The sequence below is a fragment of the Streptomyces sp. NPDC051578 genome, from assembly GCF_044454045.1.
Taxonomy (GTDB): domain Bacteria; phylum Actinomycetota; class Actinomycetes; order Streptomycetales; family Streptomycetaceae; genus Streptomyces.
Genome location: NZ_JBITDH010000003.1, coordinates 251,023 through 308,693, shown reverse-complemented (window position 1 = coordinate 308,693; position 57,671 = coordinate 251,023). Strand labels below are relative to the sequence as shown.

Genomic DNA, 57,671 nt, shown 5'->3' with positions numbered 1-57,671 from the left:
ACCAGAGCCGCCTCCTGCACGACCGTGTCGTCGGGGCCGTCCGCGCCGGCGGCGGCGCGAGCGTCCCGGGGCGTCCGCCGGACCGTCGCGCCTGGTACGAGGCTCCCGGCCCGCAGCCCAGCGCCGTGTGAGCCCCGGGCGCGCCCGCCGTCACGAGACCCGTCCCTCACAAGTCCCCCCGTCGCAGGACATCCGTCGCACGACCCACCGGACCGGAAGGCAATCCTCAATGGTTCAGAAGAAGGCGAAGAAGGCGATCGTGGCGAAGAAGAGCGCTCCGAAGACCCCTTCGGTCCCACCGGCCGCCGTGCCCGCGGAGGCGGACGGCGCTCCCGGACGCCCGGCACCCGAACCGCCGGCGCTCAAGGAGCCCACCGAGCCGCGGGAGCCGCTGCCGCCCAAGGCCGACCAGAGCGGTCCGGACACCTTCACCCCCACCGGGCAGGCGACCGGTGTCGCCCAGGACGCGGTGGCGCAGACCGGCGCCTACCTGACGACCGCGCAGGGCGCCCGCCTCTACGACACGGACCACTCGCTCAAGGCCGGGGCGCGCGGTCCGGTCCTGCTCCAGGACCACCACCTGCGCGAGAAGATCACCCATTTCGACCACGAGCGCATCCCCGAGCGCGTCGTCCACGCCCGGGGCGCGGCCGCCCACGGCGTGTTCCGGGCGTACGGCACGGCGGCGCGGATCACCAAGGCGGCCTTCCTGGCGAAGGGCGCCGAGACCGAGGTCTTCGTACGCTTCTCCACCGTGCTCGGCTCACGCGGATCCGCCGACACCGTCCGCGACACCCGGGGCTTCGCGACGAAGTTCTACACCACCGAGGGCACCTTCGACCTGGTGGGCAACAACATCCCGGTCTTCTTCATCCAGGACGCCGTGAAGTTCCCGGACGTCATCCACGCCGCGAAGCCGCATCCCGACCGGGAGATCCCGCAGGCGCAGAGCGCGCACGACACCTTCTGGGACTTCGTGTCCATGCACACCGAGGCCACGCACCACACCCTGTGGAACATGTCGGACCGCGGCATCCCCCGCTCCTACCGGATGATGGAGGGGTTCGGCGTCCACACCTTCCGGCTGGTCAACGCCAAGGGAGCCACCACCCTGGTGAAGTTCCACTGGAAGCCGAAGCTGGGCGTGCACTCCCAGGTCTGGGAGGAGGCGCAGATCACGGCCGGCGCCGACCCCGACTTCCACCGGCGCGACCTCGCCGACGCCATCGAGTCCGGTGCCCACCCGCAGTGGGAACTGGGCGTCCAGACCTTCCCCGACACCCCCGACCAGATGTTCGAAGGGATCGATCTGCTCGACCCGACGAAGATCGTGCCGGAGGAGCTCGCACCGGTCCAGCCGATCGGCCTGATGACGCTCGACCGGAACCCGTCGAACTTCTTCGCCGAGACGGAGCAGGTCGCCTTCCACCCCGGTCACCTGGTGCCGGGGATCGACCTCACGGACGACCCGCTGCTGGCGGGGCGGCTCTTCTCCTACCTCGACACGCAGATCAGCCGGCTCGGCGGCCCCAACTTCGCCCAGATTCCCATCAACCGGCCGCACGCGCCCGTCAACGACATGCTGCGCGACGGCATGCACCAGAGCGCCGTGCACTCCGGGGCGGCGCCCTACCGGCCCAACTCCCTCGACGGCGGCTGTCCGTTCCTCGCGGGGGCCGACACCGGCGCGTTCATCGAGGTGCCGGTGGAGACGCCCGCGGCGCGCAAAGTCCGTGAGGCGCCGGACTCGTTCGCGGACCACTTCCGCCAGCCCCGGCTGTTCTGGCTCAGCATGACGCCCGTCGAGCGGGAACACATCATCGCGGCCTACACGTTCGAGCTGAGCAAGTGCTACGAGCCCACCATCAGGCAGCGCGTGCTCGGCGTGCTCGCCAACATCGACACCGAGCTGTGCGAGCAGGTCGCCGCGGGCCTCGGGCTGCCGGCCCCGGCCGCCACCGAACCGCTCGCCGAGCCGGAGCCGAGCCCCGCGCTCTCCCAGGTCGGACAGACCTGGCCGCTCGACGGGCGGGTCGTCGGCATCGTCACCGGACCCGACGGCGACGTGAAGGCGCTGCGCGCGCTGCGCCAGAGCGTGCTCGACGCAGGCATGGTGCCCCTGGTCATCGCGCCGACCCCCGCGCCCCTGGGCACCGGCAAGAACGCGGTGCCCGTGCAGCGCACCTTCGCCAACGCCCGCTCCGTCGAGTTCGACGCCCTGCTGGTGGCCGGCGCCCCGGCCGCGGGCGCGGACGCGAAGGCCTCGCGGGACGCGAAGGCCGGAGCGAAGAAGACCGGGCGCAAGGCGGCCGCCGTGAGCGCCCCGGGCACCGACCCGCGGGTCCTCCTGCTCGTATCGGAGGCCTTCCGGCACGCGAAGGCGCTCGCCGGCTGGGACGGGGCCGAGACCGTCTGGCAGGAGGCGGGCCTGCCGGCCGGCGCGCCCGGCCTGGTCACCGCCAAGAACGGCCCGACGGCCCTGTCCGAGGTCATCGGGCTGCTGGGCACCCACCGCGTCTGGGAGCGCTTCCCGGCGTCCGCCTGAGGGCTCCCGCGGACCCGCCCGCCCGTCAGCCGCGCCCTTCTGGGGCGCGGTCGGCGGGCAGGTGGATGTCCAGGACGCAGACGTCGTCGCGCCGGCCCGGGCGCAGCTCCGCCAGCAGCCGGGCCAGCGGTTCGGGCCGTCCCGCGGCCACGCAGTCGACGGCGGCCCGGGCCAGCCGGTCGAGGCCCCGGTCGATGCTCTCCCCCGGCACCTCGATGAGGCCGTCGGTGTAGAGCAGCAGGTGGTCGCCGGGCTCCAGGCGGAGCGAGACCTCCTCGTAGGCGCTGGCGAACCCGGCCCCGAGCAGGCCGCCTTCGGGCAGCGGCAGGTACTCCGCGCGGCCGTCGCGCACCAGCAGGGGCGGCAGGTGTCCGGCCCGCACCCAGGACAGCCGCTGCTCCTGCGGCCAGTACCGAGCCATGATCATGGTGGCCGTGGCCGAGGTGCCGAACCCGTCCGGCGGCGTGTGGATCAGCAGGGTGTTGAGCCGGGTCAGGGCGTCGGCGAGCGCCGAGCCGGTGACGATCATGCCCTTGGCCGTGAACCTCAGCTGGGCCATCGTGCCGACCGCGTCCAGACCGTGCCCGGCGACGTCACCGACGACGAAGAGGGCGCTGTGGTCGGGGAGTTCGATGGCGCTGTACCAGTCGCCGCCGACGTTCACCCCGCTGTCGGAGGGCATGTAGGCCACGTCCACGCGCAGGCCGGCGAGGTCCATCGACCGTTCGGGCGTGGGCAGCAGGGCGTGCTGGAGGCGCGCGGCGAGGGTGCGTTCGGCCTGGAGCATGCCGCGCTGGACGAGTACGGCCCGCTCGCTCTCCCGCAGGGCCAGTTCGGCGTCGCGCTGCGCGGTGAGGTCCTGGAAGAAGCCGTGTACCTCCACGGGGGTTCCCTCGGCATCCGTCTCGGCCTCGGCGACGATGCGCAGGTGCCGTACGCCGTCCGGGACCACGATCCGGAACTGCCGGTCGATCGCGGCCCCGTCGCGCAGCAGCCGCTCGACGTCGGCGCCGAGGGCGGGCAGGTCGTCGGGCAGCAGGTGCGCGGGGAGCTCCTCCAGCGTCATGGGACCCAGCTCCGGGTCGCGGCGGAAGATGGCGTAGACGTGGTCGGACCAGTTGATGGTGTCCGTGACCAGGTTCCAGTCGGCCCAGCCGAGGTTGCCCAGGCGCTCCATGGAGGCCAGCCGCCGCTCCTCGCGCCGCGTGACGTCGTGGCGGATCCAGGTGACGACGAGCCTGCCGCCCAGCCGTGTCGCCCGGACGGAGTACGTGGACTGCTCGGGGACGCCTGCGACCACTTCCTGGTAGGAGAACGGCTCGCCGATGTAGGTCGTCCCTGTGGTGAGGGCGTCGAGGTAGCCGTGCCACAGGGGGGTGCCGGCCACGGTGGGGTACGTCTCCAGGACGCGCCGGCCGACGAGTTCCTTGCCCCGGCGGCCCGCGATGTCCACCGAGCCGGGGGCGGCCGCCTCGATCCGGTAGTCCTCCACCTCGCCGGTCGGGGTGCGCAGGGGCGACAGCAGGATCGCGGTGCCGGGCAGCGCCTCGAAAACGGCCTGGATGGCGGCCACCTCGTGGTCCGGGGGCACCGTGAGGGGGCTGCGGACGGCGTGCAGGGGTCCGGCGCACAGCGCCGACGCCTCGCCGAGCACGGTGCGCGCGTGTGCGTCGAAGGGCCCGGGCCGGCCGCGGAAGAAGCCCACGACGAGGTCGGCCGGACCGCCGGCGCCCGGTACGGGGATCCACGCGCGCGAGGGCCAGCGCCGCGGGTTCCCGCCGATCAGCTGGTAGCGCTCGGCGTCCGCGGCCGCGTCCTCCAGCCAGACCGGCTCCTCACCGGTCATCGCGTCCAGTGCGGCGATGTTCGCGAGGGGAGGGATGTCGCGCCACTGGCCCACGACGTCCGGGTCGATGCCCGCGTGGCCGGCCAGCTCCAGTCGGCCGGTTCCGACCATCGAGTAGATCATCACCCCTTCGACTCCGAAGGAGCCCGTCAGGCTCTCGCGCAGGTATTCGGCGATGTCGTCGGCGGTCCGCGCGTCCGCCAGCCGTCCGGCCAGCGCGGCCAGCAGCCGGCGCGTGCCGCCGGCGCCGCCCCCGGCGGCCCGGACGCCGCCGGTCCGGCTGCCGCGGGCGAGGTAGCGGCCCGAGCTGAACACGGAGCCGGCGTGCTCCGGCCCCTTGGAGGGCAGGAGGACGCGGGCCGGTCCGGGCTCGGGGACGCGCTGGGAGCGGCTGGATCCCAGGGTGATCCAGCACTCCTCCATGAGGGTGCGGCCGTGTCCCTCGGCCGCCTCCACGAGCGCCTCGTAGGCCTCGTCGGCCGAGACGCCCCGGCGCGCCATCATTACGCCCTTGGCCCGTTCCAGCACGGCCGCGGTGGAGGCCAGCGCCTCCAGGCTCGCGATCTCCGTGCGGAGTCGGGCCACGACCTTGGCCAGCGCCAGTACCTCGGGCGCCGCGCCGTCGTCGGAAGCCGCGGACGCGATCGTTTCGGGTACCGCGCCGTCTTCGGGAACCGCGGATTCGGCCTGCACCCTTTGAGCATGGCACGACCGTGGCCCCGGAGTGGAACCACCCCCGTGATCAGGCGCCCCCGTCTCGCGGGGGGCCTCCGGCCGGGCCGGGGGCCCGGCGGCGGAGCAGGGTGGCTCACCGGGTGGCGAGGATGATGCTCACCGGGTGGCGAGGATGATCGCGTAGGCGAGGAAGAAGGCCGCGAAGAGGATGGCGACGACGCAGATGGCCACCAGCGGGCCGTTGCCCCAGCCGGGCTTCAGCGGGCGGTAAGGCCCCGCGCCGGAGCTGGTGCTGCCCTCTGCCGGCGGGGTCTCGCCGGGCGGTACTCCACCGCCCGGTTCGAGTCCGGTGGTGTTCTTCGGGTCGGGGTCGGGGTTGTGTTCGTGCATGCCCGGCGTCTGCCCATCGGGGGACGGTGAAACCTCGGCGCCCCGGTCGGCACGCCCGAGCGGCGCGGGACGCCGGGGCGGCCCGGTCAGTGAGTCCGGTCAGGGGGTCCGCCAGCGGTCGCTCTCCAGGTGGGAGCCGGCCATGGGGCCCATGCGGAGCATGCCTCCGTCCACGGCCCACGAGGCGCCGGTGACGTAGGAGGCGTCCTCGCCCGCGAGGAAGGCGATGACCGCGGCGACCTCCCGGGCGTCACCGGGCCGGCCCAGCGGCACGCCCGGCCGGTGCTCGCGGCGCACGTCCGCGTCCTCCTGGCCGGTCATCGGCGTGGCGATCTCCCCCGGAGCGACGGAGTTGACGGTGATCCCGTGCTCGGCGAGTTCCAGCGCCATCACCTGGGTGAGCAGCCCGAGGCCGCCCTTGGCGGCGCAGTAGGGCCCGGCGCCGACGCGCGGCTGGTGTTCGTGCACCGAGGTGACGTTGACGATCCGGCCGCCGTCGCCCTGGCCGATCATGCGGCGCGCCGCGCGCTGGGAGCACAGGAAGGGGCCGGCGAGGTCCACGTCCAGTACCTGGCGGAGCCGGTCGAGGCCGATGTCGAGGAACGGCTCGGCGGTGCCGGTGCCGGCGTTGTTGACCAGTACGTCGATCCGGCCGAGGTCGTCGGCGAGGGCGTCGATCACATCGGCCGCGCCGGGCAGTTCGGTGAGGTCCAGCCGGGCGAGCACCGCTGTGCGGCCGTGGCCGCGTACTTCGGCCGCCGTCGCCCGGGCACCCTCTTCGTCGGTGTGCCAGGTGATGCCGACGTCCAACCCGGCGGCCGCGAGCCGCACGGCGGTGGCCCGGCCGATGCCGGAATCGGCTCCGGTGACCACGGCCGCGGTGGGCCGTCGAGCGGCGCTGTGGAGGGGACCGGTCATGGCAATGCCCTTTCTCGTCGTGTCGGACGGGGTCTCGGTGCGGCCCTGCCCGGAGGCGGAGCCGGGATGCGCCGAAGGATCTCCGCGCGGGGCGTTATCCGGTTGCGGAGGTGGGAAGGCGCCGGAGCGAGAAGAAGGCACTCCAGCGGAGAGGACACGTCCATGACCACTGCACGCGAAATCATGACCGAAGGCGCCGACTGCATCGGAGAGGACGAGAGCGTCCTCGAAGCGGCACGGAAGATGACCGACCTCGGGGTGGGCGCCCTGCCGATCTGCGGCAACGACGACCGGTTGAAGGGAGTCCTCACCGACCGCGACATCGTGGTGAAGGTGCTGGGCCAGGGCAAGGACCCCGCCAGCTGCAAGGCGGGCGAACTCGCCCAGGGCGAGGCGGTGACGATCGGCGCGGACGACGACGCGGAGGAGATCCTGCGCACGATGCGGGAGCACAAGGTCCGCCGGCTGCCCGTGATCGACGGACACCGGCTCGTCGGGATGGTCGCCCAGGCCGATGTGGCCCGGGCCCTGCCGGACCCGGCCGTGGGCGACCTGCTCCAGGCCCTGTCCTCCGACTGACGCCGCCGTACGGCCGCCGCTCCCCGGCCGTGGCGGGCCCCCGTGCCCGCCACGGCCGGGGCGTGCGGGGCGGTCATCCGGCCGGGCCGGCCGCGGCCGTCGGCTCTCCTTCGAGGGCGGCCAGGACCCGGTCCGGGGTCAGCGGCACCTCGCGGATGCGCCGGCCGACGGCGTGGCTCACCGCGTTGCCGATCGCCGCGGCGGCGCCGACGATGCCGATCTCCCCGATGCCTTTGCTGCCCATCGGGTTGAGGTGCTTGTCGTGCTCCTCGACCCAGTGGGCCTCGATGGCGGGAACGTCGGCGTTCGACGGCACGTGGTAGGCGGCCAGGTCCCGTTCCGCGAAGTCTCCGAACGCCGGATCGAGGCCGCTGTGCTCGGTCAGCGCCATGCCCAGGCCCATCACCATCCCCCCGATGAGCTGGGAACGGGCGGTGCGCGGATTGAGGATGCGGCCCGCCGCGAAGACGCCGAGCAGCCTGCGGACGCGTACCTCGCCGGTGACGGTGTCCGCCTGGACCTCGGCAAAGTGGGCTCCGAAGGCGTGGCGGGCGTAGGGGGACTTCTGCTTGGCCGACTGGGTGGTGTCGGCGGACGCGGAGAGGCCGGCGGCGGGCAGCGGCCCCTGGTGCCGGGCCAGCCGGTCGGTCAGGGCGGTGCAGGCGTCGTGCACGGCCCAGCCCCATGAGGCGGTCCCGGTGGAGCCGCCGGCGACGGGGCCGGCGGGCAGGGAGCTGTTGCCGATGGCCAGCGCGACGGCGTCGAGCGGGACGCGCAGGGCGTCGGCGGCGATCTGGGAGAGGACCGTACGGGCGCCGGTCCCGATGTCGGTGGCGTTGACCTCGACGAGGTAGCTCCCGTCGGGGCGGGCGTGGGCCCGGGCACCCGCCGGGGCGATGTACACGGGGTAGGTGGCGGCGGCCACGCCGGTCCCGACGAGGAACGGCCCCTCCCGCAGGGGCGGACGGCGGCCCGGCCAGCCGAATCGGCGGGCGCCCTCGCGCAGGCACTCCACGAGGTGGCGGCTGCTGAACGGGTGGCCGCTGTCGGGCTCGGTGGCCGGGTCGTTGCGCACGCGCAGCTCGACGGGGTCCATGCCGAGGGCGTCGGCCAGCTCGTCCATGGCGGACTCCAGGGCGTACATGCCGGGGGTCTCGCCGGGGGCCCGCATCCACGAGGGCGTGGGCACGTCGAGCGCGGTGACGCGGTGGGTGGTGCGGCTGTCCTGGACGGCGTACATCACCCGGGCGGGTACGGCCGCCTGTTCCACGAACTCGCGGACCTGCGAGGTGTGGGTGGTGACCTCGTGGGTGAGGGCGGTGAGGGTGCCGTCGGGGCGGGCACCCAGCCGGACGTGGTGCAAGGTGGGCGCGCGGTGGCCGACGGTCGCCGCCATGTGCTGGCGGGGCAGCGCCAGTGTGACGGGGCGTCCGCAGTGCCGGGTCGCCATCACGGCGAGCACGACGTGGGGCCGCGGGGTGCCCTTGGAGCCGAAGCCGCCGCCCACGTGCTCGGACAGGACGGTGATCCGGTCCTCGGGCAGCCGGAACAGCCCTGCCAGGACGCTCCGCACCACGGTGGTGCCCTGGCAGGAGTCGTACACGGTGAGGTGGCCGCGCCCGGCGTCCCAGTCGGCGGTGGCCGCGTGCGGTTCCATGGCGTGGTTGTGCAGCGGTGGTACGCGGTAGACGGCGTCGACGCGTACGAGCGCGGTGGCGAACGCCGCGTCGGGGTCGCCCTGTTCGCGGTGGGCGGGGTAACCGCCGTTGACCTGCTCGGGGGTGTACAGGCCGGGATGGTCCTCGCGCAGGGTCACGTCGTGCGGCTCGGTCTCGTAGGTGACGCGTACCGCGTCGGCGGCGGCCCGGGCCCCCTCCAGGGTGTCGGCGATGGCCAGCGCCACGTACCAGCCGCGGTGCGGCACGCGCAGGTCCTGGAGCAGTTGGAGGGTGGGATCGTCGGAGGGGCCAAGGCGCGGGGCGTCGTAGGGGGTGAGGACGCCCAGTACGCCGGGCAGGGCCAGTGCGGCGGCGGTGTCGACGGCGGTGATCCGGCCGCGGGCGACCGTCGCGGGCACCGGCCAGGCGTAGGCCCGCCGGGGCAGGTGCTGTTCGGCGGCGTACCGGGCGGCGCCGGTCACCTTCTCCCGGCCCTCGCGCCGCGGGACGGGGGCGCCGAGGACGGATGCGGTGGTGTCGAGGGTGGCGGAGGTCGGGCTCATCGTGGTCCTGTTCCTGGTCAGGTGGAACCGGTTACGGCGCGCCGGCCAGCGTGGCGATGGCGTCGCAGGCGAGGTTGCGGGCGAGCGGGATCTTGTACGCGTTGTCGCGCAGCGGCCTGGCAGCCGCGAGTTCCGCGTCGACGGCCGCGCGGACGGTGTCGGGGTGCGGTGCGGCGCCGGTCAGCCGGGCCTCGGCGGTGGTCGCGCGCCAGGGCCGGTGGGCGAGGCCGCCGAAGGCGAGGGCGACCCGGCGTACGCGGCCGTCGTCGACTTCGAGGACGACGGCGACCGAAGCGAGGGCGAAGGCGTACGAGGCGCGTTCGCGGGCCTTTCGGTAGAGCGAGACGGCGCCGGGGGCCGGGGCGGGCAGGAGCACCGCCGTGATGATCTCCCCCGGCCGCACGACGGTGTCCTGTTCGGGACGGTCCCCGGGCAGCCGGTGGAACTCGGTGGCCGCGACCGTACGGATGGTGCCGCTCTCCCCGTACAGCTCGACCTCGGCGTCCAGCGCGGCCAGGGCCACGGCCATGTCGGAGGGGTGGGTGGCGATGCAGTGCTCGGAGTGCCCGAGTACGGCGTGGTCGCGATGGACGCCGTCGCGGGCACCGCAGCCGCTGCCGGGTTCGCGCTTGTTGCACGGCTTGGAGGGGTCCTGGAAGTAGCCGCAGCGGGTGCGCTGGAGGAGGTTGCCGCCGGTGGTGGCGACGTTGCGCAGCTGGCCCGAGGCGCCGGAGAGCAGTGCCTGGCTGAGGAGCGGGTAGTGGGTGCGCACCCTGGGGTGGGCGGCCAGGTCGCTGTTGCGGACCGTGGCGCCGACGCGCAGGGCCCCGTCGGGGAGTTCGGTGATCTCCCCCAGGGGGAGCCGGGAGACGTCGATGAGGGCGGCGGGGGTCTCGACGCCCAGTTTCATCAGGTCCACGAGGTTGGTGCCGCCGCCGAGGTAGCGGGAGCCGGGGTGGGCGGCGTAGGCGTCGGCCGCTTCGCGCAGGGTTGTGGCGCGTACGTAGGCGAAGGGCTTCACGCGGTCACCTCCGCGCCGGTCGCGGTGGACGCGGCGTCCGCGCCGGCTTCGGCGACGGCCCGCACGATGGCGGGGTAGGCGCCGCAGCGGCACAGGTTTCCGCTGAGCCGTTCCCGGATCTCCTCGGCGTTCAGCACGGCGGGACCGGAAGTCGCCCGGGACGTGGCGGCGGTGACGTGCGAGGGATGCCCGGCGGCCGCTTCCCGGAGCGCGCCGACGGCGGAGCAGAGCTGGCCTGGGGTGCAGTAGCCGCACTGGAAGGCGTCGTTCTCGATGAAGGCGCGCTGGAGCGGGTGGAGGGCGCCGTCGGGGGCGGCCAGGCCCTCCACGGTGGTGATCTCGCAGCCGTCGAGCGCGACGGTGAGGAGCAGGCAGCTGTTGGCGCGCCGGCCGTCGACCAGGACGGTGCAGGCGCCGCATTGCCCGTGGTCGCAGCCCTTCTTGGCGCCGGTCAGGTCCAGGTGCTCGCGCAGGGCGTCGAGGAGCGTGACCCTGTGGTCCAGGTCGAGGTCGTGGTGGACGCCGTTGACGCGCAGGGTCACGCGGGAGCGGACGGCCCCGGCGGCCGTGTCGTGCGGCGTGCGCGGCGCGGGGCCGGGGTCACCGCCGTGCGCCGGCCGGGGGGCGGGCGGGTCGGTTGCGTGGGCCACGACGAACTCCCTTGTCATCCGTTTCGGCAGGGAATATCCCTTCGACTGCCCAGCCTGGCCCCTCGCACGCCCGAGCGCGCCGCACGGCCCCGCCCGCCTCCTCCATACGGCCCACGGTCAGGTTTCGCCGCGGAGCAGACCGGTAAGACGCGGCCCATGGTGCGAATCGGATACACGATGATGACCGAGCAGGCCGGCCCCCGGGAACTGGTCGAGCACGTGGTGGGAGCGGAGCGGGCGGGTTTCGACTTCTCCGTCACCTCCGACCACTACTTCCCGTGGCTGGCGGAGCAAGGGCACTCCCCGTACGCGTGGAGCGTCCTCGGCGCGGCGGCCCAGGCCACTTCGCGGATCCCGCTGATGACGTACGTGACGTGTCCGACCATGCGGTACCACCCGGCGGTCGTCGCCCAGAAGGCCGCGACCATGCAGCTGCTGTCCGGGGGCCGGTTCCGGCTGGGCCTGGGCTCGGGCGAGAACCTGAACGAGCACGTCGTCGGGCCGGGCTGGCCGGCGGCGCACGTCCGGCTGGAGATGCTGGAGGAGGCCGTCGAGATCATCCGGGCCCTCTTCGAAGGGGGCTCGGTCAACCATCACGGTCAGTACTTCGACGTGGAGAACGCCCGGCTGTGGGACTTGCCGGCCGACCCGCCGCCCATCGGCATCGCGGTCTCCGGGGACAAGTCCTGCGACCTCGCGGGCCGGCTCGCCGATCTGGTCATCGCCATCGAACCCGAGCGGGAGCTGCTGGACGCCTTCGACCGGGCAGGGGGCGCGGGAAAGCCGCGCGTCGGCCAGCTGCCCGTCTGCTACGACCCGGACCGTGACGCGGCCGTCAAGCGGGCCCACGAGCAGTTCCGCTGGTCGGCGGGCGGCTGGAAGGTCAACGCGGAGCTGCCCGGACCGGCCTCCTTCGACCAGGCCGCCCAGCACGTCCGCCCCGAGGACGTCGCCGAGTCGGTGCCGTGCGGGGACGACGTCGAGGTCTTCGTGGACGCCGTACGGCCCTTCGTGGAGGCCGGCTTCTCGGAGGTGGCGCTCGTCCAGGTCGGCGGCCGGCACCAGGAGCCGTTCCTGGAATGGGCGCAGTCGACCCTCCTGCCGGCGCTGCGTGACCTCGGCACCGACGGTCCCGCCGGATGAGCCCGGTCGTCCCGCAGGACACCGCCTCCCTCAAACTGCTGATCACGCGGGAGGTGGCGGCGCTGCGCGCAGCCGCCCGCCGTGACGCGGGAGTGCGCCGTGAGGCGGAGGCCCCGCAGGACCGCGGCTCCTCGGGGAGCTGCCCGTGCGGCGGGGGCGAGGGAGCCCCGCACTCCTGTTCCGACGACCCCGACGGGCCGGACGGCCACGACCCATGGGGGTGCGTGTGCGCGGCCCTGCCCGCGATCCCGGTGTCCGCGGCGCTACTGGCGCCCGTACGGGACGAGGACGGCCGGGTCGTCGACTTCACGGTCCGCGCCGGCAACCACGTCCGCTCCGCGCAGTGGCTCGACGCGCCGGACGCCCAGGTGGGCCGACGCCTGCTGGAGGTGCAGCCCGGGGCGGCGGCGGGCGGCCTGGTGGGCGCCCTGAGCGAGGTGCTGGACACCGGCCGCGCCGTCCACTCGTACGCCGTGGACTACACCGAGCAGCACCGCGACGGGCTGCACCGCACGAAGCTGCTGTACGACGCCGCCTCCTGCGGGGACAAGGTACTGGCGACCTGGCGTCCGGCCCTCAACCGGACGGAGATGATGTCGCTCGACGCCCAGTACATCGCCTCCATGGGGTGGGGCACCTGGGACCTGCTGTCGGGAGCGGTCGTCTGGTCCGAGGGCCTGACCTCGATCTTCCGCACCGATCCGGCCCGGCCGCTGTCCCTGACGGAGTTGTGCGACGCGGTGCTGCCGGAGGACGTCCCGCGCTTCGCGAAGCTGATGACGGCCCTGCTCGACGGTGAGGAGCCGCCGGGCGCCGAGGTCCGGTTCACGGTGCTCGGCGAGGTCCGCACCCTCACCCTCGTCGGGCACCCGGTCATCGCCACGGACGGGATGCCCTGGCTGCTGCGGCTCATCGCCCGCGACCTCACGGCCCAGGTCCGCAGTCGGCAGCGCCTGGCGGAGACCCGCCGCCAGACGCAGCGGCTGCGGGAGGAGGCCGCGGCCGAGCACCGGGTGGCGTCGGCGCTGCGGGAGGCCCTGCTGCCCACGCACTCCGCGGAGCTGGAGGCACTGGGCGTCTCGGTGGCGGCCGCGTACCTGCCGGCGGAGGAGGACGCCTCGGTCGGCGGGGACTGGTACAAGTGTCGTCTGCTGCCGGACGGCCGGATCCTGCTCGCGATCGGGGACGCCTGCGGACACGGGCTGGACGCGGTGGCCCGGATGGCGCAGCAGCGCCACGCGCTGGCGGGCCTGGCGCACTCCCCCGGCACCCATGCCGGTCAGCTGGCCACCTGGCTGAACGAGCTGCTGTGCTCCGACCCGGCGGCCGAGACCGCCACGGGCATCATCGGCCACATCGACGCCGCGCGGAACCTGCGGTGGGCGTGCGCCGGTCACCCCGCTCCCCTGCTGCTGCGCGGGGACTCGGCCACGGCGCTCGACACGGAGCACCGGGGGCCGCTGTTCGGTCTGCTGCCCGGGCACGAGTACGCGACGGCGACCGTCCCGCTGCGCACCGGGGACCTGCTGCTGCTGTACACCGACGGCATGGTGGAGCGGCGCGGCCAGGACATCACCTACGGGATCGACACCCTGCGCAAGGCGCTGGAGTCCTGCGCGGGGCTGGGAGCGGCCGAAACCCTCGACCGGGTGATGTCCGCCGGTCCCGCCGACGACCGCGAGGACGACGCCTGCCTGTTGGCGATCCGGCTCGGCTGAGCCCCTCCCGGCCAGACCGGGCCCTTCACCCGTGCGGACGGTCCCGCCCGGCGGGCCGTTTCGGGTGGGGCCGGCCGGGCAGGCGCGCCGCATGGACCAGTCGGAAGCCCCCGTTCTCGACGCCCTCGCGGCCTATCACGCGAGCGGCCAGACCCCCTTCACACCCCCCGGGCACAAGCAGGCGCGCGGTGCGGATCCCCGGGTCCGCGCTGTTCTGGGCGACGCGGTGTTCCTCTCCGACGTGCTCGCGACCAGCGGGCTCGACGACCGCACCTCCTCGCACGGTGTGCTGGAGCGTGCGCAGGAGCTGATGGCGGACGCCGTCGGCGCGGAACATGCCTTCTTCTCCACCTGCGGCAGCTCGCTGTCGGTCAAGTCCGCCATGCTGTCGGTGGCCGGACCGCACGAGGAACTGCTGGTGGGCCGTGACGCCCACAAGTCCGTGGTGTCGGGGCTCATCCTTTCCGGCATCCGGCCGGTGTGGGTGGAGCCCGGCTGGGACGCGGAGCGCCACCTCGCGCACCCGCCGGCCGCCGAGGCGTTCGCCGCCGCCTTCGCCGCGCACCCGGACGCCAAGGGCGCCCTGGTCACCGGCCCCACCCCGTACGGGACCTCCAGCGACCTGGCGGCGATCGCGCGGGTCTGCCACCAGCACGGGAAGCCGCTCATCGTGGACGAGGCGTGGGGGGCGCACCTGCCGTTCCACCCGGACCTGCCGACCTGGGCGATGGACGCCGGGGCCGACGTGTGCGTCACCTCCGTGCACAAGATGGGCTCGGGGCTGGAGCAGGGATCGGTGTTCCACCTCCAGGGTGATCTCGTGCGGCCGGAGGTGCTCAAGAGCCGTGAGGACCTGCTGGGGACCACGAGCCCCTCGGTCCTGATCTACGCCGCCCTGGACGGCTGGCGCCGGCAGATGGTCGAGCACGGCAGGGCCCTGTACGACGACGCGCTGGCGCTGGCGGAGTCGCTCCGCAAGCGGATCGGCGAGATCGACGGCATGCACGTGCACGGACGCGAGGACTTCTGCGGTCCGGGCCTGGCGTTCGACCTCGACCCGCTCCAGATCATCATCGACATCACCCGACTGGGGACGACGGGCTACCGGGCCGCCGACTGGCTGCGCGAGCACCGGCAGATCAACCTGCACCTGTCCGACCACCGCCGGATCAGCGCCCAGCTGACGCACGCCGACGGGCAGGACACCGCGGACCGGCTCCTGGACGCGCTGCGGGACCTGGTAGCGCACGCGGACGACCTGCGCCGGCCCGCCGGGTGGAGGTCCCGGACCCGGCCGGCATGCGGATGGAGTCCGCGGCGCTGCCCCGCGACGCCTTCTTCGGTCCGGCCGAGCAGGTGCCGCTGGAGCGGGCCGTGGGCCGGATCTCGGCGGAGATGCTGACCCCGTACCCGCCCGGCATCCCGGTGGTGGTGCCGGGGGACCGGCTGACGCACGAGGTGCTGCGGTACCTGCGGACGGGCGTCGAAGCGGGCATGGTCGTACCGGACGCCGCCGACAGCGAGGTCAAGAGCGTCCGGGTGACCGCCGAGGACTGACGGCGGACAGTGCCGGGGAGCGGGCGCATCAGCACGGAAGGGGTGTATGGGAACAAGCTGGGGCGTTCAGAGACGGGTCGGGCGTATCACCCCGGGCGGCGGGTAGCCGCAGCGACATGGACACCAATCGCCCTCTGGCCGTCATCACCGGCGCCTCCAGCGGCATCGGCCTCGAACTCGCCCGCGTATGCGCCGGACACGGATACGACCTGCTCGTCACCGCCGAGGACGGGGGCCTGGCCCTCGCCGCGGAGGAACTGCGCGAGCAGGGCACCGAGGTCACCGCCGTGCGCGCCGACCTCGCCCTCTACGACGGCGTCGAAACGCTGTGCCGGGCGGTCTTTGACCACGGCCGCCCGGTGAGCGCACTCGCCCTCAACGCGGGCGTCGGAAGGGGCGGCGCCTTCCTGGACACCGACCTCTCGGACGACGCCCGCATCATCGACCTGAACATCACCGCCACGGTCCACCTGGCCAAACGGCTGCTGCCCGGCATGGTCGCCCGCGGTACCGGCCGGGTACTGATCACCTCGTCGATCGCCTCCACGATGCCCGGGCCCTACCAGGCGGTGTACAACGCGTCGAAGTCGTTCCTCCAGTCGTTCAGCCAGGCGCTGAGCGACGAGCTCAAGGACACCGGCGTCACCGTCACCTCCCTGATGCCCGGCGCCACCGCCACGGACTTCTTCCGCCGGGCCCACATGCTCGACACCCGCGTCGGCCGCGCCAAGAAGGACAACCCCGCCCTCGTGGCCGAGCAGGGGTTCCAGGCGATGACGGAGGGCCGGCAGAAGATCGTCGCCGGTTCGGTGAAGACGAAGCTCCAGGGCGCCGTGGCCAACCGCGTCCTGCCCGACCGGGTGAAGGCCCTGATGCACCACCGCATGGCGGAGCCGGGAGGCGGCCGCTGAGCGAATGGGCCGCGGTCCAGCGGGCACCCGTCCTTCACCGGTGAAACCACGAGCGAAGAGGAGAACCGGCGAGGGACGACCGGTGGGACGACGAGCCCGCGCGCCGCGTCACCAAGTGGAATATCGTGCGCGATGAGGACTGACTGCCGGCCTCCGCGGCTCGGGCACCCCCGCGGCCGCTCAGGAACGAGCCAGTGGACGAGTGAGTGATTGCCGTGAGCCACTCTGCGAAGAACCGTTCTGCCCGACCCGAGGGCGAGGTCTCCCCCTCGGACCTGCGCGGTCCCGCTCAGAGCGACGGGCCCCTGCCGCACGACCACACCCAGGCCATCTTGGAGACCACCAAACGGGTCGCTGCGCTGCTGAAAGCGTCGGGGCAGCCGTTCGCGCTGGCCGGCAGCGTGGCCGCGTTCGCCCACGGCCTGCCGCCGCGCTTCCAGCACGACACCGACTTCTGCGTCATGCGCGAGGACGCCGAGACCGTGATCAAGGCGCTGGAGGAGGGCGGGATCGCGATGCGCCGGGCCCCCGAGGACTGGCTGGTCAAGGGCCGCTCGGGCGGCGAGGAGATCGACCTGATCTTCGAGCTCGCCCGCCGTCCGGTGAGCCGGGAACTGCTCGACCGTGCGGTGGTGCTGCCCGTGGACTCGGTGTGGATGCCGGTCCTGTCCCCCACCGACCTCATGGACAGCCGGCTCGCCGCACTGTGCGAGCACTACTGCGACTTCGGCGATCTGCTGCCGATGGCCCGGATGCTGCGCGAACAGATCGACTGGGACCGCATGTTCCGGGCCCATCAGAACGCGCCCCTGGCGGACGCGTTCTTCTACCTGCTCGAACGGCTGCGGGTCATCGCGCCGAGGGAGAACGTCGACCACATGAACGGCGCGAACGTCATGAGCCCGGCAAGGGCCCGGTAAGCGAGGTCGCAGTGAGGGGACAACCCGCATGAACGGTATGAACACCGCCGAGCTGATCGAGTACCGCATCCAGCACCTACGGGACCGGCTGGCCCGCGAGGACATCGCCGAGCTGGGCGTACGGATCGAGATGCACGGAGCCACCGCGCACCTCTCGGGCAGCGTGACCAGCGCCGACTGCCGGGCGGAGGTGCTGCGCATCGCCGGGGAGGAACTGGCGGGAGTGGCCTGGCACCAGGACTTGACGGTGAACTGCGCGGCGCCGCCCGACCACTCGGAAGAGCTGTCATGATCCGCGTCGCGGCCGTCGGGGACATCCACCTCGGACCGGGCAGCGAGGGAACGCTGAGGCCGGCCTTCGAGACCCTCGGCTCCCATGCCGACCTGCTGCTGCTCGCCGGTGACCTCACCCGGCACGGCACCGCCGAGGAGGCACGCGTCGTCGCGCACGAAGTGGCGGGGCTGCCCGTCCCGGTGGCCGCCGTGCTGGGCAACCACGACTACCAGAGCGACCAGCAGGCCGCCGTCGCCGAGGAACTGGCGCGGGTCGGGGTGCACGTACTGGAAGGCGACGGCGTGGTCCTCGACATCGCCGGTACGAGAGTCGGCGTCGCCGGCACCAAGGGCTTCGGCGGCGGTTTCGCCGGGCGATGTGCCAGTGATTTCGGCGAGCCCGAGATGAAGTCCTTCGTCCAGTACACCCGTCGCAGTGCCGACAGCCTCCGGGAGTCCCTGCACGAACTGCGCGGATCCGCCTGCGACATCAGGATCGCGCTGACGCACTTCTCGCCCGTCGAGGACACCCTCGCGGGGGAACCGAGGGAGATCTACCCCTTTCTCGGCAGTTACCTGCTGGCGGAGGCCGTCGACGACGCGGGCGCCGACCTCGCCGTCCACGGTCACGCCCACGCCGGCAAGGAACACGGGATGACCGCCGGCGGGATCCGGGTGCGCAACGTCGCGATGCCCGTCATCGACCGGGCCTTCGCCGTCTACCACCTGTCCCCCAACGGGCACACGCGGCAGTGAGCGTGCTGTTCGCGCCGTTTCACCCGCCGTGCGCCGGGCAGCCGCGACGGGGAGAAGAGGACGTCCGCAGCGGGCCGTAGGCGGCCCCCCGCGGCGCCCGACGAAAGGAAACGGCTCCATGATGAACTCGGCCACCGCGCTCGCGATGAGCGCCTCGGGAACCGCCTTCGCCGCCACGGTAGGCGTGATCGTCGTCGTCGTGCTGATCGGGGCGGTGTGGTGGGGCATGAAACGCCGCGCCGCCGAGCCGAAGCCGCCCACCCCCGCCGAGCAGCCCCGGCGGCCGGCGGACGCCGGGCACGGCGAGGAGCGGCGCGCGGCCGAAGCGCAGACGTTCCCCACGGACGGCAGCCGCCGCACGGCGCACGACCTCCAGGGCTACGGCAACTTCGGGTCCCCCGAGGACGAGCGGTCCTGACCGTGCGGTGGGAGACGAGGACGTGACACGAGCCGCCTGAGACCAGCTGCCTGAGACGAGGCGTCCTCGGGCGAGGGGTCCGACACGAACGGCCCGACACGAAGGGGCCCGGTGATGGACGCGACCGGCCGCGAAGGCCGCTTCCGGTACCGCGGGGCCGAACTGGTCTACGACGACCACGGCGCGGGCCCGCTCGTCGTCTACGCGCACGGCGGCTTCGTCAGCCAGGCCGTCGAGGACCGGATGGGGCTGTTCGACTGGGCGCCGCTCCTGCGGGCGGGGCGGCGCCTGGTCCGGTACGACGCCCGCGGGCACGGGCGGTCCACGGGCGGGGCCGCCGACGCCGATTACACGTACGGCAGTCTCGCGGAGGACCTGCTCGCCCTCCTGAGCCACCTGGGCTCCTCCGGGCCCGCCGACGCCATGGGCTCCTCGATGGGGTGCGCCACCGTGCTGCATGCCGCGGTCCGGGCGCCGGAGCGGTTCTCCGCACTGGTGCTGCTGATCCCGCCCACGGCGTGGACGACGCGGGAGGCGCACGCGCGGGCCGACAGGGCCGCCGCCGACACCGTCGAACGGCGGGGCGTGGAGGCCTGGCTCGCCGGGAGGCAGGCCCAGCGGCCCCCGCGGGTGGTGGCCGATGTCCCCCGGTTCCCGCCGACACCGCCGCGGCGCATCCTCCCGGCGGTCCTGCGGGGTCTCGCGCTCTCGGACCTGCCCGCGCCGGCCGCGCTCTCCGCGCTGCGCCTGCCGGCCCTGGTCCTCGCCTGGGAGGGCGATCCCGGCCATCCGCTGTCGACGGCGCGGGCCCTGGCCCGCTCGATGCCCGGAGCGCGACTCCACGTCTCCCGTACCCGCGCCGACGTCGGCACCTGGGGGGAGCGCGCGGCCGCCTTCCTCACCGGGCCGGGGCGTCCTCCAGGAGGTGGGGGCCGTTGTTGCGGACGCTGTTGACCTCGGTGGACACCGCCCGTACCGCGAGCCGGCCGTCGGCGGGGGTGTGCAGCAGGGCGCGCAGGGCGTTGACGTCCTGGTGGGCGGGGTCGAGCCAGGCCTGGTAGTCCGCGGGGTCCAGGGCCAGGGGCATCCGCGGGTGGATGCGGCCGGCCGCGTCCGCGGCCTCGGTGGTGATGACGGTCGCCGTGGTGAGCCAGGCCGCCGGATCGTCGTCGTCGGCGACGCTGCGGTCCCGCCAGAACTCGTACAGGCCGGCCATGGCCATCACCGACGCGTCCTCGGGGCGGATGAAGTAGGGCTGCTTGTAGGTCTTCCCGTCGTTCCCGGTCCGCTCGGTCTGCCATTCGTAGAAGCCGTCCGCCGGCAGCAGGCACCGCCGCTTGGCGAGCGCGCGGCGGAAGGCGGGCTTCTCGTGGACCGTCTCCACCCGGGCGTTGATCATCCGGGCGCCGACGCCCGGGTCCTTGGCCCAGGACGGGACCAGGCCCCAGCGCACGGGGCGCAGTCTGCGCTCGACGGCGTGCGTTCCGCGGTCCTTGCGTTCGACGACGGCCCAGACCGGGTCGGTGGGAGCGACGTTCCAGCTGGGGGCGAGCGTCTCGCGGGGGTCCCAGCGGGCTTCGAAGAGGCCGGCCAGGTCGGCGGGGGCGCGGGTGGAAGCGTAACGGCCACACATGCACCCACTGTGCCACCCGGGACAGCGTCGCGCGGTGTCCGCCGCGGCGCACGGGCCCTGGTTCAGTCGTCGCCCGGTGCCCAGAAGGCGGCCAGGCGGGCCGCACCCGGCGCGACGCCGTCCGAGCCGCCCTTCACCGTCAGTACGGCGACGGCGGAGGTCGGGAAGGCGGCCCCGAGGCGCCGGACGAGCTTCTTCGGGCCTGCGCCGCACAGGCTCCTGGCGACTTCGTGGATGGCCGGGTTGTGGCCGATCAGCACGATCCCGGTCACCTCGGCCGCGGCCTCCGCGACGGCGGAGAGGAGGTCGTGCGCCTCGGCTTCGTAGAGCCGGGCCTGGTAGAGGGTGGGGGGCGGCGCGCTCAGCAGGGGCATCATCAGCTGCCAGGTCTGGCGGGCCCGCCGGGCCGAGGAGCACAGGGCCAGGTCCACGCCGTAGCCGGACCGCTCCAGCCAGTCGCCCGCCCGCGGCGCGTCGTGGCAGCCCCGGTCGGAGAGCGCGCGCTCGAAGTCCTCGGTGACGTTCTTGGGCACCGCCTTGGCATGCCGGACCAGTACGATCCGGCGTTCACCCTGTTCCGGCACGGTCCGATCCTCCCGCCTGCGTCGCCCATCCGGGGGCCGCGTCGTGACCCGGGCGCTGAGCCGGCGCGCGGGCGCGGTGGTTCGGAGAGGGGTGCGCGCCCGTGGCCGGGCCCGGCGGCCGGGAGGCCGCTCGCGCTGCCGGCCGCCGCTTCCAGGATAGGCCGCACCGCCCGACCTCGCGGGGCGCGCGCGGCGCGGGGTCTTCACCCGGGCGGGGGCACCGCAGTCCCCGTGCCACGCGTATGCCCCACCCCGTCGGCCTGACCTGCTGCACACCCGCCACACCCGTGCCGCGCGGCGTCTGCTCGCGGAGGCGGCGGGGTCGGCCTGGCCGAGGCGGCTGACGCCGCCCCCCGGCGGCGGGGGCAGGAGCCACCCGGGCCCGTGGTGGAGGCGCTGCGTGCGGTGATCGAGGAGACGCGGACGGGGCAGCAGCAGGCCGGTTCTGCCACCGTGCCGCGCAGCCGGCTGGAGGACGCCTCGTACACCCTGTGCGTCCTGACCGGGCGGCGGCACGCCCACACGCGGCGCTCCGGGTGGCGGAGGAACTGCTCTCGGCCGACCGGCTCAAGGCGACGTGAGGTCAGGCCCCGTCCGGGCCGGCCCGCCCGCCCGCCCGTGGTCGGCCAGTAGGTTCCGCATCGTCTGCGCGGCGCGTACGGCGGCGTCGCCGCAGCAGTTGTTGAACAGCACGTGCAGCTCTTCGACCCGCTCCGCCAGGGTCCGCAGCCGCGGCAGCCACTGGCTCAACTCGCCCTGCGTGTAGGTGTGGCGGAAACGGTCCTCCTTGCTGCCCGTGCCCCAGGCCCGGCTGCGGCCGTGGAAGCGGACCACGGCGAGCTTCGAGGACGTGACCGGCGTGACGGGCGGTATGGATGTGGGCAGCTCCGGGGCCGTGTCCACGGCCACGGCGGTGGCGTCCAGGTCCCTCAACAGGGCTTCCGTGTGCCCCCGTTGGTCATCCCGCCACCAGTCGGGGTGGCGGAACTCCACCGCCAGCGGCCACTCGGGCGCCCGCTTCCGCACGCGGTGCAAGACGGTCTCCGCCCGCGCCCCCGGGGCGAACCAGGGCGGGAACTGGAACAGTACGGCGCCCAGCCGGCCGGCCTCCGCGAGAGGGCGCAGTGCCGCCCCGAAACGGCGCCAGACCTCGTCGAGGAGCTCCGGGTCACCGCTGTCGCGGCCCCGGAGATCGGCGGGCAGGGCGGCCTCGCGGGTCGGGTGGCCGGTGAGGAGGGAGAAGGCCTTGACGTCGAAGCGGAAGCCGGGCGGTGTGCGTTCGACCCAGAGCATGCTGTTGCGCACGACGGGGAGCGCGTAGTAGCCGGCGTCGACCTCCACGACGGGGAACCGTTCGGCGTAGTGCCGCAACCGTCCCTCCGCATCGCGCCTGCCCGGCGGGTACCAACCGCTGCCCACCAGTGCCTTGTCCGTCCAGGAACACGTCCCGACCAACAACTCGCCCATTCCGGCCGTCCTTTCCTCGCGGCCCGTCTACCCCGAAAAGCCGCCGGACCGCCACATCTCCCGGACCTGGTCGCGGAGCCAGCCGTGCGCGGGGTCGGCGTCGTTGCGCGGGTGCCATGCCATGCCGATGACGACGGGCGGCAGTTCCAGCGGCACCTCGAATGTGTGCAGGCCCAGCAGTTCGTGATGGCGGGACGGGGCGCCGGCCGGGGTGAGGCAGACCAGGTCGCTCTCCCGGCAGAGGAAGAGCGCGGCGCTCCAGCCCGGTACGACGGCGACCACGCGGCGGCGCAGCCCGAGTCCGGCCAGTTCGTCGTCCACGGGGCCGCGGACCCGGCCCTGGCGGGACACTCCGATGTGGTCCGCGGCGGCGAAGGCCCGGGCCGTGACGGTCTTGCGGCGCGCCAGGGGGTGTCCGGCGCGTACGGCGGCGAGGAGGCGGGTCCGGCCGAGCAGTTCGATCCGGGTCTCCGGGTCGGGGTGGCCGATGACGCCGATTTCGAGGTCCAGCCGCCCCTCGCGCAGGGCGGGCGTGCCCTCCAGGGCTTCCGGCATGAACCGCAGGGTGACCCCGGGGGCCTGCTGTACGACGGCGCGCACGAGCCGGGGGGCGAGTTGCGGCAGCAGCATCTCGCCCGCTTGGAGGGTGAATTCGCGGTTAAGCCGCGCCGGGTCGGTGACGGGCTCCGGTTCCAGGAGGGCGCGTGCCTGGTGGACGAGGACGCGGACGCGCGGTCGCAGTTCGACGGCACGGGGGGTGGGGACGAGCTGCCGTCCGGCGCGGACGAGTACGGGATCGCGCAGGACCGTACGGATGCGCCCGAGGGTGCGGCTCATGGCGGGAGCGGACACGTGCAGGCGCGCGGCGGCTCCGGTGACGCTCTCCTCCTCCAGCAGCGCGTCGAGGGCGACCAGCAGGTTCAGGTCCAACTGCCGTTCGGGGCCGTCCGGCACTGTGTCTCCCGTCACTCGAAGGGCCGTGCGGCTCGGGCACGGCCAGCACCTTTGCGTTGCAGGCAATCACACCTTGCCATAACTGCACTGGAGTTAATCCTGCGGCCGGTCCAGGCTCTGGTCCATGACACGGAACACGAACGACGTCCTCGCCGTGGCGAGCCAGAGCGGCCCCACGGTCACTTTCTTCGACGCGGTGGACTTCCGCAGGCTCGAAGTACTGGAAGTCCCCGGCGAACCGCACGAATTGTGCTTCGACCCGGTACGCCGGCGGCTGTACGCCACGATCACCTACCGGTCCGGCTACTACCACGCCAACGCCGGACGGGCCCACGAGCTCGTGGTGATCGATCCCGACCGGCGCCGGATCCTCGACGTCGTCGACCTGGCACCGGAACGCGCGCCGCACGGCATCGCCCTGGACCCGTCGGGCGGCCTGCTCTGGGTGAGCGTCGAAGCGCACGGGGACGAGGAGGGCGCCCTGGTGGCGCTCGACGCGGACTCCCTGGAGCCCGTACGCCGGCTGCCCGTGGGGGCGCCCGGCCCGCACTGGTTCACCCTCACGCCGGACGGGAGCCGCGCGTACAGCGCGAACAAGGAGGCGCCGTTCCTGTCGGTGGTCGACATCGGTTCGGGAGCGCCGGCCGGCCGGATCGAGGTGCCCGGCAGCGAGGGCATCGCGGCCTCGCGCGACGGACGGTACGTGTACGCGGCCGCGCCCAAGGGGGACTTCACCGTCACGGGCCCGGTGCCCGGGGCCGGGGTCCGGGTGATCGACACGGCCACCGGCGCCGTGGTGCGTACGCACCGCACGGACGGCCTGGTCTTCCCCGTGCACGTGACCGCCACGGGTCTGGTCCTGGCGGGAGAACTGCGCATGCGGGCCGGCGGGCCCGCGCTCGGCGAGCAGGTGCCGGGGCTCTTGCACGTGTACGGCGAGGACGGCGAGGAACTCGGCCGGGTGGAGGTCGGCGCCTTCCCCCTGACGATCACCTCCTCACCCGACGGCCGCTACGGCTACGTCGCGGCGGTGTCGTCCAGCACGGTCACGGTGGTGGACCTGCCGCGCAGGGAGGCGGTGGCGACCTTGCACGTCGACCGCGCGGGCGAACCGGGTGCCCACGGGCTCGCCTACATCCCCTCCCCCGCGGTCTGACGCCCTTCGCGCGTCGAGGTCGCGAAGGGCGTCACGGCCGGGCGGAGGTGAGGGCGGTCAGCCGCCGACGTAGGCGGCGAGATGCCGGCCGGTCAGGGTGGAGCGGGCGGCGACGAGGTCGGCGGGTGTGCCCTCGAAGACGATCCGGCCGCCGTCGTGGCCGGCTCCGGGACCGAGGTCGATGATCCAGTCGGCGTGCGCCATGACCGCCTGGTGGTGCTCGACCACGATGACCGACTTGCCGGAGTCCACGAGCCGGTCGAGCAGGCCGAGGAGCTGCTCGACGTCGGCGAGGTGCAGTCCCGCGGTCGGCTCGTCGAGGACGTAGACGCCTCCCTTGTCGGCCATGTGCGTGGCCAGCTTGAGCCGCTGCCGCTCGCCGCCGGAGAGCGTGGTGAGGGGCTGGCCGATGGTCAGGTAACCGAGCCCGACGTCGGCGAGCCGTTCGAGGACGCGGTGCGCGGCGGGGGTGCGTGCCTCGCCGTCGCCGAAGAACTCCGCGGCCTCGCTCACCGGCATCGCGAGGACCTCGCTGATGTCGCGGCCGCCGAGGTGGTACTCCAGAACCGACGCCTGGAACCGCTTGCCCTCGCACTCCTCGCAGGTGGTGGCGACGCCCGCCATCATCGCGAGGTCGGTGTAGACGACCCCGGCGCCGTTGCAGGTGGGGCAGGCGCCCTCGGAGTTGGAACTGAACAGCGCCGGCTTCACGCCGTTGGCCTTGGCGAACGCCTTGCGGATCGGGTCCAGGAGGCCGGTGTAGGTCGCCGGGTTGCTGCGCCGGGAGCCGCGGATGGGGCCCTGGTCGACCGACACCACACCCGCTCCGGCGGCTCCCCCGCCCTTGACGAGCGAGCCGTGCACGAGCGAGCTCTTGCCGGAGCCGGCGACGCCGGTGACGACGGCCAGCACCCCGAGCGGGATGTCGACGTCGACGCCCCGCAGGTTGTGGGTGGTCGCGCCGCGGACCTCCAGGGTGCCGGTCGGCGTCCGCGGCTTCTCCTTGAGGGCGGCCCGGTCGTCGAAATGGCGGCCCGTGACGGTTCCGGCGCCCCGCAGCCCCTCGACGGTCCCCTCGAAGCAGACGGTGCCTCCTGCCGTACCGGCGCCGGGGCCGAGGTCGACGACGTGGTCGGCGATGGCGATGGTCTCCGGTTTGTGTTCCACCACGAGCACCGTGTTGCCCTTGTCCCGCAGCCGCAGCAGAAGGTCGTTCATCCGCTGGATGTCGTGGGGGTGCAGGCCCGTCGTGGGCTCGTCGAAGACGTAGGTCACGTCGGTCAGCGAGGATCCGAGGTGGCGGATCATCTTGACGCGCTGTGCCTCGCCGCCCGACAGCGTGCCCGACGGCCGGTCGAGCGAGAGGTAGCCGAGACCGATCTCCCCGAAGGAGTCGAGGGTCTGCCGCAACGCGGCGAGCAGAGGCGCCACCGACGGCTCTTCGAGGCCACGGACCCAGTCCGCGAGGTCGCTGATCTGCATGGCGCAGGCGTCGGCGATGCTGATCCCCCCGATCTTCGAGGACCGGGCGCCCTCGCTGAGGCGCGTGCCGTCGCATTCGGGACAGGTGGCGAAGGTGACCGCCCGGTCCACGAACTCCCGGATGTGCGGCTGCATCGACTCCTTGTCCTTGGAGAGCATCGACTTCTGGAGCCGGGGGACCAGTCCCTCGTAGGTCATGTTGATGCCCGCGATCTTCATCCGGGTCGGCTCGTGGTGGAGGAAGTCGTGCAGTTCCCTCTTGGTGTACTTGCGGATCGGCTTGTCCGGGTCGAGGAAGCCGGACTCCTTGTAGAGCCGCATGTTCCAGCCGTCGGTGCCGTAGCCGGGGATGGTGACGGCGCCCTCGGAGAGCGACTTGGTGTCGTCGTAGAGCTGGGCGAGGTCGAGGTCGGAGACGGTGCCGCGCCCTTCACAGCGGGGGCACATGCCGCCGGTGCGGTTGAAGGTGGCCTTCACGGCCTTCTTGGCGCCGCGCTCCACGGTGATCGCACCGCTCGCCCGGACGGAGGGGACGTTGAAGGCGTACGCGCCGGGCGGGCCGATGTGCGGCTGTCCGAGCCGGCTGAACAGGATGCGGAGCATGGCGTTGGCGTCGGTGGCGGTACCGACGGTGGAGCGGGGGTCGCCGCCCATGCGCTGCTGGTCCACGGTGATCACCGTCGTCAGCCCGTCGAGTACGTCGGCCTCGGGCCGCGCCAGCGTCGGCATGAAGCCCTGGACGAACGCGCTGTACGTCTCGTTGATCAGCCGCTGCGACTCGGCCGCGATCGTGCTGAACACCAGCGAGCTCTTGCCCGAGCCGGATACGCCGGTGAACACCGTCAGCCGGCGCTTGGGGATCTCGATGCTGACGTCCTTGAGGTTGTTCTCGCGGGCGCCGTGCACGCGGATCACGTCATGGGTGTCGGCGACGTGCGGCGCGGGCGACTGCGTGTCCGTCCTCGTGGCCATGCTCGTGGTCTCTCCGTCCTCGCGACCGGCCGTACCGCCGGTGTCCATGCGGGCCACGCTACGGCCGACGGACGGGTTTCGCTTCTCCATTCCTGCCCGGTCACGGACACGACGAAAAAGCCCCGGCCTCCATGAGGAGGCCGGGGCCTTGATCGAGCGCTGGGCAGGCCTTGCACCTGCATCCCCCCACGGGAAGTGGGGTGTCTTTCCTTGGACCACCAACGCGTGCCACGCGGCCCGCGTTTCGCGGCCCCGAGCTCAAGGTCAACTATAGCGCAGGACGGGCGGTGGTCATCTCCCGCCGCGGGGGTGTCGTCAGAACCAGTTGACGGTCAGGGGGAACACGGCGGTGACGGTCGCGCCCGCGGAGTCGGTGGCGGTCGCGGTGATCTGGACCGTGCCCACGGACCACGGCTTGCCGCTGATCCGGCCGGTGCCGGGGTCGGCGGTCAGCCCCAGGGGAAGGCCCGTGGCGGCGTAGCGGATCGGGGCCTTGCCGCCGGTCGCGGTGAGGTTGATGGTGCAGGACTGGTTGAACTTGCAGGTCTGCGGTCCGGGGTCGGCCAGTTTCAGATCACCGGTGGTGGGGGTGGGGGTGGGGGTCGGCGTAGAGGTGGGTGTGGGGGTGGGGGTGGAGCCGGCGGTGAACACCTCGGTGATGGGCTGGACGGCGGCCGCGTTGCCCGCGTGCGTCGGCGACCCGAACAGGTCCTCGAAGGTCCGCAGCAGGTGGTGGTGGTTGTAGGCGGTGGTGTACGTGCCCGCCTTGACGTTCGCTCCGTAGAAGACGGTGGCGATCTGGTTGGAGCCCAGGTAGTTGTCCTCGTCCCACGTCAGCACCAGCAGGCTGTTGTTGGCCTTCGCCCACTGCGCGTAGGCGTCGAGGTTGCTCTTCGTCCAGGTGTCACCCGTACCGACGGCGCAGTCGTGCATGTCGTTGCACAGGTTGGGCACGACGAAGGACAGGTTCGGCAGGGCGGCGAAGTCGTTCCGGGGGAACTGCGTCCAGGTCTTGCCGGTGTTCAGCGGTACGTTCTTGAAGGCGAACCACGGGTTGTGCTTCTGCGCGTACTTGCCGCTCGTGCAGGCGGTGGAACCCTCGCTCGGCAGGTCTTCGTTGTAGGTCGCGAAGGTCTTGCCGGCCGAGATCAGCTCCTGGCCGAGGTTGGAGGCCGTCATGGACTGCGGGGTGAAGCAGCCGTCCCCCGTGATGCCCTGGGTGCCCCCGGAGAAGAGGTTGAAGTAGTTCGGCTGGCTGGGATGGGTCAGCGCCTTCATACCGGTCAGGCTCGCCCCGCCGTTCGCGAGCTGGTTGATGTACGGGGCGCTCGCGTTGCCGATGATCTCGCCGTACTGCTTGTTCTCGAACACGGCGACCACCACGTGGTCGTACGAGGGCAGGGCCGCGGCGGCGGCCGGACCGGCGTCGGCGCCGCGCTCGGCGGCCTGGGAGCCGGCCACGGTGAAGGCGGCCAGCAGGCCGATCGCACCGAGGGCGGCCACGAGCGCGGAGCGCCGTGCCCCGCGTCTGGCGGCCGTCTCGGGTGAGGGGGTGGGCATGGGAGTTCCTTCCGGTGGGGGTTGGGGGTGGGGTGGTCGGGGTGTCATTCCTCGCGCCGGGCCGCGCCCGAGACGGTGATGTTCAGGAACCGCGGCACGGGCCGTCCGCGACCGCGGAAGTCCTCGGCGACCGCGGCCCGGGCCGCCGCCAGCCGGGACTCGGGCAGCAGCACCAGCACGCTCCGGCCCGGCCGCCGCCCGGGCGGCCAGGCGCTCAGGGCCCCGGCCCGACGGCTGAGGTCCACGGCCCGGGCCAGCTCCGCGGGCCGGTCCGCCGGATCCCCCCGTACGGCCAGCAGCACCAGCCGCGCGCCCTCGGCGGCCGGGTCGAAGGCGGTGTAGCGCCGCCGCCGGTCCGCCCGGACGGGGCTCAGCAGTGCCCGGCCGGACCGGGCGAAGAGGACCGCCCGGCGCAGGGCGTCGTCCCCGTCGGGCAGGGCGTCGGCCAGCAGCCGGGCCGTACCGGACCGGTCCGGCCGCCGTCCGGGGGCGGCGTGGGCGTCGGCCACCGCCAAGGCGATCGCGCAGTCGGCGGGCTCGGCGGTGGCGAGTCCGGCGGCGGCGGTGAGCGAGCCCTGCACGTGCAGGTCGCTCCCGCCGCGGCCGATACCGGCCCGGGCGAGGGCCCGAAGCACCGCGTAGGGGCGCACCGCCCAGTCGGGGGCGGAGGGCGCCGGACCGGACGGGGTGAGCGGCAGGTCGCAGCTGTCCGCGGGGTGGGCGAGGGAGCTGAGCCGGACCAGCCCGTCGGCGCGCGGGGCCGCGGCGGCGGCCGTGGGCCAGCCGGCCGCCGCGACGAGTCCGGGCGAGCCGAGGTGGAAGGCGTACGGGGCGCTCCACACGGCGGTGGGGGGCCGTCCGTGCGCCGCCTCCAGGGCGTAGGCGACGAGCCGGAACAGCGGATCGGCGGTGGCCCGCCGGGCCAGGTCGGACGACGCCGGGGCGGGGCCCGTCACGGGGCGTCCTTGCGGGCGAGGAGCCGGTAGGCGTTGCCGCCGTCGGTGCGGTGGGCGGCGGCCGTGCGCACGGCGTCGAGGGCCGCCGCCGCGGCGAAGAACGGGAGGGAGGCGGCCCGCACGGCCGTGGCGAGGGCCCGCGCCCGTGGCGTGGACGGCGGCCCCCACGGCCGGTCGGGGTCCGGGGCCAGCCGGGTCGTGGTGAGGGCCACCGCTCCGAAGAAGTCGTTGCCCTGGTGGGCCGGGCCGTGTTCCTCGGCGAGGACTTCGAAGCCGCGGCGGGCCAGCGCCTCGCGCAGGTTCCGGGCCGGGATCAGGTGCTGGTGCTGCGGCTGGAACCAGGGCAGCCACACCGGGCCGAGGAGGTTCGCCATGCGCGACTGGGGGTCGGGTAGCTCGATGGTCAGGTGGCCGCCGGGGGCGAGGACGGCGGCCGCCGCGTCGAGTTCGGCGAGCGGGTCCCGGGTGTGCTCCAGGTAGTGGTACATGCTGACGACCTCGTACTGGCCCGCCAGCTTCGACGCGAACTCCGGGAACTGCCCCTGGTACCCGGTCTCCACCCAGCCGCGGCGCTCCGCCTCGCGGACGCCGTCGCCCATGTCCAGGCCGTCGAACCGGGTGCGCGGCCAGACGGCCCGGGCGGCGTTGCAGAAGTGGCCGTGGCCCGTCCCCACGTCCAGCCACGAGCGGGGTTCGGCCCGGGTGAGGAGCATTTCGGCGCGCGCCCGGTAGGCGGCGCCGAGGCGTCCGAAGACGGTGCCGGCGCCCTCGCCGCCGCGCCCGTCGTAGAAGTCGCGGTAGTAGAACTCCAGCCCGTCCAGGGTCAGTCGGGGGTTCTGGAACACGTGCTCGCAGTCCCCGCACTGTTCCAGGGTGAACCGGCCGGGCTTCGCCTGGAGCAGGTCCGGCACCTCGACCCGGACCGAGAGCCGCCGGGAGCCGCACCACGGGCAGTCCGGGCGGCGCGGTTCGAGGAACCGGTCCGGGCCAAAGGCCAGGTCCGCCCGGTAGGCGGCGGCGCGGGCCGGGTCCGGCGCCCCGCGCCGGTCCCGGGCGGCCGCCGTGGCCGTCGCCAGGGCGGCGGCGAGGGAGCGGGCCGGCCGGGCGGCCGTGGACCGGGCCAGGTCGTGCGGGCGCAGCGGGGAGCCGGGGCCGCCGAGCGCGAGATAGGGCTGGAGCCAGTACAGTGCGGCCGCGGCGGCGCCCCACCGGCCCTGGCGTACGGCGGCGCCGGCGAGCAGCGCGAGCCCGCCCAGTTGGGCGGCCGCGAGCGGCCCGGGCGGCAGGCCCTGGGCCCGCAGCTCGGCGGCGCGCGCCGTCCCGGAGCCCGCGCCCCAGGGGGCCGCGCCGGGCCGGCCGAGGCTGAGCGCCGGGGCGATGGCCAGCCCGGTGGCGCCGGCCGCGTACTCCTTCACACGGCGGGTGAGCGCGAGCAGTTCCGCAGGCGCGGGCCGCGCTGCGCCGGGTTCCGCCCCGGCCCGCGCGAGCACCTCCTCCGCGACGAGCAGGGCGTGCCCGGCCCCGCGTCCCTCGCCGAGCCGGTCCTCCCGGTAATGTGCCGGGTCCACCAGCCGCAGCAGTCCGAGCGCCCGCTCGGCGTCCAGGTCCGCCGGCAGCAGGTCCAGCACCCTCAGCCCCTCGCGTTCGGCGTACGCGCAGGCGCTGAGGAACGTGGCCGCATCGGGCTCGACGCCCGGGGCGGTGAGCAGCCGCCACCCGGCCGCGCGCGGCACCTCACCGGCCGCCTCGGGCGGTACCAGCGGCAGTACGGGGATCGCCCGGAGCCGTCGCCGGGTGCGCACCGTGCCCGCGGCGAGCGCGGTCAGCAGCGCCGCCGGAACCCACCGGACGTGCGGGAGAGGGGGTGGCGTCATATCAGCTTCTCCAACCGGTCGGCCGCGGCGGCGGCACCGCCCGCAGCGGCGAATGAGGCCTGGATCCGCCGGGCCGCCCGGCGGGGGCCGGGCTCGTCCAGCACGGCCGTGAGCGCATCGCGCAGTTCGTCGGCCCGGGTCCTGCCGAACCGCACCCGGACGCCGGCGCCGGCCTCGACGACCTGCCGGGCGACGATCGGCTGGTCGTCCCGGATCGGTGCGACCACCAGCGGCAGTCCGTGCGCGAGGGCCTCGCACACGGTGTTGTGGCCGCCGTGGCAGACCACCGCGTCCAGGTGCGGGAGCAGGTCCAGCTGGGGGACCCGCTCCTGGTGCAGTACGTGCCCGGGCGCGTCCCCCACGAGGGAGGCCGGGGCGGCCAGTACCAGCTGGGTGTGCGCGGCGAGCAGGCCGGCGGCGCCCAGCACCTCGCGGTAGAAGCGGGCACCCGCCTCCTGGTTGAGGGTGCCCAGGGACACCAGGACACGGCGCCGCGCCGGGTCCAGCCGCTGCCAGGGGAAGCCGGGAGCGGCCGGACGGGCGCCGAGCGCCGGTCCGACGAAGGCGTAGTGCGGCGGGAAGTCCTGCGCGCTGCCGAGGAGGTCGGGTGTGGAGAAGACGAGTACGAGCCGGTCCGAGAACCGGGGGTCCCAGCCGCCTCCGGCCCCGGCGCGGTCCCCGAACTCCGCGAGCAGGCCCCCGATCTGCCCGTCCACCCACTGTCCCACCTTCGGGAAGTCGGCGAAGGGCCGGGTGAGTTCGGCCGACGTACTGGCCGAGGTGGCCCACGGCACACCGAGCCGGCGGGCGACGAGCGGCCCGGCCAGGGCCTGCTGGTCGGCGACGAGCACGTCCGGCTCGAACGCGCGCACCGCCAGGGTCACCCCGGGCACCATGGCCCGGGCGAGCGGCACCAGCGCCTCTTCCCAGAGGAAGCGCAGCGCCGCGACGCCGCGCAGATCGAGCCAGCGCTCGTGCAGGGCGGTGTAGGCGGTGCCCGCGCCGGTACCGGGGCCGTCCGCGCCGGTGTCCGTGCCTTCACCGGAGGGCAGGATCCGGGCCCGGGCGGGCAGCAGGGCGGCCAGGGCCGGGGCCGGACCCGTCCAGGCGACGTCGTGGCCCCGGGCGGCCAGTTCGGCGCCGACGGCCACGGTCGGATTGACGTGCCCCGCCAGGGGCGGGACCGTGAAGAGCACCCTCATCGGATCAGAGCTCCCGCCCGCGGCGAGCGCGCGGCCAGGTCGGCCGTCGCGTCGAGGTGGGCCAGTACGGCCTTGCGCAGGGTTCCGCTGGTCTCCTTCAACACGTCGTGGCCCAGGCCCGGAAGGATCTCGATGGAGGTGGGGCGCGGCGCGTGGCGGGCCAGTTCCCTCGCCCCGGGGACGAGTTCGGAGTGTTCGCCGCAGACGATCAGGACGGGGCAGCGCAGCCGCCCGTAGTCGGCCGGCGTGAAGGTGCGGCTCCCGGCGATGTCGTCGATCAGCGAGGTGCGGTTGAGGAGTTCGTCGGCGATGGCCGTGAGGTTGGCGGCCTTGCGCAGGCGCAGGGTCAGCAGTTCGGCGGGGACCGGGGTGTCCTCCAGGCTGAGCGCTGCGGCCGACAGGGTGTCCAACATGTTCTCCACCCAGGCGCCGCTGAGCGGGGGTTCGAGGAGGGTGAGCCCGGCGACGAGGTCGGGCCGGGTCAGGGCGGCGTGCAGCGCGAGGGTGCCGCCGTAGCTGTTGCCGACCAGGTGGACGGGGCGCCTGGCGAGGCCCAGCGCGCCGAGCAGCGTGAAGAGGTCCCGTACGGCGGTGCGGGTGTCGTAGCCGGTGGGCGGCCGTTCGGTGCGGCCGTGGCCGCGCAGGTCGTAGAGGACGGTCTCGTGTCCGGCGCGGGCCGCCGGCAGGGCCAGCGGGCAGTAGAAGGAGGACAGGTTGTCGACGACCAACCCGTGGAGGAACACGACGACGGGGGCGCCGGGGCGGCCGGGGCCGGGGGACCCGGTGGCAGGGAGCCGCTGGACGTGGAAGCGGAGCGAGCCCGCTCGGACGAAGGCCATGGCGGGCTCAGCCGGCCGAGGTGGGGACGGGGGACGCGCCGGGCGCGGGGACGACAGGCGGGGGGACGACGGGCGCGGGGACGACGGGCGGGGGGACGAGGGGCGCAGGGGCACCGGCTGTGGCAGTCGCGGGCGCAGTGCCGGGTGGGGTGCCGGGCGTGGGGGACGCCGCAGGCTGCGGGAGGGAGGCGTGCGTGATCCGGCCTATGTGGGTGACGAGTTCGCCGACGGACATGGCGAGGATGGCGTCCATGTCCTTCTCCGCCAGGAAGCCCATCAGGTCCACCTCGGCGCCGTAGCGGTGGTGCAGCAGCTCGGCGAGCGCGACGAACTCGACGCTCTCCAGGGCCAGGTCCTCGTTGAACGTCGTCTTCATCGTGACCTCCTCGGCAAGCAGGTACTCGTCGCCGACGATCTCCACGAGCATCGAGGTGATCTCGGCGAGGATGTCAGGTGCCATGACGGGCCTCCGTGAGGTGGAAGGGGACGGGCGGTGGCGCCGCGGGGCCGACGGTCCAGGCCACGACGTGGTCGAGCGGCTCCAGGGGGAGCCGGGTGGTGCGGACCGGGTACGGGCGCCCGCCGGGCGGACGCACCAGCAGGGTGCCGTCCGGGAGTTCGCCGTCCTCGGTGACCCGCCACTCGCGGGGCCGGCCGCCGAGCCCGCTGCCCTCCGCCTTCGCGGCGGCCTCCTTGGCGCACCACAGCGCGGTCAGCGCGGCCGCCGGGCCGGTGCCGTCGCGGGCGGCCAGCGCTTCGGCAAGGCGGAGTTCGTCCGGTCCGAACGCGATGCGCACCAGCGCGTCCGGATCGGTGGTCACGGGCTCCACGTCGATGCCGACCGTCCGCGAGGGGTGGGCGAGGGCGACGGCGATCCGGTCCTTGTGCGCGATCGACAGCCGCAGGCCGCCGGTCAGCGGCCCGAGGGCCAGGGGGCGGCCCGCCGGATCGTTGCCGACCGGCACCTCGGCCGGGAACACCGGTCCGGCTCCGGCGTCCCACAACGCCTGGCGCAGCGCGTCCTTGGCGGCGATCCGGCCCAGGAGCCACGGGTCCCGGGCGCGCGGCGACAGCCGCTCGTAGGCGTCCCGTTCGGCGGCGCCGAGGTATCGGCGCATCACCAGTTCGCGCGAGGCGGGGTCGGTCCAGCGCCGGCGGGCCAGGCACCAGCCCTCGGGCCGGGGTTCGCCGATGCCGCACACCTCCGGGGTGAACTTCATCGGCCAGACCCGCTCGTCGGCGCCGAAGCGGCGGTACGTCCACCCCTCGATCCGGGCCCACACGGCGCCGGAGGCGCGTCGGAGCTCGACGTCACCGCGCACGGTGACCGCGCGCACCTCGCGGATGCGGGCGGTGGCGGCGACCAGCTCCTGCTGGGCCGGGGTGGGCCCGAAGAAGCGGACGCGGTCCACGGTGGCGGGGAACACCAGCCGGTCCACCGGAAGCCGGAGCTGCATCCAGTGGCCGAACAGCTGGCCGGCGGCGTCCAGCAGCGCCCCCGGATCGGGCAGGGCCCGCAGCACCCCCTGGATGCCGTCCGCGCCCACGGACCGCACCTCGTGCACGGCGGCGAACCGGGGGCCGTGGAACATCCACCGGTCGCGGTACAGCGCCTGCGCGCTGACCGGGGCGGGTACCGGGTCGCGCAGGGGGGCGGGGTCGGGCGCGGGCGGCGGCTCGTACCGCGGGGCGAGCAGGACGACCACGCTCGCGTACTCGCCGAGGGCGACGCGCGCCCGGCCGGGGCCGTCACCCCGTACGGTGACCTCCACCTCCACGGCCGGTTCGACGGCGAGCCAGCGCAGGGCGCGGACGTCCTCGTAGCCGACGACGGCGAGACCGGGCGGGGCGTGGCGCAGGGCGGCCCCGGCGGCCAGCTCCAGCATGGTGGTCATGGGCACGACGGGGAACCGGTCGGAGTCCTCCGGCCAGCCGTCCGGCTGGAGGTACACGCAGTGGTCCCGTACGTAGGGCAGCTCGGCGAGGGACACCCGCAGGAGCTCCCTCGCCACGGCGCCACCCGGGCCTTCGGGGCCCGCTCCGGTGGGTGCCGCGGGTGGGGGCCGGAGCGCCGACCAGGCCTCGGTGACGCTCCGGGCGGCCGCGCCGGTGTCGGCGAGTACCGCGTCGAGGGCGGACAGCAGCACCGGCCGGGCGGCGGGCGGCTCCGCCTGCGCGTTCGGGGGCGTGGGCGTCAGCAGACCGGCCAGTGAGGCGCGGGCCGCCTCGCCGAGGCGGACCAGCGGGGAGCCGAGGTCCAGGGGCACGGCGCGGCCGGGCCGTGGGCGCGGGGCGGGGGGCGGCGCCGCCGGGACGGCAGGCGCCGCGGCCCGTGTGTCGCTCTGCGGTTCTGCCCCCGTACGGGCCTCCGTGGCGCCCCGCGGTTCGGTCCTCCCGTCGGACCTCGCCTCGGCCGACAGGTCCCAGCGCGGGGCGTGCCCGTCGGTCCACAGTGCGGCGCAGGCGCGGCGCAGCGCCGGGAGGCCGCCGAGCCGCGGGGAGGACGCGGCCACCGAGAGGTGCGGGCGTTCGCGCAGGGTGTCCTCTACGAAGCCCGGCAGGCTGCCGGGGCCCAGCGTCACGAAGCGGCGGACCCCCTGGTCCTCGTAGAGCCGCAGGGTCAGCTCGCGGAAGCGGACGGGCTCCAGGAGGTGGCGGATCACCAGCTCCCGCACCGCGCCCGGCTCGGAGGGGAACGGCGCGCAGGTGGTCGCGGACCAGACGGGGAGGGACGCGGCCCGCAGCGGCAGCCGCTCGAAGGCGGCCCGGACCTGACCGAGGTAGGGCTCCCACATCGGGGTGTGGAACCCGGAGCGGAACGGGAGCTCCTGGCCGAGCACCCCTTCGTCCCGCAACCGGGCCACCGCCGAGCCGACTTGGGCGGGAGCCCCGCAGATCACCGACTGGTGCGGGCAGTTGTCGTGGCTGACGACGACCCCGTCCAGGCCGTGGAGTGCCGCCTCCGCCCGCCGTGCACCGCAGCCCAGCGCCGCGTACACGAGGTCCGGGACGCGGAGGTCGCCGGGCCGCAGGGATGACAGGAAGGTGTCGGCGGCCTCCTGCGGATACATGCCGGCGGCGACCATCGCCGCCCACTCCCCCAGGCTGTGGCCCGCGAGGACGTCGGCCTCGATGCCGAGCGCGGGCAGGACCCCGGCGAAGAACCGTCCGGTCGCCATCGCGTCCAGGGCGCGTTCGACGAGGGACGAGCCCCGGCCGAGCGGAGGCCGGGCCACACCGAGCCGGTCGGCTACGTCGTCCAGTACGGGGGCGAACTCCGGTTCCAGGCCCGGGAAGAGGAAAGCCGTCCGGCCGCCGAGCGGCTCCGGTGCGAACCACACGTCGCCGCGCCCCCGCCAGGGCCTGCCGCGCGCCACCGCCTTGGCCGCCAGCGCGAGCCGCTGGGGTGTCGGGCCGACCACCGCCAGCCGGCAGGGCCCGTCGCCCACCGGCGCCGGTACCGGTGTCGCGGTCGGCGCCGACGCCGGCGTGGCCGGTCGACCCGGTGACGGGTCCGTCAGCCGCTCCGAGAGCAGCCGCGCCAGTTCCGCCGGGCCGTCCGCCGCCAGCAGGAGCACGTCCTCCCCCGCACGGCCCGGCCCCACCGGCGCGGCCGTGGCCCCCAGCGGCAGGAACCGCCGCACCGGGGCCGCCGGGCGGCCGGCCGCCGGGGCCTCCTCCAGTACCACGTGCGCGTTGATCCCGCCGAAGCCGAAGGCGTTGACGCCGGCTCGCCGGGGCCCCGGGCCGCGTTCCCACGGCTCGGCCGCCGCCACCGGCCGCATCCGGGTCCGTACGAGGTCCCGGTGCGGCTCCTCCAGGTGCAGGGTCGGCGGCAGCACCCCCTCGTGCACCGCGAGGGCCGCCTTGATCAGCCCGGCCATGCCGGAGGCCTGCATGGTGTGCCCGAGCATCGACTTCACCGACCCGAAGCCGATCCCGCCCGCGTCGCCGGGTACGGCGGGCCCGAAAACCTGGGCCAGGGTGTCGAGTTCGGCCGTGTCGCCGACCGGGGTGCCGGTGCCGTGCGCCTCCAGCAGCCCGAGCGCGCCGGGAGAGCGCGGGTCGAGCCCCGCCTGCCGCCAGGCCCGTTCCAGTGCCTGGACCTGGCCGGCGACCAGGGGGCTCATCAGGCTCGCCGCCCGGCCGTCCCCGGCCACCCCGGTACCGCGGATCACCGCGTAGACGCGGTCGCCGTCGCGCTCCGCGTCCGCGAGCCGCTTCAGCAGCACGACCCCGGTGCCCTCGGACAGCAGGGTCCCGTCGGCGCGGCGGTCGAAGGGCCGGATCCGCTCGCTGGGGCTGAGCGCCCGCAGCTGCGTGAACACGCTCCAGAGGGTAGCGATGTGGCAGTGGTGCACGGCCCCCGCGACCACCGCGTCGCAGCGCCCGGCCGCCAGGAGTCCCACCGCCTGGTCGACGGCCAGCAGTGAGGAGGCGCAGGCGGCGTCCAGGGTGTAGGCGGGACCGCGGAAGTCCAGCCGGTTCGCGGTGCGGGCCGCGGTGAAGCTCGGCACGAGTCCGATCGAGGCGTCCGGCCGCTCGGGGCCGAGCGCCTCCTGGAAGGCCGAGCGCACCTGCGCGATCCGGTGCTCGCCCAGCTCGGGCGCGAGTTCCCGCAGCGTTTGCGCCAACTGGTGTGCCGTGCGCACCCGTTGGTCCAGACGCGCGGTGGCCACTCCCATGAATCCGCCGCGTCCCAGCACCACGCCGATCCGGGAGCGGTCGGCGGGCATCCGCTCTTCGCCGCCCGCGTCGGCGATGGCCTCGGCGGTGGCGTGCAGGGCCAGCATCTGGTCCGGTTCGGCGCCCTCCACCGCCGCCGGCATGATGCCGAACCGGGTCGGATCGAAGGCGGCGAGGCCGTCGACGAAGCCGCCGCGGCGGCAGTAGAAGCGGTCTCCCGCCACGGGGCCGCCGGCGCCGTCCGGGTCGTAGTACACCTGCGGGTCCCAGCGGCCCGGGGGGACGTCGCCGATGCAGTCCGTGCCGGCGAGGAGGTTGCGGCGGTATCCGGCCAGGTCGGCCGCTCCCGGGAAGACGGCGCCCATCCCGACGATCGCGGCGTCCGTCGGGCGCGGACCGCCGCGGCGGCGGCCGTCACTCATCGCCGAACCCCTCGCGCGCCGTGGGGGCCTCCTGCGCCATCAGGACCACCTGTACGTCGTTTCCGTGCGCGAGCTCGGCGAGGAACGCGGCGGTACCGGCCTCCGGGGTGATCAGCGGGATGCCGCGCCGGGCGTACGCGCGTTCCAGCTCGGGGGTGACCATGCCGCCGGCCTCCGCCGCCCAGGGCCCCCAGTCGACGGCCAGCACCCGGCCGGGAAAGGACTGCGCCCAGCTGTGGGCGAGGCCGTCGAGGGCGTCGTTGGCCGCGGCGTAGTCGCTCTGGCCGCGGTTGCCGTAGACCCCGGCGACGCTGCCGAACAGGGCCAGGAACCGGGGTGCGGGCGCCGTGCCGTGTTCGGCGGCCGCGGCGGCCAGGTTGCGGGCGCCGGCCACCTTGGTGGTGAACACCTCCGCGAAGTCGGCGGGGCGTTTGTCGCGCAGCAGCCCGTCGCGCAGGATTCCGGCGCCGTGCACGATGCCGTCGAGCCGGCCGTGCCGGGTGCGGATGTCGGCGACGACGGCCCGTACGGCCCGGGCGTCGGTGACGTCGGCCTGGTGGTAGCGGACGGAGGCCGCGGCCGCGGCGAGGGCGGCCAGGGTGGTCCGTACCTCGCGCTCGGCCAGGATCCGGGAGGCCGCCGCCTCGATCTCGGCGGGCCTGCGCAGCCCGGTGGCGATCAGTGCGGCGCGGAGCGCGACCCGGTCGTGCGCGTGCCCGAACCCGTCCTCGGTGGCGGGTGGTTCGGGGGTGCGGCCGAGGAGCTCCACGTGGCAGCCGGTGGCGCGGGCCAGCGCGAGGGCGGTGCGGGCGGTGATCCCGCGGGCGCCGCCGGTGAGCAGCACGACGGAGCCGGCGTCGAGGGGTGGGGATGCGGGGGTGGCGGGCAGGGGCGCGGGCTCGGGGAGGCGGGCGAACCGCAGCCCCTGGGCGGTGTAGGCGACGGACGCGGGGCCGCCGTCGTCGGTCGGCGCCTGGCTGGTCAGCTCCGCGAGCAGCTGCGCCGCGATCTGCTCGGGGGCCTCCTTGGGGTGTACTTCCACGGCCCGGATCAGCGCGCTCGGGAATTCGAGTGCGGCGCTGCGGGCGAAGCCGTGCAGGCCCGCGCCGCGGGTGCCGGTGGCGGTGACGAGGAGCAGCCGGCGCACCCCACCGGTCAGGGCGCCGCGCAGCCCGGGGAAGGCCTCGGGCAGCACGGGGTCGCCTTCGGGCCCCTCGGACCGGAGCGCGGACAGGTCCACGACGGCGTCCAGGGCGCCCTCCGCTCCGGCGAGCGCGCGCACCTCGGCCCCGTGGTCCCGCAGGACCTCGCCGAGCGCGAGCGCGACACCCTGGCCGTCTCCGACGATCCCGATCCGCAGCCCGCGCAGCACCTCGGGGACGCCGACGGCCGGGGGCAGGGGCACGGGGACGACCCGGAGGCGGCTGAGCGGTCCGGCCGTGCCCTCAGGCGGGGCCGGTCGGGCTGCCGGGGCGGGAGGCGCGGCGGCGCGGGCCGGGGCGGGAGGTGCGAAGACGTGCGCCGGGGCGGTGGTTCCGGCGGCGGGCGCCGGGGCGGGTGGCAGGCCGGTGCCTGTCCGCGCGGGGGCCGGTTCCGGGGCCGGTCCCGGCGCCGGAGCCGCCGGTACGGCCGCGTTCACCGGCCCGCGCGCCGTTTCGGGCTCGGGCGCGCAGGTGTGGGAGACGACCCAGTCGACGATGCCGCGCAGCGTCTTGATGCGGGACAGCTCCTCGACCGCGGACTCGGCCGTACCGTCGGTGTCTTGAGGGAGCCCGATCCGGTCGGCGAGCGCGCCGATGATCTCGACCCGCTTGATGGAGTCGATCGACAGGTCCGCCTCCAGGTCCAGAGCCGGATCCAGCATGTCCCGGGGGTACCCCGTCCGTGAGTGGACGATCTCCAGCACCACGTCCATCACCGCCTCCGCCGACCGGAGGCCGTCGCCGGCGGGACCCGGTCCGCCCTCGGGGGCGTCCGGGCCCGTCAGCCCGGCGGCGGACAACGGCACGGGCGCCGCCGGCGGGTCCGGCTGCCATGCGGCCGGACCGCCCGGCCGGGCACCGGGCGGGCTCAGGGGCCGACCCTCGTGGGCCGGCGCCGCCGGGACCGCTGCCGGGAGGGCTGCCGGGGCCGGGGTCCGGGCGCCGGCGGGCGCCGCCGCGCCGAGGTAGCCCAGCAGGACGTCCCGCTGCGCCCGGACCAGTTCGCGGGTTCCGCGGAGGTACTCCAGCACGGCCTGCTCGGCGCCGGAAGCCGTGGCCGCCGCCCCTGGCCCCGGCTCAGGGCCGGTGAGGACCGGGGTCCCGTTCATCCCGTAGCCGGCCGGATCCGGTCGCCGCGCCGGGCCCGGCGCGGCCCATCCCGCCGGATCGGCGCCCGTGAACGCCGGAAAACCGTTCACTCCTTCGGCCGGAACCCGGCCGGCCGGCTCGGCGCCACCGGACACCGGAGCGCCCCGCGGTGGCTCGGCCCCCGGCGGCGCCGGGATCCGGACCGCCGGGCGGAGGCCGCCCGGGATCGGGGTGCCGTCCGAGGTGCGGACCAGGTGGCCGTCGACCAGCCAGCCGGGGCGGCGCGGGGCGCGGTCCGGCAGGCGGGAGGTGCGGCCCCGGAACAGGGCCTCCGGGGCGAGCGGCACGCCCGCGGCCGCCAGCTCGGCCAGCGCCGTCACCAGCCGGACCAGCCCGTGCTCGCCCGGTACGTCCAGCGGCACCACCGTGTGCGGCCGCTCGCGCAGGATGCGGCCCAGCAGCGCGGAGAGAACCCGGCCCGGGCCCGTCTCCACGAACGTCCGGACGCCGGACTCGTACATGGCCTCCACCTGCTCGACGAACCGGACCGGCTCCGCGAGTTGGCGCGCGGCAAGGCCTCGTACCTCATCGGCCGGGGCGGGATACGGCCGCGCCGTGGTGTTCGACCAGACCTCGATGACCGGCGCGGACACCGCCGTCGCCGCCAGTTCCGCCGCGAGGTCACCCGCCGCTCCCGCCACCACCCCGCTGTGGAACGCGCAGGCCACGGGCAGTGGTTCGGCCGACAGGCCCGCCTCGCGCAGCGCCGACACCGCCGCGGCGACGGCCTGCGTGGGGCCCGAGATGACGCACTGCCGGGGCGCGTTGTGGTTCGCCACCACGCACCCGGTGCGCTCCGCGACCTCCCGTACCTCCTCCGGCGCCGCCGACACCGCCGCCATCGACCCCGGGTCCGCCCCGGCTGCCGCGACGATCGCCTCGGCGCGGCGGACGCTGAGCCTGAGCAGGTCCGGCGTGTCGTACGCCCCGGCTGCCCAGAGCGCCGTGAGCTCCCCGTACGAGTGCCCGGCCACGCAGTCGGGCCGTACGCCGAGTTCCCCGAGCAGCAGGTGCGCTGCCGCCCCGGCCAGGCCGAGCGCCGGCTGGGCGACCCGGGTGTCGGTGACGGCCGCCCGCCGTGCGGCCCGCTCCTCGGGGGTGTACGCCGCCGGTGGGAACATCGCCGGGACCACCCCCGCCGGCGCATCCTCCAGGAGCCCGCGCAGCGCGGGGAAGGCCGTGAACAGCTCGGCGAGCATGCCGGGGCGTTGGCTGCCCTGTCCCGGGAACAGGAACGCCACCCGTCCCGGGTCGGCCGCCTCCTCCCGTACGCGGACCCCCGCGCCCGGGGTGAAGGTCCGCGCGCGTTCCAGCCGTGCCGCCAGTTCGTCGTGGTCGGCGGCGACGACCGCCACGTGGACCGGCCCGGGGTCCGCGGCGACCTCCGCCGCGAGGTCGCGCAGCGGCCACGGTCGCCCGGCCGCGTCGTTCTCCTCCAGGCGGCCCGCGAGGCGCGCCATGGCCCGGCCGGCGGCGCGCCGGTCCTCGCCGCGGAAGCAGAACAGTTCGGCCGGCCACTGCTCCAGCCCGTGCGCGGGTTCCTCCGCCGTCCCGTGACCGGTGAGCACGGCGTGGTAGTTGGTTCCGCCGAAGCCGAAGGCGCTGACGCCCGCGACGCGCCGCTGCGGGGGCTCCGGCCAGGGCCTGGCCTCGGAGGCGAAGGTGAAGGGGCTGTTCCCCGCCTGCCAGGCCGGGTTGGGGGTGTCGATGTGCAGGGTCGGGGGGCGCACGCCCGCGTGGACCGCCCTGGCCGCCTTGATCAGTCCGGCCAGGCCGGCCGCGCACTTGGTGTGGCCGATCTGTGATTTCACCGAGCCCAGCGCGCAGGAGCCGGGTTCGGCCCCGGATTCGGAGAACAGATCGCTCAGTACGGTCAGTTCGGTGCTGTCGCCGACGACGGTGCCGGTGCCGTGCGCCTCGACGAGGCCCACCTCGGCCGGGGTGATCCCGGCGCGCTGGTAGGCCCGTTCCAGCGCTCGCCGCTGGCCTTCGGGCCGGGGCGCGGTCAGGCCGAGCGAGCGGCCGTCGCTGGCGGCGCCGACCGCCTTGATCACGGCGTAGACCCGGTCCCCGTCCCGTTCAGCGTCAGCGAGCCGTTTCAGGACGAGCGCGCCGACGCCCTCGCCGAGGGCGATGCCGTCGGCCCGCGCGTCGAAGGGCCGGCAGCGTCCGCCGGGCGAGAGGGCGCGGACGGAGGCGAACATGAGGTAGTCGTTGATGCCGTTGTGCACGTCGGCGCCGCCGCACAGCACCATGTCCGAGTCCCCGTCGCGCAGTTGGCGGCACGCGAGGTCCAGGGCGGCCAGCGAGGAGGCGCAGGCGGCGTCGACCGTGCAGTTCGCGCCGCCGAGGTCGAGGCGGTTGGCGACCCGGCCGGCGATGACGTTGGCGAGCACTCCGGGGAAGGAGTCCTCGGTCAGGCGCGGCAGTTGCTCGTCCAGTGCGGGTGGCAGCTCGCCGAGGTAGGCGGGGTGCAGGGCGCGCAGCCCGTACGCGCCGGCCAGTTCGGTGCCGGCCTCCGCCCCGAAGACCACGGAGGTCCGGGAGCGGTCGAACTCGCGCCCGTCGCCGTACCCGGCGTCGGCGAGGGCGCGGGCGGAGATCTCCAGGGCGAGCAGTTGGACCGGCTCGATGCCGGTGAGGGAGGCCGGCGGGATGCCGTAGGCGAGGGCGTCGAAGGGCAGCCGTCCGAGGAAGCCGCCCCAGCGGGAGGGGGTGCGCTCGCCGGCTCGGGCCGGGTCGGCGTCGTAGTAGAGCGCCGGGTCCCAGCGTTCGGGCGGCACCTCGGTCACGGCGTCGGTCCCGGCGAGCACCATGGCCCAGTAGGCGGCGAGGTCGGGGGCACCGGGGTAGGCGCAGGCCATCCCGATGACGGCGATGTCGAGGGGGTCGGGCCGGGGCTCCGCACCGGTACCGGGTTCGGCGAGGTCCGCGGCCCGCCGCTCCAGGAGCCCGGTCGCCCCCTCGGTCACCTGGGCGTGCAGTTCGGCGACCGTGGTGGTCGAGGTGCGCAGGGTCGCGGCCTGGCCGAGCATGAACAGCCCTTGTGCGTACTGCTGTTCGGCGCTCACCTCCTCCAACGCGGTCCCCTCCGGGCGGGGCCACCCGGCGTCATTGCTCGCGGGCCGCCGCAGGCCCTTCGAAGCGATGCGCAGGCGGCCCAGGTTGAGCCCCTCCAGCTCCTCCCACATCCGCCGCGGCTCGGTACCGCTCTCCTCGAGCCGGCGCCGGGTCTCCTCGAAGGTCTCGGCGTACGGCGTGGCGGCGCAGCGCGTCGCGTGGCCGGGCGCGGTGTGCAGCAGCACGGTGCGCGTGCAGTCCACCGCCGCCTGCTGGAAGCCCGGCAGCACCGCGCCCGCCGTCACCGCCTCCCGGGTGAACAGGTAGGCCGTTCCCATCAGTACGCCGACCCGCGCCCCGCGCTCCGCCAGCGGTGCGGCGGCCGCCACCGCCATGGCCGCGGAGCGCTCGTCGTGGATGCCCCCGGCGAACAGCACGTCCAGCGCTTCCGGTTCGGGGCAGGTGAGCAGCCGCTCGATCTGCTCCTCCCACAGGGGGAAGGAGGCTCGTGGTCCGACGTGCCCGCCGCATTCCAGCCCCTCGAACACGAACCGCCGGGCTCCTTCGGCGAGGTACCTCTCCAGCAGCCCCGGTGAGGGCACGTGCAGGTGGGTCCGGATGCCGGCGGACTCCAACGGCGCGGCCTGCGCCGGGGTGCCGCCCGCGATGATCGCGTACGGAGGCCGGGCCGCGGCGACGGCCGCCAGCTGCTCCCGCCTGAGTTCCGGCGGGGCGAAGCCGAGCAGGCCCACGCCCCAGGGGCGCTGCCCGAGCCGTTCGGCGCTCTCCGTCAGCAGCCGGCGTACGTCTGGGCCCTCCATCACCGCGAGCGCCAGGTAGGGGACCCCGCCCGCGGCGGCCACCGCCTCGGCGAAGGCGGCCTGGTCGCTGACCCGGGTCATGGGGCCCTGTGCGACGGCCAGCGGCCGGGTGAGCGGCCGGGCCGAGACCGCCGCCGCCAGGTGCCCGGCGATGGCGGCCCGGACGGCCTGGAGCACGCCGCCCGTGGTCCGGTGGCGCGCGGCGAGCCGGGCGGCCGCGGCCCCGTCCTGCCCGACGGGCAGCAGCTGGGTCCGCAGGTCCCGGGCTCCGAGCAGGGCGTGCACAGGCCCTTCGGGCGGTTCCAGGTCGGGCCGCGCGTAGACGCGGTGTCCGTCGACGAGCCGGGTCTCGGAGCCGTCCATCGCCCTGAGGGCGGCCGCCGCCGGCCCGGGTAAGCCGGCCTCTCCCTCACTGGTCAGGGCCAGTTGTACGTCGAGCAGGACTCCGGCCGCTCCGCCCGCGACGGCGGCTGCCGCCGTGTGCGGGCCGATCCCGCCGTGGGCCCGTACCGGTACCCCGACGCCGGGGTCCCCGAGCAACTGCTGGAGCAGCACGAAGGTGGTGGCGCCGCCGACCCGGCCCCCCGCCTCGTGGCCTTTGGCGACGAGGGCGTCCGCCCCGGCGGCGACGGCGGCCGCCGCCTCGGCCCGGCTGGTGACCTCGGCCCAGACGCGGGGCCGCCCGGCAGCCGAGGCCCAGGCGGCCACCTCGGCCGCGGTGTGGGCCGTGGGGTCGGCGAGCAGCACCGTGTCCACCTCGGGTGCGAGCTCCCGCGGCCGCGTGGGGCAGCCTGCGGGCACCCGTACTCCGTAGCGCCGCCCGGCCCCCAGCCCGCGGGCCAGTGCCGCGAAGCCGCGCCGCGTGGCGTCCGGGTCCCGGCCGAGGTCGAGCAGCCCCAGGGCCCCGGCCCGCTCGGCTGCGGTCACGATCCGCGGGTGCGGCTCCTCGAAGGGGCTGACGGCGACGACGAGGTCACGGGTGGCGGCGGTACGCGGGGGGTGGGGGGTCACGGACGCTCCTCTTCCAGTGCTGTGTACGTGGCGCAGTACGGGGCGGAAGAACGGAAGGGCGCAGGGCTGTGGCAAGGGAGGGCGCGGCCGTCCGTCCATCGGCCGGGCGGCCCGCCGTCGGTACCGGTCTTGTTCGGTTGTCGAACACCCTCACGCCGCGTTGCATCGTGCGGGGGGCGCCTCACACTGTCAACAGGCATGCGGAATCGCCTGCTTCACACCATCAGCGACCGCCCGGCGCCCGCCGGGCCCCCCGATCGGACCTCCGCCGTACCGTGGCCTGGTGCGTTGCGCCACCGGCCGGGCGGCCCCGGCACGCCGACCCTCGCGGGGCGGGACGGCGGGCATGCCGCACCGGCATACCCGCCCGCCCTTCCCGGTATGAACACCCGCGCCCGGCGGGGCCGTTGTTCACGCGACGGGTACTTACGGGTACGGCCGCACGCGGTTACCGTCCGGTCATGACCCCCACCCTCGTACAGTTGCGCTATCTCGTCGCCGTCGCCGACTGCCGGTCCATCACCGGCGCGGCCTCCTCGGTCTTCGTCGCCCAGTCCGCGCTGTCCCGGGCCGTCCAGGCCATGGAACGCGACCTGGGCGTGGAGCTCCTCGCCCGTCGGGGAAGGGGGGTGGACCTCACACCGGAGGGGGCCCGGGTCGTCCGGCTGGCTCGTACGGTACTCAACGCCGTGGACGCCATCGACGACATAGGCAATCCCCACGGGAAGGACGCGCGGGCCGCCCTGACCCTCGTCACGACGCCCACCCTCGCGCTCGATCTGGCGACCGACCTGGTCGCCGCGTTCACCGGCCGGCACCCGACCGTGGACGTCCGGGTCCGCCAGCACGACAGCAGGGAGGTGCTCACCGCGGAAGTCGGCAACGGGCGTTCGGAGCTGGCCCTGGTCGACCTGCCCGTCGACAAGGAGTTCTCGACCCACTTCATCCAGGAGCGGGAGGTGGTGCTGATCTCGCCGATCGGCTCCCGCCTGCCGCAGCCGCTGCCTTTCCGCCTGCTCGACGGCCTGCCGATGGTCCTGCCGACCCCGGGGACCGGCCGGCGCACCGAGATGGAGGCCATGTTCAGCTGCCTCGGCGTGCGGCCCGTGCCGTGCCTGGAGGTGGACGAGCGCCTCGCGTGGGTGACGGGCGTGACCGACGGGCGCGGCTCCGTGATCTGGTACCGCGACGTGGTGTCGAGGGCGTTCGGCAGCCGGGCCGAGATCCGCTCCTTCACCCCGCCGCTGCTGCGCCCCGTGGGCATCGCGCACGCCCGCCGGCCGCTCAGCCGGGCGGCCCGGGCCTTCATCGCGCACGCCGTGCACAACGCGCCCGTACGGGAACCCGTGCGCTGACGGAGGAATGCCCCCTCGGCATCGAACGATGCTCGAACGGGCGGACGTTGGCCCTGGCGACCCCAACTGACGCGCCGTCACATGAGGCGCATGCCACGACTCCTCACGCCCCGCCTGGCCGCCGCCGCCCTCGTGACCGCGGCCGTCGCCACGATCCTGCCGGCCGCCGCCTGGATGAGCGGCGCCACCGCCACGGCGGCGGCCGCGCCCCCGGCGCCGGAGAAGAAGTGCACCCTCCCCGGCGGTCTCACCGAACTCAGCGGTCTCGCCATGAGCCGCAAACACCCGGGCGTCTTCTACGCCGTCAACGACAGCGGCAACACCAACCAGGTCTTCGCCATCGACTGCGGCACCGTCACCGGCCGGCTCGCGGCCACCTTCACGGTCTCCGGCGTCGGCAACACCGACTGGGAGGCGTTGACGATCGGCAAGGACGCCTCGGGCGCCCCGGCGATCCTCGTCGGCGACATCGGGGACAACTTCTCCGGGCCGCGCGGAGATCACGGTGCACTCCTTCACCGAACCCGACCAGCTCGCCAACGCCACGGTGACGCCGGTGACGTACCGCTTCGCGTACGCCGACGGCAGGCACGACGCGGAGTCGCTGCTCGCCGACCCCGTCTCCGGGCGGCTCTACGTGGCGAGCAAGGTCATCGGCGCGCCGGGCCAGTTGTACCAGGCCCCGTTGCCGCCGGTGACCGGGCAGCTCAACGCGCTCACCGCGGTCCGGCCGGGGCCGGTGTTCGCCACCGACGGGGCGTTCTCCCCGACGGGGGCGTCGTACACCCTGCGCAGCGGCGGACCGCTGGGCGCCGACACCGCCACCGTCTACGCCGCGGCGGGGGCCAAGCTCGCGGACGTCGCCCTGCCCGCGCAGTCGCAGGGGGAGACGGTGACGTACGCGGACTGCGCCGACCTGCTCGTCGGCTCGGAGAACGACACCCAGATCTGGCGGGTGCCGCTGCCGCCGGAGGCCGCGCCGGGCTGCGGCTCGACGCCGACGCCTACCCCGACCCCCACTCCCACTCCCACGCCGACCACGTCGCCCGATGGCTTGAAGTTCACCGGCCCCGGTCCCCACACCTGCAAGTTCAACCAGTCCTGCACCATCCAGCTCACCACCACCGGTGGGAAGGCCCCCGTCCGGTACGCCGCCACCGGCCTGCCCTGGGGGCTGGCCCTGGATCCGGCAACCGGACGCGTCACGGGCAAACCCTGGGGCAGCGGCACGGTCACGGTCACCGCGACCGCCACCGACTCCGCCGGGGCCACCGCCGGTACGGCCTTCCCCCTGACCGTCAACTGGTTCTGAGCCGGTCCGCCGGCTACTCGGGGGCCTGCTTCGCCCAGGCGACCGTCATGCTGAGGGCGAGCAGGGCGGCCGCCCAGGCAGCGGACTTCCAGGGCGTGGTCCGCCCCTCCAGCTCCGCGGAGACCCGTCGCGCGGGGTCGTAGGCGACCTTGACCTCGTCGCCGACGGCCGCCACCGCCCGGTCCTCCTTCAACTCGGCCGGGTAGCCGTCCGGGCAGCCGAGGACGAAGCGGTACACGGTACGCGCCGGTGGAGCCCCCTCACCGGAGGAGTGCTGCACCTTGGTGTGCACCTCTCGCACGGCGCAGGTGGCGGTCGCGGGCCGGGAAGCCGCCTGGTCGGCGGCGGCCACCGTCAGCAGCATCCCCAGGGACAGCAGCAGCGCCCCGAAGAACCCGCCGGTGCCCCCGACCAGCACGCCGTACACCGCGCAGCAGGCGAGGACCAGGACGGCGCCGCCCACCAGCGCGACGGCGCCCGAGGGCGCCGAGGAGCCCCCGTAGCACCAGCTCGCCCACCCGTACACGCCGCCGGCGGCCACCCACGGCAGTAATGCCGTACCGGCCCGCCGGACCCGTCGCCCACCCTCGCGCACACCCACCACCCCCACCCGCTGGGACGCCCCCCGCCCCGCTTCCGGTTGCCCCGGACGGCGGGTGCTCGGCGCCACGACGCTCCTGGCGGGTCGGCCCGTGCGCGCGGGCGGTCCCCCCGCCGCCGGACCCGGCCGTCCTCAGCCGGCGCGGGCGGTCCCCCGCGGGCCCTCAGCCGGTGCTCGCGCCGGACCTGGCGAGGGTGAGCACCCCCGCGCAGATCAGGGCCACGCCCAGCAGTTGGGGGAGCAGCCACCAGTGGGCGCGCAGGTGTTCCTCGTACAGCAGCACCCCCAGCGCGACGCTCACGCCCGCGTCGCCGAGGGTCAGGGCGGGCTGCGAAGCGACCAGCGGGCCGCCCTGCATGGCGTGTTCGAGGAACAGCAGGGCGCAGATGCCGCTCGCGCCGAAGGCGTAGGTCTCCCAGCTCGTCAGGAAGGCGGCGAGGCCCTGCTCGTCGAGCACCCGCACGGCCGACTTCATCAGCGCGGCCGTGAGCGCGTAGCAGACGGCGGTGGCCCCGCCGAGGCACCCGGCCCGCATCCTGCCCGGCGGCCGCCGCAGTCCGGTCACCGCGAGCACCGCCACCGCCACCGCGCACGCCGCCATGGCCGGCGCCCAGCGGTCGAGCGGGACGTGCGTGCGCTGCCCGGCCGGCGACGCGGCCACCAGGACGATCGCGAGCCCGGCCACCACACCCGTCACCGCGAGCCACACCTGCCCCGGCAGTCGGCTCCGCGCCACCAGTGAGGCGATCAGCAGCGCGAGCGGCAGCTCCAGTACGAACAGCGGCTGTACGAGGGACAGCGCGCCGGTGGCCAGCGCCGCGGCCTGCCCGACGCCGGCCGCGATCACCGCGAGGATCCCCGCGAGCCACACCGGCCGCCGCAGCAGGTCGCGGATCAGGCCGAACCGCAGGCCGCGGCCCTGTGGGACGGTGAGCGCCGCCCGCCGCTGGAGCACGGTCGCGAGCGCGTTGCTGAGCGCCGCGAACAACGCGAAGAAGACCGGCAGTACGAAGCCCATGGCCCGATCCTCACCGCACCCGCCGCCGCGCCGCGCCTGCGACACGTCCGTGTCACGACCGGTCGGTCAGGCCGGGACGAGCGACAGGGACCGCAGCCGGTCGAGGCGCTCCCGGGACTCCTCGTCCATCGGCACGTAGGTCACCAGGCGCGGGCCGGCCGCCGGACCCAGCCACAGGTTGGTGTGTTCCAGGTGCAGCAGACCCACATGGCGGTTGCGGATGTACTTCGTCTTCCCGCCCTGGCCGACCACCTCGTGCCGCGCCCAGATCTCGCGGAATTCGGGCGACGCCGCCTCCAGCCGCGCCAGCAGTGCCTTCCACGCCGGCTCGGCCAGGTGCTCGGCCATCGAGGCGCGGAACTTCGCGGCCATCAGCCGGTTCGCCTCGGGCAGCTCCACCACGGCGTCCCGCCAGTCCGGGTCGGTGAAGGCCAGCCACAGGCAGTTGCGGTCCTCGGGCGCCACCCGGTCGAGGTCGCACAGCAGCCGGGCGTACGTCTGGTTGTACGCGAGGATGTCGTACCGGCTGTTCTGCACGGCGGCCGGGATCGGGTCCAGCTGGTCGAGCATCGCCCGCAGGGCCGACGTCACGCTCGGGCAGGGAGTCAGCGGCGCCGGATCGACCCCGCCGGCCAGTGCGAACAGGTGTGCGCGCTCGCTGCGGTCCAGCAGCAGGGCGCGGGCCAGCGCGTCGAGCATCTGCGGGGACACCCGGATCTCGCGCGCCTGTTCGAGCCAGGTGTACCAGGTGACGCCGACGGCGGCGAGCTGCGCGACCTCCTCGCGGCGCAGTCCCGGGGTGCGGCGCCGGCGGCCGCGTACGAGGCCGACCTGCTCGGGAGTGATCCGCTCGCGGCGGCTGCGCAGGAAGTCCGCCAGTTCGTGCCGGCGCATGTCGCTTTCGGGTGCCACAGTGGTCATGGTTCCAGGGTGCCGCACCCCGCATACCGTTGCCAGGTACTCCTGGTACCAGGATAAGGACGCTCTGGTACCAGGCTGAGCGCGGGTGGATCGTCTTCCTCGTGAGCGAAACAACGAACACGACCGAAGCGACCCGCGCGGCCCGAACGGCTTTGCGGCGCGCGCACCCCGCGCCTCCTCGGGTCCCCGCGGGCCAGGACATCACCACCCCGGCGACCACCTCCGTCCCCGTCGTCCGCCACGAAGCGGCGCTGGGGGCCCTCGGGCTGTTCACCGTGCTGCTGGGCGCGGCCCTCCCACTGATCGACTTCTTCATCGTCAACGTGGCGCTGCCGGCCATCGACGGCGACCTCGCCGCCGGCCCCGCCCTGCTGGAACTGATCGTCGGCGGCTACGGAGTCACGTACGCCGTACTGCTCGTCCTCGGCGGCCGCCTCGGCGACACGATCGGACGCCGCAAGCTGTTCCTGACCGGTATGGCCGCCTTCGGCGTCACGTCACTGGCCTGCGGCCTGGCACCCACCGCATGGACACTGGTCGCGGCGCGGGTGGCGCAGGGGGCTTCCGCGGCGCTCATGCTGCCGCAGGTGCTCGCCACCATCCAGGCCACGACGCAGGGGCCGCGCCGTGCCCGAGCCATGAGCCTCTACGGTGCGACGGCGGGGCTGTCGATGGTCGCCGGGCAAATCCTCGGCGGTGTGCTGGTGGCCGCCGACGTGGCCGGTTCCGGCTGGCGTTCGGTGTTCCTCGTGAACGTCCCGGTCGTCCTGGTGGGACTGGTGCTGGCCGTCCGCGCCCTTCCGGAGACGCGTTCGCAGCGGCCCGCCTCGGTCGACGTACCGGGAACGCTGCTGCTGGCCCTGTCGCTCGTGTCCCTGCTGCTGCCGCTGACCGAGGGCCGGGCCGCCGGCTGGCCCCTGTGGACGTGGGTCTCGCTGGGTGTCTTCCCGCCTGCGGCCGTGGCGTTCTACCTGACCGAGCGCCGCGCCGACCGCCTCGGGCGGACCCCGCTGGTCCCGCCGAGCCTGCTGCGGCTGGAATCGCTGCGACGCGGCCTGCTGATGGTGGTGCCGTTCTCGATCGGGTTCAGCGGGTTCATGTTCGTCATCGCCGTGTCGCTCCAGCAGGGGCTGCGCATGGGGCCGGTCTCGGCGGGGCTGGCGCTGGTGCCGATGGCGCTCGCCTTCTTCGCGGCCTCGCTGGCCGGACCGCGCCTGATCGGCCGGTACGGCAGCCGGGTCGTCACCGTCGGCGGCGTTCTCCAGGCGCTCGGTATCGGCCTGCTCCTGCTGGCGGTACGGGGCGACTGGCCGGAGCTCGGGCTCCTCGCACTGGCACCCGGCGTCGCGGTGGCGGGACTCGGGCAGGGACTCCAACTGCCCGTGCTGATGCGCCTGATGCTCTCGGACGTACCGGCCGACCGGGCCGGTGTGGGCAGCGGGGTGGTGGTCACCACGCAGCAGTCGGCGCTGGCCCTCGGCGTCGCGACCCTGGGCAGCCTCTTCCTCGCGCTGACGGAGTCGGCGGGAATGCGGGACGCCGTCATGACGACCCTGCTGGTCCAACTCGCCCTGATAGCGGTGACGATCCTGCTCAGCCTCCGCCTGCCGCGCGTCATGCGGTGACGGGGGCGGCTCGCGGCGAAGTCCCGGGCAGGCGCTCGGGGCCGGCCTCGCCACCGGCGTCAACCGGTCCGCGTTTCCCGGTCACTACGGGAAGCGTGGTGCGGGTTTCGGGTAAAGAACGGCTTGCGTCTGGGTAGCATCCGGAAGCACCACCGTGAGGTATGAGGAAAGTGAGCCGCACATGGCCGACGAGCCTGTCACCACGCCCATCCACGACCTGTACGCGCAGCGGTTCGCCGCCGATCTCGAAACCAACCGCAAGGAACAGGCGGACCTCACCGCGCAGATCGAGGAACTCGAAGTACGCCTGAAGCAACTCAAATCGGACGAGAACTGGCTCTGCGGAGTGCAGGGCGTGCTTCCCCCCGCCGGTGCAGCCGAGGCCGCGGTCGCGGCGTCGGCGCCGACGGGCGCCGTTCCCCGGCCCCGCCGGGCGAAGAAGAGCACGGGCGGCGCGGCTCGGGCGAAGAAGGCCTCCGGTGCGGCAGTTCCCGCCCCGGAGGCCGAGGCCGCCCCTCGCAAGGCGGCCGCCCGCAAACCGGCGACCCGCAAGGCGGCCGCTGACAAGACGGCTGCCCGTAAGACGGCCGCTCGGACGTCCGCAGTCCGCACGTCCGCAGCCCGCACACCCGCCGCCCGCAAGCCCGATGCCGTCCTCCCCGGCGCCGAGAAGGCGGCCGGCACGGGCGCCGAGAAGCCGGCCAGGACGGAGGAACCCCCGCTGCGCGAACTCGTCCACGCCCTCCTCGTGCACGCCGCGGAACCCCGCATGGTGAGCGAGGTCACCGCCGAACTGGCGCAGGCGCACGCCGGCCGGAAGGCCTCCGGCCAGGTCGTCCGCAACACCCTGGAAGGACTGGTCAAGAAGGGCCAGGTCGAGAAGGAGAACCGCCAGGGTTCGGTGATGTACACCGCGGTCCGGCCCGCCGCGCGGACGGCGGTGTCCGATGAGGTCGCCCTCGCCGAAGCCGGCACGGAGCCCGCCACGGATCCGGCCACGGACACCGCCGCCACCGCCGCGCCGTAGTCGACGGGCGACCCCCGTCAGACCGGTTCGGTGCGGCCGAACAGCAGCGCGTAGCCGGGCGGCAGTCGGTCGAGCGCGCGCCGGAGAACGTCCGCGTCGACGACGTCGGCCACGGTACTGAGGACCGCGCCGCTGTCCCAGTGCGCGGTGTCGGGGGTCGCGCCCTCGATCAGGAGCGCGACCGCTTCCGCGAACTGCGGCGGGCCCAGCGGCGAGGTCGCCGGGACGGCGTCGAGGAGTGGCGGCGAGCAGGGGGCGGGGAGCTGGGCGGCGAGCTCCTGGCGCTCGGTGTCCCCCAGGTGGCCGCCCAGGGTGGCCAGCACCGCCCGGGTGGAACGCTCGGCTTCACGAGCGGTCGGATACTGGCCGCGTTCTTGGACCTGGGCCAGGTACTCGTCCCATGCGATCGCCACGGTGGGCCTCCTCGTCGTCTACGTGCTGTGTCGTGCTCGCTTACAGGGCGAGCCTGCCCCGGACCGCCCGCCGCAGCCTCCGGGAAGCGCATCCGTCTCGGCCCGGCCCCCGGACGTCACCCGTCCGGTGGAGGATCGCCGGCCGGCGACCGCTCAGGCGACGTGGGCCCTGACCTCCTCGTAGACCTTGGCGTCTACGGGGAAGGCCGTGTGCTGCACGCACCCGGTCTCGGTGTTCACCGCGCCGCTCAGGGCGACGGTGCTGCTGTCGGGGCTGATGATGCTGTCGCACTTCGACCACCAGGTGGCGTAGCGGGGTGAGCCCGGGGTCTCGTCGCCGGCGTTGAGCTCGCCGAGGAAGCGCGAGCCCGGGCGCATCTCGGCGCAGGACGCCCCGCCGCACAGCATCGCGGTGGCGGTGCCGTGATTGGGGCCCGCGAGGGAGACCCACGCGTCGACCTTGCGGTCCCCGCCGAGGTTCTTGAGGTAGTAGCGGGAGGAGAGGGATCCCATGGAATGGGTGACCAGGTCGACCTTGGCGGCGCCGGTGGCGGCGAGGACGCGGTCGATCTCGTCGGCGAGCTGGTGGGCGGTCGTGACGTTGGACTGGGAGGTCGGGTAGCTCCACTGGTCCAGGCGGCCGGCCGGCCAGCCGTCGGAGCGGAAGCGGTCGGCCATGGTGTTCCAGGTGGAACCGTCGCTGTTCCAGCCGTGTACGAAGACGATCGGATCGGGCCCGCCGGCCGCGGGCGCCGTCGGCACTGCGGCGGCCTGGGGGATGAACGCGGCGAAGGCGAGTGCGGCGGCGGGCAGGGCCCGCAAAAAATTGGGGTTCACGCCGCCAGGTTCTAGCGGAGCCGCCCGGACCGGTCGCGGGGTATGGCGGACCCGCTCACCCGACTGGACGCCGTCTTTCACCCGAGGAACGTTTCGCCGCGGCGCCGTCCCGGCGCGGGGGTTCACCTTCCGCCGCCTCGAAGTCACCGACGCCGTCTTCCGCCGCATCGTCCGGGACGGCCTGGCGCAGGGCACCCTGCGCGAGGTCACCGACGGGGTTGGCCCCCGGACGGCTGCGCGACGGCACTGTGAGCCCATCTCGCGCAGATCACCGCCCCACCGCACCCACCACCCCCACCGCCCTAACGGCGTCGGCGCCGCGGCCACCGCGGGGTGCCGTGGGCCTGACGCCGGCGGCGTGCCTCGCGTCGTGCAGGTCCCGACGCCTGCCACCTGCGGGCCAGCAGGATCACCGCGGAGGCCGCGAAGAGGGCCGCGGTGATCAGTAGCCAGCGTCCCAGGAAGGCGTCGGCCGGGAGCCCGGTGGCCGCGGTGTAGTGGCTGACACGGCCCAGGACCAACGGCCACCAGACCAGCAGCAGCAGCCCCGAGACGAAAGCCGGGATGCGTACGTAGTTCACGCTCGGCCAGGGCGCCTTCGGGAGTTGCGCGGCCCGGTCGAGCAGGGAGTACGCGGGGAGCAGCACGAGGTCGTGCAGGAGCGCCGCCCCGACGAACCACAGGGCCACGCCGACGGTGTCCCCCTTGAGCAGGCGCACGCCCGCGTAGGCGGTGAGGGCGAAGGAGGCCAGGACGAGCAGCAGGTGCAGCGGGGAGGCTCCGTAGCGTCGGCGGAACGCGGTCACGGCGCTCATGCCGGCTCTCCGAAAGTGAGGCGGGTGACCCATTTGGTGTTGTTGACGCCTGGGGCTCCGGGGACGATGACACGGGCGGGGTAGCCGTGGTCGGGCGAGAGGACGGCCCCGTTGACGCGCAGGGCGAGGAGCGAGCGGTGGTCGCGTACCTGGTTGTCCCTCAGAGCCACCGCGTTGAACGGCCCTGCCCGCTGAACCGATTCCACCAGGACCTGCGGGGCGTCCGTACCCGGCGTGACCAGTGCGGCCAGAGCAGTGAGCCGTACGCCGCTCCACAACTGGTCGGGGGTGGACCAGCCCTCCACGCAGGCGATGGGCAGGGCCGCCTCGTTCTGCTCCATGGCCAGCAGTTCGTCACGGGTCAGCACCACTTGGTGGCGGCCCGGGCCGCGTACGGTCAGCCGCCAGGCAGGACCGATGTCACCGGGCCGGATGCCGACGGAAGCCGCGGTCTTGTTGATCTGGAAGCCGTTCGGGCCGGAGCCGGGGTCCCGGCCGTGCGGGGCGAGCAGCGCGCTCCGGCGCGTCCAGCCGCCCACGCTCTGACCGGCCGTCACGGCGAACAGCGCCAGGGATCCGAGGCCGACCATGCCGACCGCCCCGCGGCGGGAGATGGTCGCCGCGGCCGGCCGGGGCGAGACCAGACCGGCCGCCTCCGGCGTGCCGGTGGCCGGCTGCGCGCCCGGGGCGCGTACGGCACGGACAGCTCGCGGCAGCCGCGAGGCGATGTGCACGACGAAGGCGCCGATGAACACCCACGCCCCGTAGAAGTGCAGGGTGTAGAAAGAGCCCGGGAAGACGTAGTGCAGCTGGACGTTGAGGATGCCGGTGGCGAACTCGAAGCCTGCGCCGCCCACCAGCAGGAGCAGTGACAGGCGCTCGATGCCGTGGCTGACCGACCGCACGGGCGGCCATTCGAACAGTTTGGGGATGACGGACCAGAGCTTCGCCAGCAGCACCGGAACGAGCACGATGCCGAGGACGACGTGCAGGCCCTGGGTCAGCCGGTAGAGCCAGTGCGGCGAGGTCGGCCAGGAGAACAGGTAGAAGCCCAGCCATCCCTTGCCGGGAGTCTGGTCGTTGACCGCTGCCAGGTCCGGGTTGTAGGCCGCGTACGACAGCAGGCCCGTCACGAACAGGAGGGTGACCCCGACCAGCAGCACGAGCCCGAACACGGCGGTCAGCCACGGTCCCCGCAGCGGGCTGCGCCAAAATTCGGGACGTGCGGGACCCGGCGGCGGGGCGACGGTCCGGCGGGCCGCAGGAGCGGGCCGCGGCCGGGGCGTGTGCCGCGGCCGGGGGGTGGGCCCGGGCGGGCCCTGCTTGCCGTCGTTCGCCTCCATCGGGCCACCTCCGCGTACGCGCTCACCGATCGTCGGGGAGACGATCCCGCACGGGAGGCCGGGGCGGGCCGGTGACACGCCCTCCGGGCACCGGTGGCCTCCGGACCATCCGGCTCACGCGGGGGCGGGCGGCCCGGCATGGCCGCCGTCCCGGACCGGCGTGAACGGGGGCCTGGCGCGGCCCCCTCCCCCGCGCCAGGCCCCCGTTCACGGCGGTCCGGGCCCGTCAGCGGCCGTCCGGTCCACCGCCCTCCCGGCGCCTGCGGCGACGCTGGCCGAGGGCTCCCGCCAAAGCGATCAAGCCTCCGGTCAGCGCGCCGGACACGAGGACGCGCAGCAGGTTTTCCATCTCGTACTCCCCCCTCAGGGCCAGGCGTGCAGGTGCCTGACCGGCCACGAACGGGGACACTAGCGACCTGCGGGCGGCCCGTCTTGGACGAATCTGACCTCGCCCCTCACAGTGCGACGGCTCCCTCGGCCACCCGGGCGGCGGCCATCCGGCCGGGAGTGGTCCCGGCCAGCTCCCGGAACTCGCGGTTGAGGTGGGCCTGGTCGTAGAAGCCGCAGGTGGCGGTGATTTCGGTGAGGTTCACGCCCTCGCGGGCGAGCATTCCCACGGCCCGGTGGAAGCGCAGTACACGGGCCGACGTCTTGGGCGTCAGACCGATCTGTTCGGTGAACCGGCGAACCAGGTGGCGCTGGCTCCAGCCGACCTCCGCCGCGAGCCGGCCGACCGGTATCGCACCGCCGGCGCGGGAGAGCAGTCGCCAGGCGTGGCCCACCTCGGGAGCGGGATCGGGGCCGCGTTCGATCCGGGCCGCCAGCGCCTCGTC

At 74.6% G+C, this 57,671-nt stretch carries 45 protein-coding genes and 1 pseudogene (2 of these 46 only partly in view); 18 read left to right on the top strand and 28 right to left on the bottom strand.

Features of this window, described 5'->3' with window-relative positions:
- Positions 1–131 carry the final stretch of a hypothetical protein gene (locus tag ACIA6C_RS17425; RefSeq protein WP_399276699.1) on the top strand. The gene continues 199 nt to the left of window position 1, outside the view, so 131 of the gene's 330 nt are visible here — the last part of the coding sequence; the start codon falls outside the window, past its left edge; it ends in the stop codon at positions 129–131.
- A 98-nt stretch (positions 132–229) separates the two neighbouring features.
- Positions 230–2,545, top strand: coding sequence for a catalase (locus tag ACIA6C_RS17420; protein WP_399276697.1), 2,316 nt, complete (start codon positions 230–232; stop codon positions 2,543–2,545).
- A 25-nt stretch (positions 2,546–2,570) separates the two neighbouring features.
- On the opposite strand, the gene ACIA6C_RS17415 is transcribed toward ACIA6C_RS17420, so the two are convergent.
- The 3 genes from ACIA6C_RS17415 to ACIA6C_RS17405 all read right to left on the bottom strand — a co-directional run bounded on the left by ACIA6C_RS17415 (position 2,571) and on the right by ACIA6C_RS17405 (position 6,374).
- Complete coding sequence (locus ACIA6C_RS17415; protein ID WP_399276695.1) at positions 2,571–5,084, bottom strand: SpoIIE family protein phosphatase; 2,514 nt, start codon at positions 5,082–5,084, stop codon at positions 2,571–2,573.
- Positions 5,085–5,222: 138 nt separating this feature from the next.
- Positions 5,223–5,456 (bottom strand): DUF6480 family protein, encoded by a 234-nt coding sequence (locus ACIA6C_RS17410; protein ID WP_361126245.1) that lies wholly within the window; start codon positions 5,454–5,456, stop codon positions 5,223–5,225.
- Between the two features lie 99 nt (positions 5,457–5,555).
- The gene (locus tag ACIA6C_RS17405; protein WP_399276692.1) at positions 5,556–6,374 is read right to left on the bottom strand and encodes an SDR family oxidoreductase; all 819 of its coding nucleotides are present in this window, start codon (positions 6,372–6,374) and stop codon (positions 5,556–5,558) included.
- A gap of 162 nt (positions 6,375–6,536) precedes the next feature.
- Between ACIA6C_RS17405 and ACIA6C_RS17400 the strand changes: the two genes are divergently transcribed.
- Positions 6,537–6,953 (top strand): CBS domain-containing protein, encoded by a 417-nt coding sequence (locus ACIA6C_RS17400; RefSeq protein WP_399276690.1) that lies wholly within the window; start codon positions 6,537–6,539, stop codon positions 6,951–6,953.
- Positions 6,954–7,026: 73 nt separating this feature from the next.
- Here the strand turns inward: ACIA6C_RS17400 and ACIA6C_RS17395 are convergent, their stop codons facing one another.
- The 3 genes from ACIA6C_RS17395 to ACIA6C_RS17385 are packed head-to-tail and all read right to left on the bottom strand — an operon-like array spanning position 7,027 to position 10,845.
- Positions 7,027–9,174, bottom strand: a complete 2,148-nt coding sequence (locus ACIA6C_RS17395; protein ID WP_399276688.1) for a xanthine dehydrogenase family protein molybdopterin-binding subunit — start codon at positions 9,172–9,174, stop codon at positions 7,027–7,029.
- Positions 9,175–9,205: 31 nt separating this feature from the next.
- A complete protein-coding gene (locus ACIA6C_RS17390; protein ID WP_399276686.1) occupies positions 9,206–10,195 on the bottom strand; it encodes an FAD binding domain-containing protein in 990 nt (329 codons plus the stop codon).
- Complete coding sequence (locus ACIA6C_RS17385) at positions 10,192–10,845, bottom strand: 2Fe-2S iron-sulfur cluster-binding protein (protein ID WP_399276684.1); 654 nt, start codon at positions 10,843–10,845, stop codon at positions 10,192–10,194. Before ACIA6C_RS17385 ends, ACIA6C_RS17390 begins: the two co-directional genes overlap by 4 nt.
- A gap of 156 nt (positions 10,846–11,001) precedes the next feature.
- Between ACIA6C_RS17385 and ACIA6C_RS17380 the strand changes: the two genes are divergently transcribed.
- From ACIA6C_RS17380 to ACIA6C_RS17340, 9 genes and pseudogenes are all read left to right on the top strand, one after another.
- Positions 11,002–11,988 (top strand): LLM class F420-dependent oxidoreductase, encoded by a 987-nt coding sequence (locus ACIA6C_RS17380; protein ID WP_399276682.1) that lies wholly within the window; start codon positions 11,002–11,004, stop codon positions 11,986–11,988.
- A complete protein-coding gene (locus tag ACIA6C_RS17375; protein ID WP_399276680.1) occupies positions 11,985–13,706 on the top strand; it encodes a PP2C family protein-serine/threonine phosphatase in 1,722 nt (573 codons plus the stop codon). The genes ACIA6C_RS17380 and ACIA6C_RS17375 overlap by 4 nt, the downstream gene beginning before the upstream one ends.
- A gap of 91 nt (positions 13,707–13,797) precedes the next feature.
- Positions 13,798–15,263, top strand: a pseudogene (locus tag ACIA6C_RS17370) (aminotransferase class I/II-fold pyridoxal phosphate-dependent enzyme).
- A 116-nt stretch (positions 15,264–15,379) separates the two neighbouring features.
- Positions 15,380–16,174: an SDR family NAD(P)-dependent oxidoreductase gene (locus ACIA6C_RS17365; protein ID WP_399276678.1), complete on the top strand. Its 795-nt coding sequence runs from the start codon at positions 15,380–15,382 to the stop codon at positions 16,172–16,174.
- Positions 16,175–16,389: 215 nt separating this feature from the next.
- The gene (locus ACIA6C_RS17360) at positions 16,390–17,094 is read left to right on the top strand and encodes a nucleotidyltransferase family protein (protein ID WP_399276676.1); all 705 of its coding nucleotides are present in this window, start codon (positions 16,390–16,392) and stop codon (positions 17,092–17,094) included.
- 28 nt (positions 17,095–17,122) lie between these two features.
- Entirely contained in the window at positions 17,123–17,386 is a 264-nt protein-coding gene (locus tag ACIA6C_RS17355; protein WP_366080580.1) for a hypothetical protein, read from the top strand.
- Entirely contained in the window at positions 17,383–18,123 is a 741-nt protein-coding gene (locus ACIA6C_RS17350) for a metallophosphoesterase (protein WP_361126211.1), read from the top strand. The genes ACIA6C_RS17355 and ACIA6C_RS17350 overlap by 4 nt, the downstream gene beginning before the upstream one ends.
- Before the next feature lie 118 nt (positions 18,124–18,241).
- Positions 18,242–18,541 carry a DUF6479 family protein gene (locus ACIA6C_RS17345; RefSeq protein ID WP_361126208.1) on the top strand — a complete coding sequence of 100 codons (300 nt, stop codon included), beginning with the start codon at positions 18,242–18,244 and terminating at the stop codon, positions 18,539–18,541.
- A gap of 114 nt (positions 18,542–18,655) precedes the next feature.
- Positions 18,656–19,495: an alpha/beta fold hydrolase gene (locus ACIA6C_RS17340; protein WP_399276673.1), complete on the top strand. Its 840-nt coding sequence runs from the start codon at positions 18,656–18,658 to the stop codon at positions 19,493–19,495.
- Here the strand turns inward: ACIA6C_RS17340 and ACIA6C_RS17335 are convergent.
- Together ACIA6C_RS17335 and ACIA6C_RS17330 are read right to left on the bottom strand one after the other, a co-directional pair.
- A complete protein-coding gene (locus ACIA6C_RS17335; RefSeq protein ID WP_361126202.1) occupies positions 19,440–20,174 on the bottom strand; it encodes an SOS response-associated peptidase in 735 nt (244 codons plus the stop codon). The two genes, ACIA6C_RS17340 and ACIA6C_RS17335, sit on opposite strands and share 56 nt — an antisense overlap.
- A gap of 62 nt (positions 20,175–20,236) precedes the next feature.
- Positions 20,237–20,758 carry a SixA phosphatase family protein gene (locus ACIA6C_RS17330; RefSeq protein ID WP_399276670.1) on the bottom strand — a complete coding sequence of 174 codons (522 nt, stop codon included), beginning with the start codon at positions 20,756–20,758 and terminating at the stop codon, positions 20,237–20,239.
- A 384-nt stretch (positions 20,759–21,142) separates the two neighbouring features.
- On the opposite strand from ACIA6C_RS17330, the gene ACIA6C_RS17325 reads away from it, so the two are divergent.
- Positions 21,143–21,391, top strand: a complete 249-nt coding sequence (locus ACIA6C_RS17325) for a DUF5133 domain-containing protein (protein WP_399276668.1) — start codon at positions 21,143–21,145, stop codon at positions 21,389–21,391.
- Here ACIA6C_RS17325 and ACIA6C_RS17320 read toward each other — a convergent pair.
- The gene (locus tag ACIA6C_RS17320) at positions 21,326–22,225 is read right to left on the bottom strand and encodes a DUF72 domain-containing protein (RefSeq protein ID WP_399276666.1); all 900 of its coding nucleotides are present in this window, start codon (positions 22,223–22,225) and stop codon (positions 21,326–21,328) included. The two genes, ACIA6C_RS17325 and ACIA6C_RS17320, sit on opposite strands and share 66 nt — an antisense overlap.
- Positions 22,226–22,252: 27 nt before the next feature.
- Positions 22,253–23,194: a LysR family transcriptional regulator gene (locus tag ACIA6C_RS17315; RefSeq protein ID WP_399276664.1), complete on the bottom strand. Its 942-nt coding sequence runs from the start codon at positions 23,192–23,194 to the stop codon at positions 22,253–22,255.
- A gap of 109 nt (positions 23,195–23,303) precedes the next feature.
- Between ACIA6C_RS17315 and ACIA6C_RS17310 the strand changes: the two genes are divergently transcribed.
- Positions 23,304–24,335, top strand: a complete 1,032-nt coding sequence (locus ACIA6C_RS17310; RefSeq protein WP_399276663.1) for a YncE family protein — start codon at positions 23,304–23,306, stop codon at positions 24,333–24,335.
- Between the two features lie 57 nt (positions 24,336–24,392).
- On the opposite strand, the gene ACIA6C_RS17305 is transcribed toward ACIA6C_RS17310, so the two are convergent.
- The 9 genes from ACIA6C_RS17305 to ACIA6C_RS17265 form a co-directional block, all read right to left on the bottom strand.
- Positions 24,393–26,789, bottom strand: a complete 2,397-nt coding sequence (locus ACIA6C_RS17305; RefSeq protein ID WP_399277297.1) for an ATP-binding cassette domain-containing protein — start codon at positions 26,787–26,789, stop codon at positions 24,393–24,395.
- Positions 26,790–27,104: 315 nt separating this feature from the next.
- Entirely contained in the window at positions 27,105–28,349 is a 1,245-nt protein-coding gene (locus ACIA6C_RS17300; RefSeq protein WP_399276661.1) for an alkaline phosphatase family protein, read from the bottom strand.
- A gap of 44 nt (positions 28,350–28,393) precedes the next feature.
- A complete protein-coding gene (locus ACIA6C_RS17295; RefSeq protein ID WP_399276659.1) occupies positions 28,394–29,305 on the bottom strand; it encodes a galactokinase in 912 nt (303 codons plus the stop codon).
- Positions 29,302–31,179 (bottom strand): methyltransferase domain-containing protein, encoded by a 1,878-nt coding sequence (locus tag ACIA6C_RS17290; RefSeq protein ID WP_399276657.1) that lies wholly within the window; start codon positions 31,177–31,179, stop codon positions 29,302–29,304. Before ACIA6C_RS17290 ends, ACIA6C_RS17295 begins: the two co-directional genes overlap by 4 nt.
- Positions 31,176–32,381, bottom strand: a complete 1,206-nt coding sequence (locus tag ACIA6C_RS17285; RefSeq protein WP_399276655.1) for a glycosyltransferase — start codon at positions 32,379–32,381, stop codon at positions 31,176–31,178. The genes ACIA6C_RS17290 and ACIA6C_RS17285 overlap by 4 nt, the downstream gene beginning before the upstream one ends.
- Positions 32,378–33,220: an alpha/beta fold hydrolase gene (locus tag ACIA6C_RS17280; RefSeq protein WP_399276653.1), complete on the bottom strand. Its 843-nt coding sequence runs from the start codon at positions 33,218–33,220 to the stop codon at positions 32,378–32,380. The genes ACIA6C_RS17285 and ACIA6C_RS17280 overlap by 4 nt, the downstream gene beginning before the upstream one ends.
- Before the next feature lie 7 nt (positions 33,221–33,227).
- Complete coding sequence (locus tag ACIA6C_RS17275; RefSeq protein WP_399276651.1) at positions 33,228–33,680, bottom strand: hypothetical protein; 453 nt, start codon at positions 33,678–33,680, stop codon at positions 33,228–33,230.
- Positions 33,670–38,328, bottom strand: coding sequence for a beta-ketoacyl synthase N-terminal-like domain-containing protein (locus ACIA6C_RS17270; protein WP_399276649.1), 4,659 nt, complete (start codon positions 38,326–38,328; stop codon positions 33,670–33,672). The genes ACIA6C_RS17275 and ACIA6C_RS17270 overlap by 11 nt, the downstream gene beginning before the upstream one ends.
- Positions 38,321–45,571, bottom strand: a complete 7,251-nt coding sequence (locus ACIA6C_RS17265) for an SDR family NAD(P)-dependent oxidoreductase (RefSeq protein ID WP_399276647.1) — start codon at positions 45,569–45,571, stop codon at positions 38,321–38,323. The genes ACIA6C_RS17270 and ACIA6C_RS17265 overlap by 8 nt, the downstream gene beginning before the upstream one ends.
- A 461-nt stretch (positions 45,572–46,032) precedes the next feature.
- Here ACIA6C_RS17265 and ACIA6C_RS17260 point away from each other — a divergent pair, with 461 nt between their 5' ends.
- Positions 46,033–46,926 carry a LysR family transcriptional regulator gene (locus ACIA6C_RS17260; RefSeq protein ID WP_399276645.1) on the top strand — a complete coding sequence of 298 codons (894 nt, stop codon included), beginning with the start codon at positions 46,033–46,035 and terminating at the stop codon, positions 46,924–46,926.
- 296 nt (positions 46,927–47,222) lie between these two features.
- On the opposite strand, the gene ACIA6C_RS17255 is transcribed toward ACIA6C_RS17260, so the two are convergent.
- Positions 47,223–47,396, bottom strand: coding sequence for a hypothetical protein (locus ACIA6C_RS17255; RefSeq protein WP_399276643.1), 174 nt, complete (start codon positions 47,394–47,396; stop codon positions 47,223–47,225).
- A 35-nt stretch (positions 47,397–47,431) separates the two neighbouring features.
- On the opposite strand from ACIA6C_RS17255, the gene ACIA6C_RS17250 reads away from it, so the two are divergent.
- Positions 47,432–48,238, top strand: coding sequence for a putative Ig domain-containing protein (locus ACIA6C_RS17250; protein ID WP_399276641.1), 807 nt, complete (start codon positions 47,432–47,434; stop codon positions 48,236–48,238).
- A 13-nt stretch (positions 48,239–48,251) separates the two neighbouring features.
- Here ACIA6C_RS17250 and ACIA6C_RS17245 read toward each other — a convergent pair whose 3' ends face one another.
- The 3 genes from ACIA6C_RS17245 to ACIA6C_RS17235 form a co-directional block, all read right to left on the bottom strand.
- Positions 48,252–48,779, bottom strand: coding sequence for a DUF3592 domain-containing protein (locus tag ACIA6C_RS17245; RefSeq protein ID WP_399276639.1), 528 nt, complete (start codon positions 48,777–48,779; stop codon positions 48,252–48,254).
- Positions 48,780–49,002: 223 nt separating this feature from the next.
- Positions 49,003–49,857, bottom strand: coding sequence for a DMT family transporter (locus ACIA6C_RS17240; protein WP_399276637.1), 855 nt, complete (start codon positions 49,855–49,857; stop codon positions 49,003–49,005).
- A gap of 66 nt (positions 49,858–49,923) precedes the next feature.
- On the bottom strand, positions 49,924–50,778 hold the full coding sequence (locus ACIA6C_RS17235) for a helix-turn-helix domain-containing protein (protein WP_399276635.1): 855 nt from the start codon (positions 50,776–50,778) through the stop codon (positions 49,924–49,926).
- Positions 50,779–50,978: 200 nt separating this feature from the next.
- Between ACIA6C_RS17235 and ACIA6C_RS17230 the strand changes: the two genes are divergently transcribed.
- The gene (locus ACIA6C_RS17230) at positions 50,979–52,403 is read left to right on the top strand and encodes an MFS transporter (protein WP_399277295.1); all 1,425 of its coding nucleotides are present in this window, start codon (positions 50,979–50,981) and stop codon (positions 52,401–52,403) included.
- 181 nt (positions 52,404–52,584) lie between these two features.
- Complete coding sequence (locus ACIA6C_RS17225; protein ID WP_399276633.1) at positions 52,585–53,430, top strand: hypothetical protein; 846 nt, start codon at positions 52,585–52,587, stop codon at positions 53,428–53,430.
- Between the two features lie 17 nt (positions 53,431–53,447).
- On the opposite strand, the gene ACIA6C_RS17220 is transcribed toward ACIA6C_RS17225, so the two are convergent.
- The 5 genes from ACIA6C_RS17220 to ACIA6C_RS17200 all read right to left on the bottom strand — a co-directional run.
- A complete protein-coding gene (locus ACIA6C_RS17220) occupies positions 53,448–53,843 on the bottom strand; it encodes a DUF2267 domain-containing protein (protein ID WP_361126144.1) in 396 nt (131 codons plus the stop codon).
- Positions 53,844–53,996: 153 nt separating this feature from the next.
- On the bottom strand, positions 53,997–54,680 hold the full coding sequence (locus ACIA6C_RS17215; RefSeq protein WP_399276631.1) for an esterase/lipase family protein: 684 nt from the start codon (positions 54,678–54,680) through the stop codon (positions 53,997–53,999).
- A 302-nt stretch (positions 54,681–54,982) separates the two neighbouring features.
- A complete protein-coding gene (locus tag ACIA6C_RS17210; protein WP_399276629.1) occupies positions 54,983–55,495 on the bottom strand; it encodes a hypothetical protein in 513 nt (170 codons plus the stop codon).
- A complete protein-coding gene (locus ACIA6C_RS17205; protein ID WP_399276628.1) occupies positions 55,492–56,838 on the bottom strand; it encodes a molybdopterin-dependent oxidoreductase in 1,347 nt (448 codons plus the stop codon). The genes ACIA6C_RS17210 and ACIA6C_RS17205 overlap by 4 nt, the downstream gene beginning before the upstream one ends.
- Before the next feature lie 455 nt (positions 56,839–57,293).
- Positions 57,294–57,671, bottom strand: partial view of a helix-turn-helix domain-containing protein gene (locus tag ACIA6C_RS17200; protein WP_399276626.1) — the 3' end only. It continues 495 nt past the right edge of the window; the window shows 378 of its 873 coding nt (coding positions 496–873); its start codon lies off the right edge, out of view — the gene reads right to left on this strand; its stop codon occupies positions 57,294–57,296.

Bases quoted from the DNA above. Each gene is read 5' to 3' on its own strand.
- ACIA6C_RS17420 (WP_399276697.1), top strand. From the start codon at position 230: ATGGTTCAGAAGAAGGCGAAGAAGGCGATCGTGGCGAAGAAGAGCGCT.
- ACIA6C_RS17410 (WP_361126245.1), bottom strand. From the start codon at position 5,456: ATGCACGAACACAACCCCGACCCCGACCCGAAGAACACCACCGGACTC.
- ACIA6C_RS17405 (WP_399276692.1), bottom strand. From the start codon at position 6,374: ATGACCGGTCCCCTCCACAGCGCCGCTCGACGGCCCACCGCGGCCGTG.
- ACIA6C_RS17400 (WP_399276690.1), top strand. From the start codon at position 6,537: ATGACCACTGCACGCGAAATCATGACCGAAGGCGCCGACTGCATCGGA.
- ACIA6C_RS17395 (WP_399276688.1), bottom strand. From the start codon at position 9,174: ATGAGCCCGACCTCCGCCACCCTCGACACCACCGCATCCGTCCTCGGC.
- ACIA6C_RS17380 (WP_399276682.1), top strand. From the start codon at position 11,002: ATGGTGCGAATCGGATACACGATGATGACCGAGCAGGCCGGCCCCCGG.
- ACIA6C_RS17375 (WP_399276680.1), top strand. From the start codon at position 11,985: ATGAGCCCGGTCGTCCCGCAGGACACCGCCTCCCTCAAACTGCTGATC.
- ACIA6C_RS17365 (WP_399276678.1), top strand. From the start codon at position 15,380: ATGGACACCAATCGCCCTCTGGCCGTCATCACCGGCGCCTCCAGCGGC.
- ACIA6C_RS17355 (WP_366080580.1), top strand. From the start codon at position 17,123: ATGAACGGTATGAACACCGCCGAGCTGATCGAGTACCGCATCCAGCAC.
- ACIA6C_RS17350 (WP_361126211.1), top strand. From the start codon at position 17,383: ATGATCCGCGTCGCGGCCGTCGGGGACATCCACCTCGGACCGGGCAGC.
- ACIA6C_RS17345 (WP_361126208.1), top strand. From the start codon at position 18,242: ATGATGAACTCGGCCACCGCGCTCGCGATGAGCGCCTCGGGAACCGCC.
- ACIA6C_RS17340 (WP_399276673.1), top strand. From the start codon at position 18,656: ATGGACGCGACCGGCCGCGAAGGCCGCTTCCGGTACCGCGGGGCCGAA.
- ACIA6C_RS17335 (WP_361126202.1), bottom strand. From the start codon at position 20,174: ATGTGTGGCCGTTACGCTTCCACCCGCGCCCCCGCCGACCTGGCCGGC.
- ACIA6C_RS17320 (WP_399276666.1), bottom strand. From the start codon at position 22,225: ATGGGCGAGTTGTTGGTCGGGACGTGTTCCTGGACGGACAAGGCACTG.
- ACIA6C_RS17310 (WP_399276663.1), top strand. From the start codon at position 23,304: ATGACACGGAACACGAACGACGTCCTCGCCGTGGCGAGCCAGAGCGGC.
- ACIA6C_RS17305 (WP_399277297.1), bottom strand. From the start codon at position 26,789: ATGGCCACGAGGACGGACACGCAGTCGCCCGCGCCGCACGTCGCCGAC.
- ACIA6C_RS17300 (WP_399276661.1), bottom strand. From the start codon at position 28,349: ATGCCCACCCCCTCACCCGAGACGGCCGCCAGACGCGGGGCACGGCGC.
- ACIA6C_RS17290 (WP_399276657.1), bottom strand. From the start codon at position 31,179: ATGACGCCACCCCCTCTCCCGCACGTCCGGTGGGTTCCGGCGGCGCTG.
- ACIA6C_RS17285 (WP_399276655.1), bottom strand. From the start codon at position 32,381: ATGAGGGTGCTCTTCACGGTCCCGCCCCTGGCGGGGCACGTCAATCCG.
- ACIA6C_RS17280 (WP_399276653.1), bottom strand. From the start codon at position 33,220: ATGGCCTTCGTCCGAGCGGGCTCGCTCCGCTTCCACGTCCAGCGGCTC.
- ACIA6C_RS17275 (WP_399276651.1), bottom strand. From the start codon at position 33,680: ATGGCACCTGACATCCTCGCCGAGATCACCTCGATGCTCGTGGAGATC.
- ACIA6C_RS17270 (WP_399276649.1), bottom strand. From the start codon at position 38,328: ATGAGTGACGGCCGCCGCCGCGGCGGTCCGCGCCCGACGGACGCCGCG.
- ACIA6C_RS17260 (WP_399276645.1), top strand. From the start codon at position 46,033: ATGACCCCCACCCTCGTACAGTTGCGCTATCTCGTCGCCGTCGCCGAC.
- ACIA6C_RS17255 (WP_399276643.1), bottom strand. From the start codon at position 47,396: ATGTCGCCGACGAGGATCGCCGGGGCGCCCGAGGCGTCCTTGCCGATC.
- ACIA6C_RS17240 (WP_399276637.1), bottom strand. From the start codon at position 49,857: ATGGGCTTCGTACTGCCGGTCTTCTTCGCGTTGTTCGCGGCGCTCAGC.
- ACIA6C_RS17235 (WP_399276635.1), bottom strand. From the start codon at position 50,778: ATGACCACTGTGGCACCCGAAAGCGACATGCGCCGGCACGAACTGGCG.
- ACIA6C_RS17225 (WP_399276633.1), top strand. From the start codon at position 52,585: ATGGCCGACGAGCCTGTCACCACGCCCATCCACGACCTGTACGCGCAG.
- ACIA6C_RS17210 (WP_399276629.1), bottom strand. From the start codon at position 55,495: ATGAGCGCCGTGACCGCGTTCCGCCGACGCTACGGAGCCTCCCCGCTG.
- ACIA6C_RS17205 (WP_399276628.1), bottom strand. From the start codon at position 56,838: ATGGAGGCGAACGACGGCAAGCAGGGCCCGCCCGGGCCCACCCCCCGG.